This is a genomic window from Ideonella sp. B508-1 (genome assembly GCF_000333615.1).
In the GTDB taxonomy this organism is placed as follows: Bacteria; Pseudomonadota; Gammaproteobacteria; order Burkholderiales; family Burkholderiaceae_C; genus Ideonella.
In genome coordinates this window covers 1-49725 of sequence record NZ_BADL01000259.1, presented here as the reverse complement: position 1 = coordinate 49725, position 49725 = coordinate 1, and the positions used below count along the sequence as shown (strand labels likewise).

Below are 49725 nucleotides of genomic sequence, written 5' to 3'. Positions count from 1 at the left end.
TGCCCCAGCGCGGCCACATCTTTCGCAAGCTGATGGAGAACGCGGCGGCCCTGGCCGGGGTGCCGCTGGATGTGCGCTGGGAGGTCTCCAGCGTGCCGGCCATCCTGGACCTGGTGGCCGCCGGCCTGGGCCACGCCACCCTGGGCGAGGCTGCGCTGTCCGTGCCGGGCGGCACCTCGCAGCGCCTGGTGGTGAGCCCGCTGGACCACCTGGGTCTGCAGGCCACGCTGTGCCTGGTGACGCCGGCGCACAAGCGCTCCACGCCGCTCACCCAGCGCACGGCAGCGCTCCTGATGCGGCTGATCCGCCAGCGCTGAGTCGCTGCGGGCGGATCGGCCGGGGGCCGCTCAGAGTGGCAGGCCCACGTAGTTTTCAGCCAGGGCGGTGGCCGCCGGGGCCGAATCGGTCAGGTAGTGCAGCTCGGCGTGCTGCATCTTCAGGGCGAAGTCGCCGCCGTCCGGGAAGCGGTGCATCAGGCTGGTGAACCACCAGGAGAAGCGTTCGGCCTTCCAGATGCGGGCCAGGCAGCGCTCCGAGTAGGCGTCCAGGCCCGCGTCGCTGCGCGCCTGGTAATGCTCGGTCAGGCCGCTGGCCAGGTAGCCCACGTCCGATGCGGCCAGGTTCAGGCCCTTGGCGCCCGTGGGCGGCACGATGTGGGCGGCGTCCCCGGCCAGGAACAGGCGGCCGAAGCGCATCGGCTCGGTCACGAAGCTGCGCAGCGGCGCGATGCTCTTCTCGACCGAGGGGCCGGTCACCACGGAGGCCGCCACTTCCGGGGGCAGGCGGCGGCGCAGCTAGTTCCAGAAGGCCTCGTCCGACCAGTCGCTCACCTGGTCGGTCAGCGGCACCTGGATGTAGTAGCGGCTCAGGCTGGGGCTGCGCTGGCTGCACAGGGCGAAGCCGCGCTCGTGGTTGGCGTAGACCAGCTCGTCCCGGCAGGGCGGCACATGGGCCAGCACGCCCAGCCAGCCGAAGGGATAGACCTTCTCGTAGGTCTTGAGCACCTCGGCCGGGATGCTGGCGCGCGAGACGCCGTGGAAGCCGTCGCAGCCGGCCACGAAGTCGCATTGCAGCGTGTGGGTCTGGCCCTGGTGGGTGTAGTGCACCACCGGCTGCGCGCTCTCCAGGCCTTCCAGGCGCACGTCCTGGGCTTCGTAGACGGTGGTCAGGCCGGCGGCGGCGCGGGCCTGCATCAGGTCGCGGGTGACCTCGGTCTGACCGTACACCACCACATGGCGGCCGGTCAGGCCCTCGAAGTCGATGCGGTGCAGCGTGCCGTCGAAGGCCAGCTCGGTGCCATGGTGGATCAGCCCTTCGGCGTCCAGCCGTTCGCAGACGCCGGCCTGGCGCAGCAGCTGCACGGTGGTGTCCTCGAGCACGCCGGCGCGGATGCGGCCGAGCACGTACTCGCCGGTGCGTTGCTCGAGGACGATGTTGTCGATGCCGGCCTTGTGCAGCAATTGGCCGAGCAGCAGCCCCGAGGGGCCGGCGCCGATGATGGCGACCTGGGTGCGAGAGGGGATCATGAGGAGGTCTCCTGCTTGTCTTGTGTCAAGACAGAAGGCTACGGACTGTGACCGCCCCCCTCAATGCACGAAGCGCGCAAGCCATGGGACAAAGCGAACATCCCCATCGGGAGAACCCGCAGAGGCCCCGGGCGCCGGTCTCAGCCCTTGCGCTGGCTGCGTTCGAGCCGGTAGGCCAGCTGGGCGCGTGAAAGCCCCAGCCGACGCGCCGCGGCGGCCAGGTTGCCCTGCTCCAGCGCGGTGGCCTCCTGCAGCAGGCGCTCCTCCAGGGCCTCCAGGCTCAGGTGGATGTCCTGCCCCTGGCCGTGCAGGGCCTCGCTCACGGCCGCCAGCAGGGAGCGCGGGGCCGGCGGCTGGCTGGCCGGCGCCAGGCTGCCATGGTCGTTGATGGCCAGCAGCGTCTCCTCGCTGAGCTGCTCGCTGCGGAACATGTGGGCCACGTCGACCGGGGCGCCGTCCTCGGCCGAGATGACGCCGCGCTCGATGAGGTTCTGCAGCTCGCGGATGTTGCCTGGGAAGGGGTAGTTCAGCATGGCCCGCAGCGCGCGCTGCGTGAAGCCGGTGGGGTGGCGGCCGTGGCGGGCCGATTCGCGCCGCAGAAAGTGGTTCATCAGCAGCGGGATGTCATCGCGCCGCTCGCGCAGCGGCGGCAGGTGGATGGGGAAGACGTTGATCCGGTAGTAGAGGTCTTCCCGGAAGCGGCCGGCCCGCACCTCGGCCTGCAGGTCCACATTGGTGGCGGCCACCACCCGCACGTCCACGTTCAGCGTGCGGGTGCCGCCCACCCTCTCCAGCTCGCCTTCCTGCAGGGCGCGCAGCAGCTTGCCCTGGCTGACCAGGCTGAGCGTGCCGATCTCGTCGAGGAACAGCGTGCCCCCGTCGGCCCGCTCGAAACGGCCCGGGCGCGACTGGTGCGCCCCGGTGTAGGCCCCGCGTTCCACGCCGAACAGCTCGCTCTCGATCAGGGTGTCCGGGATGGCGGCGCAGTTGACGGCCACGAAGGGCTGCCCGGCTCGCGCGCTGATGCGGTGCAGCCGGCGCGCGAAGGCCTCCTTGCCCACGCCGGACTCGCCGGTGAACAGCACGGTGGCCGCGGTGCCGGCTACGCGGGCCAGCTGGTGGCAGGCCGAGGTGAAGGCCGAGGAGGCGCCGACGATCTCATGGCGCGGCGTGCCGCCGTCGGCCTGCGCTGGCGGCTCGGGCAAGGGGCTGGCGGCGGTGTCCGTGTGCGCGGGGCTGTTCGCGGGCCTGCCCGGCTGCGTGGTGCGCAGGCGCTCGAAGTCCTGGGCCTGCAGGTAACGCAGGTCCTCGCTCACATCGCCCCAGGCCGGGGGCGTGGCGGCCCACCACCCGGGCAGGCCTGGCCGCCCATGGCGCGGCACTCCAGCTCCCGGAAGATCACCAGCTGGCCGAACAGGCTGGTGACATAGCCGGTGGCATAGCCCACCTGGGACCAGCAGGCCGCCTTGGTGCCGATGCCATAGGCGGCGATGTGCTCGTCGTCTTCGCTGGAATGCTCCCAGAGGAATTCCCCCTCGTAGCGGCCCTGGTCGATGTCGAAGTCAAAGCGCAGCGGCGTGACCTTGACCACCCCCTCCAGGGCGTGCAGCCGGGTGCCGGCCATGAAGACGCCGGCCGGATCACCCTGCGGCCAACGCTCGCGCACCAGCTGGGCGTCGCGCGCGCCCGCCACATAGCCGGCCCGGGTGAGCAGGCCGCGTGCGCGGGCGATGCCCAGGGTGTCGATCAGCTCCCGCCGCAGGTGGCCCATGGCCGAGCTGTGCATCAGCAGCATGCGCTGGTCGTTGAGCCAGATGCGACCGTCGCCGGGCGAGAAGAACAGCGACTCCGTGAGGTCCGCCATGGTGGGCGGGCAGCCGGCGTTGAACTGCTTGCTGTTGCCCCGGCCCAGCATGGCGCCGGTCTGGCGGGCCACCTCCGCCAGCGAGATGCGCGGTGGCGCCGTGGGGGTCACCGGGGCCGTGGCAACGGGGGGGGCGTGCTGCAGCGTGTCCATGGGGGTCCAGTTCATGAATTCATGAAGTGCGGTGGGAGGCTTCGTTCGAATTGTTTTCAATTCATAAGTAATTTCTCCCCGGTGAAACCCTGTGCTGCACAGCGCAAAGATGGCCTAGGGAAAGCACGGGGAAAGGGGGTGGTCTTCCCAGGGCGGCAAGGGGGTGCAAGAGGCGGTGTGCGGCCAGCGCGCGGGGGCGGGCCGGGCGGCAAGGCATGTGGTTTGCGCAAGAGAGGCCACCCGACGCGATCGGCGCGGGTTTCCAAGATCTTCCGACCCATCTGCACAACACCATGAACATCCTGGCCTCCGAACCCTGGCAGGGCTGCATCTACAGCGAGGGCTGGCAGCCGGCGCCTGAACGACTGGACGTCATCGAGCCGGCCACCGGCGTCTGCCTGACCCACAGCGGCCTGGCCGGCGTGGCCGACGTGGCGGCCGCGGCGCAGCGCGCTGCCCGCGCCCAGGCCGACTGGGTCGCCATGCCCCCGCGCGAGCGCGCCGAGATCTTCCACCGCGCCGCCGACCTGTTCCGCCAGCATGCCGACGAGCTGGCGCTGTTCGTCACCCGCGAGTCCGGGGCCATCCTGCCCAAGGGCCAGCACGAGCTGCGCGAGGCGGCGGTCTTCTGCCAGCAGGCCGGCGCCATGCCCATGCAGGCCCAGGGCCAGCTGCTGCCCAGCCCCTCGGGTCGGCTGTCCATGGCGCGGCGTGTGCCCCATGGGGTGATCGGCGTGATCTCGCCCTTCAACTTTCCGCTGGTGCTGACCTTGCGCGTGGTGGCGCCGGCGCTGGCGCTGGGCAACGCCGTCATCATCAAGCCGGACCCGCGCACGCCGGTCAGCGGCGGCTTCATGATCGCCCGTGTGTTCGAGGCGGCGGGCCTGCCCGCCGGCCTGCTGCATGTGCTGCCCGGCGGCCCGCAGGTGGGTGAGGCGCTGATCACCGATCCGGGCGTGGCGATGATCTCCTTCACCGGCTCGGTGGGGGTGGGGCGGCGCATCGGCGCGTTGGCGGGCCAGCACCTGAAGAAGGTCTCCCTCGAGCTGGGCGGCAGCAATGCGCTGGTGGTGCTGGACGACGCCGACCTGGACCGCGCCGCCAGCGCCGTGGCCTGGGGCGCCTGGCTGCACCAGGGACAGATCTGCATGGCCAGCAACCGGGTGCTGGTGCACGAGGCCATCGCCCCTGCGCTGACCGAACGCCTGGTGGCCAAGGCCGGCCATCTGCCGGTGGGCAACGGCGCCACCGCGCAGGTGGCGCTGGGCCCGCTGATCGACGCCCGCCAGCGTGACCGGGTGCACGCCGCCGTCCAGGCCAGCGTGGCCGCCGGCGCCCGCCTGCTGGCGGGGGGGCGCTACGAGGGCCTGTTCTACCAGCCCACCGTGCTGGCCGATGTGCGCCCCGGCATGCCCACCTTCGAGGAGGAGACCTTCGGCCCGGTCATCAACCTGGTGAGCTTCCGCGACGACGAAGAGGCCGTGCGCCTGGCCAATGCCCACCAGGGCGGCCTGGCGGCGGGCGTGCTCTCCGCCTCGGTGGGCCGCGCCCTGGCCCTGGGCCAGCGCCTGCGCGCCGGCATGGTCCACATCAACGACCAGACGGTCAACGACGACGCGGTCAATCCCTTCGGCGGCCCCGGCGTGGCGGGCAACGGCAGCTCGCACGGCGGCCCCGGCGACTGGGAACAGTTCGCGTCCTGGCAGTGGCTGACCGTCCGAGAGCAGCTGCCCACCTATCCCTTCTGAACAGGAGACACCGACATGAACGTCGCCAACAAGACCATCGTCATCACCGGGGTGAGTTCCGGCATCGGCGCGGAGACCGCCCGCTGCCTGCGCGCCCACGGGGCCCGCGTGATCGGCGTGGACCGCAACGAACCCAGCATCACCCTGGAAGGCTTCGTCAAGGCCGACCTGTCGGAGCAGGCCGCCATCGACGCCGCCTTCGCCCAGCTGCCCGAGCGCTTCGATGCGCTGTGCAATGTGGCCGGCGTGCCCGGCACGGCGCCGGTGGACCTGGTGGCCCGGGTCAACTACCTGGGCCTGCGCCACCTGTGCGGACGCGCGCTGGAGCGCCTGCCCGAAGGGGGTGCCATCGTGAACATCGCCTCCATCCTGGGGGCGCAGTGGCCCGAGCGCCTGGCGCAGCACAAGGCGCTGGCCGAGGCCGCCAGCTTCGAGGCCGGCCTGGCCTTCCTGGCCCGTCATCCGGTGCCGCAGGAGACCTGCTACCAGTACTTCAAGGAAGCGCTGATCGTCTGGACCGTCACCCAGTCCCAGCGCTGGTTCCTGGAGCGCGGCGTGCGCATGAACTGCGTCTCGCCCGGCCCGGTGTTCACCCCCATCCTGGGCGACTTCGTGCAGATGCTGGGGGAGCAGCGTGTGCAGCAGGACGCCCACCGCATGAAGCGTCCCGCCCTGGCCGACGAGGTGGCCCCGGTCGTCGCCTTCCTCTGCGCGCAGGAGTCCCGCTGGGTCAGCGGCGTCAACCTGCCCGTGGATGGCGGGCTGGCCTCGACCTACCTCTGAACCCGACGGCGCCTTCCCGCCCAAGCCCGGCGCATCGACCGGGCCCATTCACCACAAGCACAGGAGACATCCCATGCATTTCCCCCGTCATCCGCTGGCGGTGGCCGCCGCACTGGCCTTGCCGGTCGCGGCCCATGCCTTCGCCGTGGACATGCCCGAGGACAGCGACCTCAAGCTGCGCCTGGACCTGACCCCCAAGTACAGCACCGCCTACCGGCTGCGCGACCCGTCCGCCTCCCTCACCCGCCTGGACGTGGCGACCGACCCCGGCACGGTCAACGAGGACGACGGCGACCACAACTTCAAGAAGGGCCTCATCTCCAACCGCCTGGACCTGCTGGGGGAGCTGGACCTGACCGGCCCCAGCTACGGCCTGCGCATCTCGGGCAGTGCCTGGCGCGACGGCGCCTACCTGCGCTCCAACGACTACAACGGCACGCCGGTCTATGCCGGGGGCCAGCCGGTGGGGGCCAATGCCAACACGTCGAACGTGGCCCCGGGGCAGGCCCCCAATGCCTTCCTGCGCGACACCGTGCGCCAGCAGGGCATGGGCCACGAGCTGCTGGACGCCTTCGTGTACGTCAAGGGGGAGATCGGCGACATGCCCGGCACCCTGCGCGTGGGCCGCCACACCCTGCAATGGGGCGAGAGCGTGTTCTTCGGCCAGAACGGCATTGCCGCGGCCCAGGGCCCGGTGGATGTGGCCAAGATCCTCTCGGTGCCGGGCTGGCAGTTCAAGGAGGTGCTGCTGCCGGTGGAGCAGGTCTCGGGCTCGCTGCAGGTGGCCGATGGCGTGTCGCTGGGGGCCTATTACCAGCTGCGCTGGCGGCCCAGCCGCATCCCCGGGGTGGGCAGCTATTTCTCCAACCAGGACTACGTGGGCACCGGCGTCGTGAACTTCGGCAACGACGCCAACGGCAACCCCATCCTGCTGCCCTACGACAAGGACAAGGACCTCAAGCCGCGCAACAACGGGCAGGGCGGCCTGCAGCTGCGCTACAGCCCCGAAGGCAGTGACTTCGAGTACGGCTTCTACGCCGCGCAGTACCACGACAAGACCCCGGGCGCGCCGGTCTTCGACTTCGCCAACGGCAATGTGCACCTGGCCTATGCCTCCGACGTGCGCACCGTGGGCATGAGCGTCACCTCGTCGGTGGGGCAGCTCAACTGGGCGGCCGAGACCTCGCTGCGCTGGAACGCGCCGCTGGCCAGCGACCCGGCGGTGGTGGGCACCGGCGTGGTCGCCACCTGCGGCCAGTCCAGCGCCGACCCCTGCTTCGCGGTGGGCCGCACCGCCCATGCCCAGGTCTCGGGCATCTATGTGCTGCAACCCGGGCCCTTGTGGGGTGGCGGTGCCGTGGTCTCCGAGCTGGCCTACAACCGCACGCTCAAGGTCACGCGCGACATCTTCGCCGCCGCCGACGGCGGCAGCCAGGGCGTGGGCGGGCTGGACCCCAACACCACCCGCGGCGCCTGGGCCTGGCGCATGCTGTTCGAGCCGCAGTACTTCCAGGCCCTGCCCGGGCTGGACCTCTCGGTGCCCCTGAGCCTGGGCTACAACTTCGGCGGTCGCTCCTCGGCCATCGGCAACTTCGCCGGCGGCGTCTCCGATGGCGGGGACTACAGCGTGGGCCTCAAGGGCACATACCAGACCGACTGGAAGGTGGCCCTCACCTACACCAACTACTTCGGCAAGCCCAAGACCTTCACCGAGACCCTGATCCCGGGGGCGGGCTCGCCGCGCCAGCTGACCTTTGGCCAGACCCTGGCCGACCGCGCCTACGTCGCCTTCAGCCTCTCCCGCACCTTCTGAACTTCCAGGACGGAGTCACCATGAACCGCAAGCAGTTTTCCCTGTCCCTGAGCATGGCCCTGGCCACGCTGGCCCTGGGCTGGCCGGCCTGGAGCCAGGCCGCCGTGTCCGCCGAGGAGGCGGCCAAGCTCAAGACCACCCTGACCCCGGTGGGTGCCGAGCGCGCCGGCAACAAGGACGGCAGCATCCCCGCCTGGGACGGCGGCATGACCAAGGCCCCGGCAGGCTTCAAGAATGGCCAGCCCCGGCCGGACTTCTTCCCCACCGAGAAGCCGCAGTTCAGCATCTCGGCCAAGAACATGGCCGGCTACGAAGCCCGGCTGAGCGAGGGCGTCAAGGCCCTGCTGCGCAAGTACCCCGACTTCCGGCTGGACGTCTACCCCACCCACCGGGTCGCCGCCGCGCCGCAATGGGTCTACGACAACACCTTCAAGAACGCCACCCGCGCCAAGCTGGTCGACGAAGGGCAGGGCACCGAGGGCGCCTATGGCGGCATTCCCTTCCCCATCCCCAAGGACGGCTACGAGGTGATCCAGAACCACCGCCTGGCCTGGCTGGGCACCAATGTGCAGGCCCCGGTGCGGGTCTGGGTGGTCACGGCTGACGGCCGCCGCGCCATGGCCTCCGGCGGGGTGCAGACCCTGCGCCGGCCCTACTACGACCCCGAGGGCAGCCTGGAGAAGTTCGACGGCTACTACCAGATGGGCAAGTTCGTGGTGGGGGAGCCCGGCTCCAAGGCGGGTGAGGCCATCCTGGCGCAGGACGCCATCAACGCCTCGCAGCCGCGCGGCATCTGGCAGTACCTGGTGGGCCAGCGCCGGGTGCGCAAGGCGCCTTCGGTGGCTTACGACACGCCGGACTCCGTGACCTCGGGCATCGGCCTGTTCGACGAGGCCTTCAACCTGTTCGGCCCGCTGGACAAGTACAAGCTGCGCCTGGTGGGCAAGCGCGAGCTCTACGTGCCCTACAGCAACAACCGGGCGGCCCTGGCCAAGGTGGACGAACTGGTCACGCCGCACACCCTGAACCCCTCGCTGGTGCGCTGGGAGCTGCACCGGGTCTGGGAAGTGGAGGCCACGCTGGCCGATGGCAAGCGCCATGTGGTGCCCAAGCGCACCTACTACATCGACGAGGACAGTTGGCAGATCCTGCTCTTCGACGGCTGGGATGCCAAGGGCCAGCTCTGGCGCACCAACTACACCCTGACGCTGCTGGCGCCGGACATCCCCGCCCTGGTGGGCAATATGTTCTGGGGTGGCTATGACCTGCAGACCGGGGCCTACTACCTGAACATGGCCAGCAACGAGCTGCCCGAGCAGTACAAGACGCTGCCCAGCCTGCCCCGCGCCTTCTTCAGCCCCGAGGCCCTGGCCAACGAGGGGGCGCGATGAGCCGGCCCCGGCGGGCCGTGGTCACCGGGCTGCTGCTGGCGGTGTCGGGCATGACGGGCGCCCTGGCCGCACCGATGCCGCCTGCGGCCCTGCGCAGCCCGGCCGTGCAGACCCCGCGGGCCCTGCGCGCGGTCACCCTGGCGGTGGCCCGCGCCGGCAGCCGGCTGGTGGCCGTGGGTGAGCGCGGCACGGTGCTCTGGTCCGACGACGGCGGGCGGCAGTGGCACCAGGCGCAGGTGCCGGTGCAGAGCACGCTCACCGCGGTGCGCTTTGCCGACGCCCGGGTGGGCTGGGCGGTGGGCCATCTGGGGGTGGTGCTGCGCACCGAAGACGGCGGCCAGCACTGGACCCGCCAGCTCGACGGCATCCAGCTGGCCCAGACCCTGCTGGCCGCCGCCACCGACGAGGCCAGCCGCCATGCCGCCGAGCGCCTGGTGCAGGAGGGGGCCGACAAGCCCTTCTTCGACCTGGCGGTGCTGGACGGCCAGCAGGCGGTGGTGGTGGGGGCCTATGGGCTGGCCCTGGTCACCCGCGACGGCGGCGCCCACTGGGCACCGCTGCCGCTGGCGGCGGTCAATCCGCGCGGCCTGCACCTGTACGGCGTGCAGCTGCAGGGGCCGCGCTGGGTGATCGTCGGCGAGCAGGGCCTGGTGCTGCGCTCGGAGGACGGCGGGGCCAGCTTCAGCGCCCTGGCGTCGCCCTACAAGGGCAGCTTCTTCGGCCTGCTGGGCAGCCCCGAGGGCACGCTGCTGGCCTACGGCCTGCGCGGCAGCGCCTTCCGTTCGGACGACGCGGGCAGCCACTGGAGCCGGGTGAAGATCGACACCCCGGTCACCCTGCAGGCCGGCCTGGTGGCCCAGGACGGCAGCCTGCTGCTGCTGGCCCAGAACGGCGAGCTCTTCCGCAGCCGGGACCAGGGCGAGAGCTTCGACTCGCTGCAGATGCCCGCCGGCCCCCTGCCGGCCGCCGGCCTGGGGCAGGCCCCGGATGGCGCCTGGATCCTGGCCAGCCTGCGCGGCGTGCGCCGCGCCGACCCGACCCCTCCCACTCCCTGATTCCGGATCTGCCATGCATGCCCCCGATGCGTCGGCCACCCAGCCCGTGGTGGCCCGACTCGAAGACTTCGACACCCGCTCCGGCAACTGGGCCGAGCGCTTGCTGTTCAACCACCGGCCCTGGGTGCTGGGCCTGTGCCTGCTGCTCACGCTGCTGCTGGGCAGCCTGGCCACGCGGCTGACGCTCAATGCCAGCTTCGAGAAGACCATTCCGAAGCTGCACCCCTACATCGCCAACTACCTGGCCCACAAGGACGACCTGGGCGGCCAGGGCAATGCGCTGCGCATCGTGGTGGAGGCCCGCCAGGGCACCATCTACGACGCCCGCTACCTGGCCACGCTGCAGAAGCTCAGCGACGAGGTCTACCTGCTGCCCGGGGTGGACCGGCCGTTCATGAAATCGCTGTGGACCTCCAACACCCGCTGGGTGGCCGTCACCGAGGACGGGCTGGACGGCAACACCGTGATGGGCGACAGCTACGACGGCTCGCCCCAGGCCCTGGCCGAGGTGCGGGCCAATGTGGAGCGCTCCGGCGAGATCGGCCAGACCGTGGCGGCCGACGCCCGTTCGAGCATCATCTTCGTGCCACTGCTGGACCACAACCCGCAGACCGGCCAGGCGCTGGACTACGGCGAGCTGGGGCGCCAGCTCGAAGCCCTGCGCAGCAAATACGAAAGCGATCGCGTGGCCATCCACATCACCGGCTTCGCCAAGGTGATGGCCGACCTCATCGACGGCATGCGCCAGGTCCTGCTCTTCTTCGTGCTGGCCCTGGGCATCTGCGCCGCGGTGCTGTACGGCTACACCCGCTGCGTGCGCAGCACGGTGCTGGTGGTGGCCTGTTCGCTGGTGGCCGTGGTGTGGCAGCTGGGCCTGCTGGCCGGCCTGGGCCACCCGCTGGACCCCTATTCGGTGCTGGTGCCCTTTCTGGTGTTCGCCATCGGCATGAGCCACGGCGCCCAGAAGATGAACGGCATCATGCAGGACGTGGGGCGGGGCACGCACCGCGTGGTGGCGGCGCGCTACACCTTCCGCCGCCTCTTCATGGCCGGGCTCACCGCGCTGCTGTGCGACGCCGTGGGCTTTGCGGTGCTGGCCCTGATCCGCATCCAGGTGATCCAGGACCTGGCCCTGGCCGCCAGCATCGGCGTGGCCGTGCTGATCTTCACCAACCTCGTGCTGCTGCCGGTGCTGCTGTCCTATGTGGGCGTGAGCCCGGCGGCGGCCCGGCGCAGCCTGCGCGACGACCCGCAGGCCAACCCCGCGCTGGAGCAGACCGGCAGCTTCACCAGCCAGGGCTGGCTGTGGCACATGCTGGAGCGCTTCACCCGCCGCGGGCCGGCGCTGGCCGCGCTGGGCGTGGCTCTGGTGCTGGGGGCGGGCGGCTGGGTCATCAGCACCCGCCTGGCCGTGGGCGACCTCGACCCCGGTGCCCCCGAGCTGCGGGCCGATTCGCGCTACAACCGCGACAACGCCTACATCACCGCCCACTACGCGGCCTCCAGCGACATCCTGGTGGTGATGGCCACCACGCCGGACGACCAGTGCACCCGCTACGGCACGCTGGCCAAGCTGGACCAGCTGGCCTGGCAGCTCGAACAACTGCCCGGGGTGGAGGCCACCAACTCGATGGCGGCCCTGTCCAAGCTGGCCATGGTGGGCTACAACGAAGGCCAGCTCAAGTGGTATGAGCTGATCCCCAACGACAGCGCGCTGGGCGGCGTGCAGACCCGCGCGCCGCGCGAGCTGTTCAACCAGGCCTGCTCCTTCCTGTCGCTCTACGTCTACCTGCAGGACCACAAGGCCGAGACCCTCAGCCGCGTGGTGAGCACGGTGGAGGACTTCATCGCCCACCACCCCGCACCGGACGAGCGCTTCATGCTGGCCGCGGGCTCGGCCGGCATCGCCGCGGCCACCAACATCGTCGTCCACCAGGCCATGCACGAGATGCTCTGGTGGGTCTACGGCGCGGTCGTGCTGCTGTGCTGGGTCACCTTCCGTTCCTGGCGCGCGGTGGTGGTGGCGGTGCTGCCGCTGGTGCTCACCTCGGTGCTGTGCGAAGCCCTGATGGTGCTGCTGGGCATGGGCGTGAAGGTGGCCACGCTGCCGGTCATCGCCCTGGGCGTGGGCATCGGCGTGGACTACGCGCTCTATGTGCTGAGCATCATGCTGGCCCGGCTGCGGGCCGGGGAGTCGCTGTCCAGGGCCTATCTGCACGCCCTGCAGTTCACCGGTCGGGTGGTGATGCTCACCGGCGTCACCCTGGCGCTGGCCGTGGCCACCTGGGCGCTCTCGCCCATCAAGTTCCAGGCCGACATGGGCATCCTGCTGGCCTTCATGTTCGTCTGGAACATGGTCGGCGCGCTGGTGCTGCTGCCGGCCCTGGCCCACCTGCTGCTGCGGCCCGCCCCGGTGGCGGCACCGGCCGCGGCGGCAACGCACCCGTCCGAACCACTGGGCCACCAGGCCTGAAGCCATGAACCTTGGGAGATCGATGATGCTGGATGCACAGATTGCCGCCCTGCTGGCGCAGGCCCAGGCCGCCGGCCTGCCCGATCTGGCCGACCTGCCGCCGCCCGCGGCGCGGGCCGTCTACCGCCAGATCCTGGCCGCCGCCGACGTGCCGCCGGCCGATGTGGCGGTGCGCGACGAGGAGGGCACATGGGGCGGGCTGGCGGTGCGGGTGCGCTGTTACCGGCCACATGGCCTCACCCAGGCCCTGCCGACGGTGCTGTACTTCCACGGCGGGGGCTACGCCCTGGGTGACCTGGACGGCTACGACGCCGTCTGCCGCCAGCTCTGCGCCGACAGCGGGGCCATGGTCGTCTCGGCGGCCTACCGCCTGGCACCGGAGCACCCCTTCCCGGCCGCGCCGGAGGATGCCTGGGCCGCCCTGAACTGGGTGGCTTCGGTGCTGGCCCAGCGCGGCGGCGACGCGGCGCGGCTGGCCGTGGCCGGTGACAGTGCCGGCGCGGCGCTGGCCGCCAGCGTGGCCCTGCGGGCCCGTGATGCGGGCGGGCCGGCGCTGTGCCTGCAGCTGCTACTCTACCCGCCGGCCGCGGGCGGCCATGAGGGCGACTACCCCTCGCGCCAGCGGCATGGGCAGGGGCCCACGATCACCCTGCGCACCATGGCCTATTTCAACCACCACTGTTTCGGCGAGGCCGGTTGCGCACCCGACGAGCGCGGCGCCCCCCTGCTGGCCCGCGACCTGAGCGGCCTGCCGCCCACCCTGCTGATGCTGGCGGGCCACGACCCCCTGCGCGACGAAGGCCTGGCCTACGGCGAGGCCCTGCAAGCCGCTGGCAACGCCCTCACCGTGGTGGAGTACCTGAGCCTGCCGCACGGCTTCGTGAGCATGGGCGCGGTGCCGGCCGCCCGGCTGGCGCAGTGGCAGATGGCCGCGGGCCTGCGCCAGGCCTTTGGGGGCTGAGACCCCGGTGCACAGCGCGAGACCAGGGACCGCAGTTCATCGGGGCACGTCGGTGGAGGTGGCGGGGCATGCCCTTACCATGCCGGCATGCGAGACCTCAGCCTGACCCCGACCGGAGCATCCTCTTGAGCGCTGACGCTCCCTCGGAACGCGCGCCCCATCCGGCTGTGCCGGGATCGGTGATCGACGACCGCTGGCGCATCTTCCTGCGGGTGGCCGACGCCGGCAGCCTCAGCAAGGCCGCCGCCGTGCTGGCCCTGCCGCAGTCGATGGTCAGCCGGGCCATCGCCCACCTGGAGCGGCAGTGCGGCGAGCGGCTCTTCGTGCGCACCGGGCGCGGCGTCGTGCCGACCGAGTTCGGGGCGCACCTGCTGCCGCGCGTGGCGCGGCTGGCGGCCGAGGCCGACACCCTGGTCGAAGACATCCGGGCCGCGCGCGGCCAGCCCATGGGCGACGCGCTCGTCGGCCTGCTGCCCTCCGCGGTGCCGCGTTTCGCCGGGCCCTTGGCCGCGCTGGTCCGCGATCGCATGCCCGGCGTGCGCCTGCACCTGGTCGAAGCGGCGAGCGCTCAGCTCGAGGAGCACCTGCGCGAGGGGCGGCTCGACATGGCGGTGGTGCTGCGAGAGGACGCTGCCGCGGTCGGCGACGGCCGGGTGCTGGCCCAGGTGTCGCTGTACCTGATCGGCCGCGAGGAGGTGCCGGCCCTCCAGGCACCGACGATCGCTCTGCGCCGCCTCTCGGGGCTGCCGTTGGTGCTGCCTGCGCGGCCGCACCTGCTGCGCGCGCGGCTCGACCATCTGGCCGCCGAGCACGGCCTTCAGCTCGAGGTCGCCGTGGAAGCCGATTCCGTGCAGCTGCAATACGCCGTGGCGGCGGCCGGCGGCGGGCTGGCCATCGCCTCGGTGGCCGCGGGGCCGCTGCAGGCGCCGCTGAGGGCCGCGCGCATCGTCGAGCCCGAGCTCGACCGCTGCGTCGTGCTGGCCGAGTCCCCACGCCGCCCGCACACGCGCGCCACCCGCGAGGTGCACCGCCTGCTGTGCGAGCTGGCCGGTCGCCTGCAGGGTCGCTGAAGCACGGCATCCAGTTTCTGCAAGGCTGCTATGCGCGGCAGGCAGTGCCCGCGGCGGCACCTCGGGCCTAAGGTGGCGGTCATCGTCATCCCCCGGCCACCGCCGCCGCCTTCATGTTCCACGCTGCTGCCGCCTCTCCGGTCCCGCCCACCCTGTTCCTGAGCGACGCCGACGTCGCCGCACTTGCCGACTGGCGTGCCACCGTCGATGCGCTGGCGCTGGCCTACCGCGCTCCCTGCCCGCCAGCGATGGTGCCGCCGCGGTCGATGGCGCGCGGCGACGGCCTCTGGCTGCGCAGTCTGACGGCTGTGTCGCCCACCGGCACGACGATGGGCTGCAAGCTCATCGCGGCCTCACCGCGCTCGCGTTGCGCCAGCTACCTGATCTCGCTGTTCGACCAGCAGACGATGGCGCTGTCGGCCCTGATTGACGGCAACCGCGTCACCGGCCTGCGCACGGCCGCCACCGCCGCGCTGGCGGTGGACCACCTGGCACCTCAGCGCCCGCTGTCCGTGGCCGTGATCGGCGCCGGCTTCGAGGCGCGGGGCGCGCTGCAGTGCCTGGCGGCCATCCGCACGCTGGCCACCGTACGGGTGTACAGCCCCACACCCGCCAGCCGCGAGCGCTTCGCCGAGGGCTTCCGGCCTGCGCTCGACATCCAGGCCGTGGCCTCGCCGCAGGACGCGGTGCGGCAGGCCGACGTGGTGTTGTGCGCCGCCCGCAGCCGCGATGAATCGCCCGTCTTGCGCGGCGCCTGGCTGACCCCCGGCACCACCGTGGTGTCGCTCGGCTCGACCCTGCCCGAACAGCGGGAGGTCGACGAAGAGACGCTCGCGCGCGCCGCCTGCATCGTTGCCGACATGCCCGAGGAAGTGCTGCACGACACCGGCGACGCGATCGCGGCCGCCCGGGCCGGAGTCGACCTCGCCGCGAAGACGGTGGCGCTGTCCGAGCTTGTCGCCGGCCGCGCCGCGCCGCGCCGCGCCGCGGACGACATCGCGGTCTACAAGTCGGTGGGCTCGGCGCTGCAGGACATCGCCGTCGCCGAGATGCTGCTGGCGCGGGCGCGCCAGCTCGGGCGGGGTGTCGAGATGCCCACCAGCATCCTTCCCGTGTCCAAGTGATTGACCCATCCTCTACAAGGAGACTCCATGCCTCAGTACAAGAAGGCCGATGCCCGCGCCTGGGCTCGCCAGCACCTCGTCGGCTGTTCCGCCGTCACCATTCCCAGCTACAGCGCCGACTTGAAGCGCCTGAACGAGCGCGGCATTCGCCACGACATCGAGCGCACCGTGGCGCTGGGTTTCAGCTACACGCTGCTGTGCTCGGAGGTGGCGATCACCGCCGAAGAGAACGCGCAGTTCACCGCCATCGCGCGTGACACCGCGGGCGGCAAGCTGGGCCTGTTCTTCCATGCCGCCTTCGGCACGCTGGCCGACAACATCGAGGCCGTGGCGCTGGCCGAGAAGGCAGGCGCCGACCTCGTGCTGTTGTCTTACCCGTCGACCTTCTGGCCCACCAGAGAGCAGGAGATCTACGACTACACCAAGGCCTTCTGCGACGCCACCCAGCTGGGGGTGATGCTGTTCCCCATCCCCACCTGGGGCTTCGAGCGCGTGCACCCCGCCGGCATGTCGCTGGCGTTGATGCGCCGCCTGGTCAAGGACTGCCCGAACGTGGTCGCCATCAAGTCCGAGCAGGGCTTTCCGCTGCCGGCCGGCATCTGCGAGATGTACCACCACTTCCGCGACGAGGTGGTGATCAGCTGCCCCATCGAGGCCGACGCGATCCCGCTGATGAGCCTGATGAAGCTGCAGTTCTCGGGCACCAGCAACACCCAGTGGATGGGCGACTACTACCCGAAGGCGTTCGAGCTGGCGCGCAGCGGCCGCTGGGAGGAGGCGATGCAGATGTACTGGAAGGTGAACCCGGCCCGCCAGGCCAACACCGCGGCCTCGGCCGCGTCGGCACCGGCCATCGGCAGCCTCAACCGCACGCAGTGGAAGTACCAGGACTGGCTGGCCGGCTTCAACGGCGGCCCGCTGCGCGCGCCGATGCTGCGCATCCCCGACCGCTTCATGAAGTCGCTGCGCCAGGCCCTGGCGGCCTCGGGTTGTGAGGTCACGTCCGATCCCGACTCGGCCTTCATGGTCGGCCGCCATCCCTGCTGAAGGAGACCGCGCGATGAAGCACCTGTTGAAAGACCCCGCGCTGTGGCGCGAAGCCGCCTGCATCGACGGCCAGTGGCTGGCCGAGACGCCGCACGGCCGTTACGCGCTGCACAACCCGGCCGACGGGTCGGCGCTGGTGGCGCTGCCGCGCTGCCGCGAGGACGAGACGCGCCGCGCCATCGAAGCCGCGCAGGCCGCCTTCGGCCCCTGGCGGCGTCTGACGGCCAAAGTGCGCGGCGAGATCCTGCGCCGCTGGTACGAGCTGATGGTGCAGCACAAGGACGACCTGGCCACGCTGATCACGCTGGAAGAAGGCAAGCCGCTGGCCGAGGCGCGGGGCGAGATCGACTATGCCGCGGGCTTTGTGCGCTGGTTCTCCGAGGAAGCCACACGGGTGCGCGGCGACGTGATCCCGGGCGCCAAGGAGACGCAGCGCATCGTCGCGCTGCGCGAACCCGTCGGCGTGTGCGCCGCGATCACGCCCTGGAATTTCCCGGCGGCGATGATCACGCGCAAGGCCGGCCCCGCGCTGGCCGCCGGCTGCACGATGGTGGTCAAGCCCGCCAGCCAGACGCCGATGACCGCGCTCGCCTTGGCGGAGCTGGCCGAGCGCGCCGGCATCCCGGCCGGCGTTTTCAGCGTGCTCACCGGCAACGACACACGCGCCATCGGCGGCGAGCTGACGTCCAACTCGCTGGTGCGCAAGATCACCTTCACCGGCTCCACCGAGGTGGGGCGTACCTTGCTGGCCCAGTCGGCGCAGACGATCAAGAAGTGCTCGATGGAGCTGGGTGGCAACGCGCCCTTCATCGTCTTTGACGACGCCGACCTCGATGCGGCGGCCGACGGCGTGATCTCGGCCAAGTTCCGCAACACCGGCGAATCCTGCATCGGCGCCAACCGCGTGCTGGTGCAGGCCGGTGTGTACGAGGCGCTGGCCGAGCGCATCGTCGAGCGCGTGAAGAAGCTGCGCGTGGGCAACGGCCTGGAAGAGGGCGTGAACCTCGGGCCGCTGATCGATGCCGGCGGGGTCGAGAAGGTCGAGGCGCACGTCGCCGATGCGCTGGCCAAGGGGGGGCGCCTGCTGCACGGCGGGCGCCGCCACGCGCTCGGCGGCAACTTCTATGAGCCCACCGTGCTGGCCGACGCCACGCCCGCGATGCGCATTGCGCACGAGGAGACCTTCGGCCCCGTGATGCCGCTGTTCCGCTTCGAGAGCGACGACGAGGCCATCGCGATGGCCAACGACACCGAGTTCGGACTGGCGGCTTACCTCTACAGCCGCGACGCGGCACGCATCTGGCGCAACGCCGCACGCATCGAGTCGGGCATGGTGGGCATCAACTGCGGGCTGATCTCCAACGAGTTCGCGCCCTTCGGTGGCGTCAAGCAGAGCGGCCTGGGCCGCGAAGGCTCGCACCTGGGCATCGACGAGTACACCGAGGTCAAGTATCTGTGCTGGGACGGCCTCCAGCCGGCCTGAGCCCCCCGTGCCTGATTCACGTTCACCGCAGGAGACGTCCATGATCAAGATGATGGCGGCCATTTGCCGCAAGCCCGGCATGACCCACGCCGAGTACCTGGCCTACGTGCAGCATGTGCACGGCGCCATTTCCAACGAGCAGCCGCTGACGCTGCGCCGCTACGTGCAGAACCATGTGTTCGACGCGGCCTTCGGCAGCAGCCGCGAGGCGGTGCACGCGATGACGATGGCGCGCGACTCGGTCACCGAGCTGTACTGGGACAGCCCCGCCGACATGGGCGTCAATTTCGCCCATGAGCATGTGCGCACCAAGGTCGGGCCCGACGCGGCGAACTTCGCCGACGCCAGCCGCACGCTGAGCCTGGTGGCGGTGGAGGCCGAGCAGCCCGTGCCGCAGCCCGGCCGCGTGGCCGGCGCCAAGGTGCTGCACTACCTGCGCGCCGCGCCCGGGATGACGCTGGAAGCGTTCTTCCAGGCCTGGGCGGCCGCACACGCACGGGCGCTCGACGCGGCGCCGCAGGCCGCCGCCGCGGTGCGCCGCTGCGTGCACAGCCGTCAGCTCGCGGAGTTCAACCCGATGCTGGCCTACTTCGGCGCCAAGGACGTGCCGATCTACGAAGGCGTGGGCACGCTGTGGTTCGACAGCCCGGCCACCGTGGGCGCGTTTCGCGACTACGAACGCGCACTGCTGGCCGTCAATGCCGAGGCCCCGTTCTACGACCCGGCGCAGTCCTTCTTCGTCTACGCCACCGAAGTGCTCATCTACGAGCGCTTCGACCGCTGAGCGGGCCCCGGCCCCTCACAGATCCAGCACCAGCCGCCCCCCTCGCGCCCGCGAGCAGCACAGCAGGATCTGCGTTCCGGCTGCCCGCTCTTCAGGCGTGAGGTAGCTGTCGCGGTGGTCGGGCTCTCCGGCCAACACGGGGGTCAGGCAGGTGCCGCACACGCCCTGTTCACAGGACAGCAGCGGCTCCATGCCGGCCTGGGCCAGGGCGCGGGCGATGGTCTGGTCGGCGGCCACGGGGATCACGCGGCCGCTGCGGGCCAGTTCCACCTCGAAGGCCTGGTCGCCTGCGGCGGGGTCGGACGGGCCGGTGCCGGCCTCGGCGCCGAAGCGTTCGAAATGCAGCTGGGCCGAGGGCCAGCCGGCGGCCTGGGCACAGGCCAGCGCGGCGTCGATGAAGCGCTGGGGCCCGCACAGGGCCACGTGGGTGCCGGGCTGCGGTTGGCTCAGCACCGCCGCCAGGTCCAGGCGCTGGCCCGCGTCGCCCAGGTACAGGTGGGTGTGGGGCGCGAAAGCCGGCTGGCCCAGCAGGTCCAGGAAGGCGGCCTGGGCCCGGCTGCGCGCCGCGTAGTGCAGCGTGTAGCGCCGGCCCTGGGCCTGCAGGGCCTGGGCCATGCTCAGCAGCGGCGTGATGCCGATGCCCGCGGCCAGCAGCAGGTGCTGCTCGGCCTGGGGCGCCAGGCCAAAGCGCTGGCGCGGTGCGCCCATGCGCAGCGTCTGCCCGGCCTGTACTTCGTCATGCACCTCGCGCGATCCTCCGCGCGAGGCCGCATCGCGCAGCACGCCGATGCGGTAGCGCGGCTCGCCCGGCGCCTGGCACAGCGAGTAGGGCCGCACCCGTCCGCTGGGCAGGTGCAGGTCGATGTGGGCCCCGGGTTCGGCCGGGGGCAGCGGCCGGCCATCGGCGCGCACCAGGTCCAGGGTGCAGATGTCCTGGGCCACCAGGGTCTTGGCGGCCACCCGCACCTCGAGCGGGGAAGCCTCGGGGCTGTTCATGCGTCGGCTCCGGTCAGGGGGCGGTCGGGGCAGGGGTGGAGGCGGCGGATGCGGCGCGGTCGGCGGCCAGGTGGCGTTCGATCACCCGCCGGGCCTGCACACCGCCCGCGTCGATGTTGAGCATCAGCAGCCGGCGCTGCGGCCAGCGCAGCAGGTTCTGCTGCTGGCGCTCCAGCATCTCGCGGTCCTCGGCGAAGATGCGGCCCTGGCCCTCGCGGATGCGGTCGGTCAGCGCGGCGTCGTCGGGCTTGAAGTGGCGGGCCATGCCCCAGAAGTACCAGTGGCTGGTCTCGGTTTCGGGGGTGATGAAGTCCACCACGATGCAGGAGGCCTTGGCGGCGTCGGGGGCCTCGTAGCCGCCCTGGCCGGCCAGGGCCACGCCGACTTCGATCTGCACATGCGAGGGCGGGTTGAAGTGGCAGATCTGCCAGCGGTCCACCGGCTGGTCATGGGGCAGGCCGTTGGCCTGCAGCGCCATCTGCCAGAACGGCGGTGGCTCGATGCCCTGCATGAAGCGGCTGGTGATGACCTCGTCGCCGTTCACCCGGGTGGTGCAGGGCGTCTCGTCGATCTCCTTCTGGCCGATGCTGCTGGCGTGCACATAGGTCTCGTGCGTCAGGTCCATAAGGTTGTCGATCATGAGCCGGTAGTCGCAGCCGATGTGATAGAAGCCGCCGCCATAGGCCCAGGCCGGGTTGTCGGGCCCAGGGCAGGGCGGGCATGAGCCGTTCGTCGGCCCGCTCCGGGGTCGCCCGGCCAGACCCAGAGAAAGCCGTGGCGTTCCAGCAGGGCAAAGCGGCGCACTGGCGGAAAGCCGCCCACGCGCTGGCCGGGCATGGCCACGGTGCGGCCCTGGCAGCCCATCTCCAGGCCGTGGTAGCCGCAGACCAGTCGGTCGTCCTTGACGAAGCCCAGCGACAGCGGCGCGCCGCGGTGGGGGCAGAAGTCCTCCAGGGCATGGGCCTGGCCGTCGCTGGTGCGGTAGAACACCATGCGCTCGTTGCAGACCGTGCGCCCCAGGGGTTTGTCGGCCACCTCGTCCGAGGTGGCTGCGACGTACCACGCATTGGGGGTGAACATGAGCGTGTCTCCTTGTGTCTGGAACAGGGAAAGGGGGCCGGACGGTGCCGGCCCCAGGGCTCAGAAGTCGGGGTTTTCCACCAGCAGGGCCATGCCCTGGCCGCCACCGACGCAGGCCGATGCAATGCCCCAGCGCTGGCCGCGCCGGCGCAGCTCGCGCGCCACCGTCAATGTCAGGCGCAGGCCGGTGGCGGCCAACGGGTGGCCCAGGGCGATGGAGCCGCCGTTGACATTGAGCTGCTCGCGTGCGAGCCCCAGCAGCTGTTCGCAGGCCAGCACCTGGGCCCCCTGGGCCTCGTTGATCTCGACCAGGGCCACGTCGGACAGGGCCAGGCCGGCGCGCGCCAACAGGGCCTGGATGGCCGGCACCGGGCCGATGCCCATGATCTCCGGCGGCACACCGGCCGCGGCGGCAGCCACCAGGCGGGCCAGTGGGCGGCGGTCCTGGCGTGCCAGCGCGCGGCCGCTGGCCACCACGGCCGCGGCGGCGCCATCGACCAGGGCCGCGCTGTTGCCGGCCGTCTGCACGCCGCCGGGGTAGACGGTGCGCAGGCCCGCCAGGGCCTCCAGCGGGCTGGGGCGGGGATGGGTGTCCTGTGTCACTTCGCTGACCTTGCCCGCCAGGCGGATGCCGCGGGTCTCATAGCCGGTCAGCTCGAAGCGTGCGTTGCGCACGGGCACGATCTCCTCGGCCAGGTGGCCGGCGGCCTGGGCGGCCAGCGCGCGCTCGAAGGACTGGGCGGCGTAGCGGTCCACCGCCTCGCGCGTGATGCCGTGGCGCACCGCCAGGTTCTCGGCCGTCTGAATCATGCTCACCTTGGCGGCCGGGTCGTCCAGGGCCTCCCAGAGGAAGTCCTTGAACTCCACCGGTGCGCCCAGGCGGAAGCCGCTGCGGTGGGTGTAGGCGGCGATGGGGTTGCGGCTCATCGACTCGGCCGCCACCACCAGCGCGGCCTCGCAGTAGCCCAGGCTGATCTGGTCGGCGGCCTGGCGCAGCAGCTCGAAGCCGGTGCCGCAGATGCGCGCCGCCAGGATGGCGGGCACCTCCAGCGGCACGCCGGCGTACAGGCCGATGTGGCGCGGCAGCATGTAGGCGTCGAAATCGGCCTGGGCCATCGAGCCGGTGATCACCGAGCCGATCCGGGCCGGGTCCAGCTGCGCGCGGGCCAGGGCTTCGCGGGCGACCTGGATGCCCAGGTCGGTGGGCGAGACCGGTGCCAGTGCGCCGCAGTAGTCCACCCAGGGTGTGCGAACCCCCTCGAGCAGCCAGATGTCGTTGAACAGGGCGGAAAAGCTCATGCGGCCTCCTGGGCCAGGGCCATGTGGTGGGCCAGCCCGCCCCAGTGGGCGCGGAACAGGCCAGGGTCCATCGGGCGCAGCTCGCGCACCCGCGGGGCGAAATCCATCTGATCCAGCACATCGCGCTGCAGGTCCACGCCCGGCGCGATTTCGATCAGCTCCAGGCCTTCGGGGCCCAGCTGCAGCACCGCGCGTTCGGTGACGAAGAGCACCTCCTGTTGCCGCTGGGCCGCGTCCCGGCCGTTGAAGGTGATCTGCTCGACCTGGCGCACGAACTTGCGCGAGCGGCCTTCCTGCAGGATGCGCAGCTGCCCGTCCTGCACCGCCACCTGCAGGCCCCCTGCGGTGAAGGTGCCGCAGAAGACCAGCCGCGGCGTGGCGCGGGTGATGTTGATGAAGCCGCCGCAGCCCACCGGGCGGCCGTTGAACTTGCTCACGTTGACGTGGCCCTGCGCATCCACCTGGGCCAGGCCCAGGAAGCTGGCGTCCAGGCCGCCGCCGTCGTAGAAGTCGAACTGCGCGCTCTGCTCGATGATGGACTCGGCGTTGTAGGCCAGGCCGAAATCGCCGCCCTGGGCGGGGATGCCGCCGTTCACGCCCGATTCCACGCTCAGGCTGAGGCGGTCGGCCACGCCTTCCTCGGCCGCCACGGCCGGAATGCCCGCGGGCACGCCGATGCCCAGGTTGGTCAGCGCGCCGGGCCGCAGGGCCATGGCCGCGCGCCGGGCGATGACCTTGCGCTCGTCCAGCGGCAGAGGCTCGATGCTGCTGAGCGGCACCCGCAGGTCGCCGCACAGGGCCGGGTCGAAGGCCGTGGTGATGGTCTGCATGTGGTTCTCGGGCTGGGCCACCACCACGTGGTCCACCAGAAAGCCCGGCACCTTCACCGACTTGGGATGCAGGCTGCCGGCCTGCACCACCCGCTCGACCTGGGCGATGACGATGCCGCCCCAGCGCCGCGCCGCCTGGGCGATGGCCAGTTGCTCCAGCAGGATGCCTTCCTTGTCCAGGCTGAGGTTGCCGTGCTCGTCGGCATAGGTGGCGCGGATGATGGCCACGTCCACCCGCGGCGACGGGTAGTAGAGCCAGTCCTGGCCCTCGAAGGACACCCGCCGCACCAGGGGCTCGGTGGAGCGCTCGTTCATCCGGCCGCCTTCCTGGAGGGGGTCCACGAAGGTGCCCAGGCCGACCTGGGTGAGCAGGCCCGGCGAGCGGTTGGCGATCTGGCGCGTCAGGTGCGAGAGCGAGCCCTGCGGGAAGTTGTAGGCCTCGACCTCGCCGCTGAACACCATGCGCATCATTTCGGCGCCGGTCTGCCCGAAGTGGCCGGCCACCACGCGGCGGACCATGCCCGGGTGGGCGAAGTGCTTCATGCCGGCACTGCCCGCATTGCCGATGGCCCCGCAGGCCCAGGTGCTCAGTTCGCGCGGGTGGCCGGTGGCCAGGAAGTGGCGCTCCAGCCCCTGCAGCACCTCTTCGGCCAGCCCCATCACCGCCAGCCCCCCCAGGAAGATGGTGGCGCCGTCCGGGACCAGGGCGCCGACCTCGTCGGCAGAGATGACCTTCATGGTGGACTCCGGTGTAGATGTCTCAACATCGTTATATGACATAACAATTCTGCCGGCAGATCACGGCGTCGTCCCGCTCTTCTCATAGGTGTAAACCCGATTTGGCACAGAAGACCATTGCAAGCCGGTGGCCAGGGGACGCATCATTGCGCCGAAGATAGTTAAAGTAAATAACTAATGAGCGCCCGACAACCCCTGAACTTCATGCCGGTGGACGGCCCGCTGGCGGCCCTGGATCTGCTGCAGGTGAGCCGCTGCGGCCCGGTGCTTCAGGTCTGTCTGAACCGCCCGGCCAAGCGCAACGCGCTGTCCGACGCCCTGATCCGCCAGTTGCACACCGCCTTTCTGAACCTGCCGCAGGACATCCGGGTGGTGGTGCTCAGCGGCGCGGGCGAACACTTCTGCGCCGGGCTGGACCTGGCCGAGCTGGTGGAGCGCGACATCCACGGCGCGGTGCTGCATTCGCGCAGCTGGCATGCCGCTTTCGAGGCCATCCAGTTCGGCACGGTACCCGTCATCGCGGTGCTGCAGGGGGCGGTGGTGGGCGGCGGGCTGGAGCTGGCCGCGGCCTGCCATCTGCGGGTGGCCGAGGACAGCGCCTACTTCGGCCTGCCCGAGGGGCAGCGCGGCATCTTCGTGGGCGGCGGGGGCTCGGTGCGCCTGCCCCGCCTGATCGGCACCGCCCGCATGATGGACATGATGCTCACCGGCCGTGTCTTCGACGCCGACGAGGGCGAGCGCCACGGCATCGTCTCCTACCGCACCGCGCCGGGGGGCGGTCTGGCGCAGGCCCTGGCCCTGGCCGAGAAGATCGCCGGCAATGCGCCGATGACCGCCTTCGCCGTCATGCACGCGCTGCCCCGCATCGCCGAACAGTCGCCTGCGGAAGGGCTGTTCACCGAGGCCCTGATGGCCGCCGTGGCCGGCAACACGCCGGAGGCGCAAGGCCGTCTGAAGGCCTTCCTGGCCGGCAAGGCCGCCAAAGTGGTCAAGCCATGAGGAGCCCGGCCATGTCATCTCCGCTTTCCGAGCGGCCCTTCCGCGAGGTGCGGGTGGGGGGCTGTGTGCAGGCCACGCTTTGGCACGCGCCGGGCGGGGTGATGCGCCTGCGCTCGACCGAGGACCTGCAGCTGCACCCGCAGCGCATGTCCGATGTGCTGGCGCACTGGGCCGAGCAGGCGCCCGAGCGCACCGCGCTGGCCCGCCGCGCAGGGGGCGATGGCGAGTGGCAGCGCCTGAGCTACGCCGAGCTGGTGTCGCTGGCCCGCGGTCTGGGGCAGGTGATGCTGGACCTGGGCCTGTCGGTCGAGCGCCCTCTGGCGCTGCTGTGCGAGAACAGCCTGGAGCACGCGGCCTGGATGATGGCCGGCTTCTGGGTGGGCGTGCCCACCATCAGCATCTCGCCGTCCTATGCGCTGCTGTCCAAGGATTACGGCAAGCTGCGCCACCTGCTGGCCACCACCACGCCCGGCGCGGTCTTCGTGGCCGATGCCCGCTTCGAACCGGCGGTGCAGGCCCTGCTGGCCCCCGAGGTGCCGGTGATCGTCGGCCAGGGCACGCTGGCGGGCCGGCCCTGCCTGTGCTGGGACACGCTGCGCCAGACCCGCCCCGGCCCGGCCGTGGAGGCGGCGCGGGCGGCCACCGGGCCGGACACCGTGGCCAAGCTGATGTTCACCAGCGGCTCCACCCGGCTACCCAAGGCGGTGATCACCACCCACCGCATGCTCTGCGCCAACCAGCAGATGCTGCGCCAGTGCATGCCCTTCCTGATGGACGAGCCGCCGGTGCTGGTCGACTGGCTGCCCTGGAACCACACCTTCGGCGGCAACCACAACCTGGGCATCGCGCTGTACAACGGCGGCACGCTCTACATCGACGACGGCAAGCCCACGCCGGCCGGCATGGTGCAGACCATCCGCAACCTCAGCGAGATCGCGCCGACCGTCTACTTCAACGTGCCGCGCGGGCTGGAGGAACTGGCCCATGCGATGGACCGCGACCCCGCCCTGCGCCAGTCGCTGTTCAGCCGCTGCCAGGCCTTCATGTTCGCGGCGGCCGGCCTCTCGCAGGCCGTCTGGGACCACCTGGACCGCCATGGCGAGGCCGCCCTGGGCCAGCGCCTGCGGGTGCTGTCCGGCCTGGGCATGACCGAGACCTCGCCCACCAGCATGTTCCTGGTGGGCACCCACGCCCGGGCGGGCTACATCGGCCTGCCCTGCCCGGGGGTGGAGGTGAAGCTGGTGCCGGTGGGCGACAAGCTGGAGGTGCGCTTTCGCGGCCCCCACGTGATGCCGGGTTACTGGCGCTCACCCGAGCAGACGGCCCAGGCCTTCGATGAGGAGGGCTTCTACTGCACCGGCGACGCGGTGACCCTGGTGGACCCGCAGCGCCTGTCGCTGGGCCTGCGCTTTGACGGCCGCATCGCCGAGGACTTCAAGCTCTCGACCGGCACCTTCGTCAGCGTGGGGCCGCTGCGGGCCCGCGTCATCGCGGCCGGCGATCCCCTGATCCTGGATGTGGTGCTGGCCGCGCCCGATCGCGACGACCTCAGCGCGCTGGTCTTCCCGCGGCTGGGCGACTGCGCCGCGCTGGCCGGCCTGCCGGCCGGCACGCCCGCCGACGAGGTCTTGCGCCACCCGGCGGTGAAGGACTTCTTCCAGGCGGTGGCCGACCGTCTGTGGCAGGAAGGCACCGGCAGCGCCAACCGCATCGCCCGCCTGCACCTGCTGCGCGAGCCGCCCTCGGTCGACGCGGGCGAGATCACCGACAAGGGCTCGATCAACCAGCGCGCGGTGCTGACCCACCGGGCGGACCTGGTCCAGGCCCTCTGTACCGGCGACCCGGCCGTGGACATCCTGCGTGCCCGCCACGCGTGAACCCTTCCCGACCTTTCTAGGAACAAGCATGCAGATCTCTCAACAAGCCGCCCTGGTCACCGGCGGCGGTTCGGGCCTGGGCGAGGCCGTGGCCCGTGCCCTGGCCGCACAAGGGGCCCGCGTGGCCGTGCTGGACCGTCAGGCCGAGGCCGCCCAGCGCGTGGCGGCCGACATCGGCGGCCTGGCCTGTCCCTGCGACATCACCGACACGGCGGCGCTGACCGCCGCCCTGGCCCAGGCCGAGGCGGCCCACGGGCCGGCGCGCATCCTGATGAACATCGCCGGCATCGGCACGGCGCGGCGCATCGTGCAGCGCGACGGCAGCCCGGCCCCGCTGGAGGACTTCGAGCGGGTGGTGCGCATCAACCTGATCGGCACCTACAACGTCACCCGGCTGGTGGTGGCCCGCATGACGACCCTGCCGCCCTTGCCGGACACCGACGGCGAGCGCGGCGTGGTGGTGAACACCGCCTCGGTGGCGGCCTTCGACGGCCAGGTGGGTCAGGAGGCCTATGCCGCCTCCAAGGCGGGCATCGCCGGCATGACGCTGCCGCTGGCCCGCGATCTGGCCCAGTTCGGCGTGCGGGTCTGCACGCTGGCGCCGGGCCTGTTCGCCACCCCGCTGATGAAGGAACTGCCCGAGGAGGTGCAGCAGCGCCTGGCCGAGAGCATCCCCTTTCCGCGCCGCCTGGGCCGGCCCGAGGAATTCGCCGAACTGGCCTTGCACGTGGTGCGCAACGGTCACCTCAACGGCGAGGTCATCCGCCTGGACGGGGCCTTGCGCATGGCGCCGCGCTGAGCCTGTCCACAGGAGGGCCGATGTTAGAGTCCAGCCCCATGTCCCGACGCGCCCCTTCCTCCCGCCGGTCGGCCGCTCCCGCGGCGCAGGAGCCGGCCGAAACCGAGCTGGCGCCGGGCGAGCCAGAGGCCGCCGAGGCGGAGATGCTGGACCAGGCCGACCTCGGCGGTCTGGCTGGCTACGCGATCACCCGGGCCCAGGTGCAGCTCAAGCGCAATTTCCAGCGCAACCTGGGGCAGCCGCTGGGGTTGAAGGCGGTCGAGTTCTCGGTGCTGGTGCTGGTGGACGGCAACCCCGAGGTCAACCAGAAGCAGCTCGGAGCGGCCCTGGATGTGTCGCCACCGAACCTGGCCGTGATCCTGGACCGCATGGCGGCCCAGGGCTGGCTGCGCCGGGAGCGTTCCGAGCGCGACCGCCGGGCCCAGCAGATCGTGCTCACGGCAGCCGGGCGCAGCCTCTGCCAGAAGGCCCGCAAGATCGCCGCCACGATGGAGCAGGAGGTGCTGGGCGTGCTCAGCGCCGCCGAGCGGGCCCTGCTGATCGAGCTGCTGCACCGCGTGGCCAAGCAGCGCGGCCGCTGAACCTTCGTCCCCCACCGCCACCGCCTGCGTGCCCAGCCGCCGTGTCCCAGCAGCTGCCGACCTACCCGCTCTACGCCGACACCCGCGGCATCGGGCCGCTGGACGTCATGCACTGGGAGTCGATCGCCGAGCGCAGCCAGCTGCACGACTGGGAGATCCGTCCCCACCGCCATGAAAGCCTGCTGCAAGTCCTGCTCATCGAGCAGGGCGAGGCCGAGGTCTGGCTCGATGGCCTGCAGCAGCAGGTCCGGGGGCCGGCCCTGGTGGTGGTGGTGCCGCTGTGCGCGCATGGCTTCCGCTGGGCACCGGATGTGCAGGGCCATGTGCTGACGTTGCAGGCCGGCCATGCGCGTTCGCTGCTGGAGCGCGAGCCCGCGCTGGCCGAGGCGGTGCTGCGCAGCGGCTGCCAGCTGCTGGACGGGCCCAGCTGCGCCGGCCTGCAGGCGGCGCTGCAGGCGCTGTTGGAGGAATACCGCCGCCATGCCCCCTGGCGGGCCACCGCCATCGATGCGGCGCTGCTGCGCCTGCTGGTGACGCTCTGCCGCGCCCGGCCCGTGGCGCCGGTGCTGCCGGCCGGGCAGGGCGGACGGGCACTGGCCCAGGTGCAGCAGTTGCAGGAGCTGGTGGAGCAGCGCTTTCGCAGCCAGCCCAGCGTGGCCGACCTGGCCGCCTGCATCGGCATCACGCCCACCCAGCTCAACCGGGTCTGCCGCAAGGTGCTGGGCCATTCGGCGCTGGCGGTGCTGCACGCCCGGCTCAGCCTGGAAGCCCAGCGGGAGCTGGCCTACACCACGCTCAGTGTCAAGCAGGTGGCGCTGGGCCTGGGCTTTGCCGATGCCGGCTATTTCAGCCGCTTCTTCCAGCGCGCCACCGGCTACACGCCCAGCGCCTGGCGGGCCAGCCGGCGCTGAGTCCGGCGCCGGTCGCTCGGAGGGTTCGGTGGGGTGGGCCGGGGCGGTTCAGACCCCGGGCATGGGCAGGAAATCCGGCAGGGCCTTGACCCGCTGGATCCAGGCCCGGATCTGCGGCCAGGGTTCCAGGTCGACCCCGCCCTCGGGCGCCAGCGCCACATAGGGGAAGACCGCGCAATCGGCGATGGTGGGCTGCGCGGCGGCCAGCCAGGCGTGCTGGCCCAGATGGGCTTCGAGCAGCGGCAGGATGCGCGCGCTGCGGCGCAGGGTGTCGGCCTTGTCGATCGCATAGCCGAACTGTCGACCAGGCGGGCGGAGGCCGGGCCGTTCTGCACCTCGTTGGCCGCGGTCGACAGCCACTGCACCACGGCCGCCAGGCCTGCCGCATCCCGCGGCAGCCACTGCGGTGCGGCGTACTTCTGCGCCAGATAGACCAGGATGGCCTGGGAGTCCCGCAGCACCACCTCGCCGTCCACCAGGATGGGCAGCTCGCCCCAGGGGTTCAGGTCGATGAGCGGCGAGCGCTTGTGCTCACCGGCCAGAAAGTCCACCGGCACGATCTCCAGCGGCACATGGGCCAGGGCGGCGAACAGGCGAACCTTGTAGCAGTTGCCAGACAGGACGAGGTCATAGAGCTTCATGCATGTCTCCTGATGCAGGGGGTTGGAAAAGGGGCGAAAGAGGGGCCGTGAGGGGGCTCACAGGTCGGCGGGCAGGGCCAGGCCGTGGGCCAGCAGCTCCGCCTCGCTCCAGCGGCGGGTGATGTGCTGGTTGCAGTTCCAGTCGAAGGCCGCGACCTGCATCACCATCACCCGCTCGGCGCCGGGGGCGTTCGCCAGCGGCTGCAGCCCGGGCAGCAGGGCGACCGGCACATCGGCGGGCAGCTCGCCTGCGCTCAGCTCCGGCGCCTCGAGCACCCGCATGTGGCCCAGGATCTTGAGCCGTCGGCGCGCGGCCATGTCCAGCAGCAGCAGCGCGGCGCGGTCGTTGTCCTGCAGATTGCCCACGCTGACGAACTGGCGGTTGCCGCCCAGGTCCGCGAAGGCGAGCGTGGTCTCGTCGAGCACACACAGAAAGCCCGGCGGGCCGCCGCGGTGCTGCACATGGGGCCAGCCCTGTGCATTGACGGTGGCGAGGAAGGCGGTGTCGCGTGCGGCGATGAAGCTGGCCTCGCGCAGGCCCAGCCGGGGAATGGGGTCGCCGGCGCCGGGTGAGAGTTCCTCGCCGTGGCGGCGGCGCTGCTCGGCGCGCACGGTGGCGGTATAGGTCAGGTTGGCGAAATGGCGTGACATGGGCCCATGCTGACCCGGGGGCGCCGAGAAATGAAGAACCCAGGACGCACTGGATTGATGCGTTTGCCGGTTTAATCCGGGCATGGACAAGTTCAAGGCCATGGAGACCTTCGTGCGCATCGTCGAGGCCGGCAGCCTGTCCGGGGCGGCCGGGCGCCTGGGCACCTCGCTGGCGGCGGTGGTGCGCAGCCTGGCGGCTCTGGAACGCAGCCTGGGCGTGCGCCTGCTCAACCGCACCACGCGCCGCATTGCGCTGACCGAGGAGGGGCGGGAGTACCTGGAACGCTGCCGCCGCATCCTGGCCGAGGTGGAGGAGGCGGATGCCGCCCTCAGCGACCGGCGCCTGCGGCCCAGTGGCCGGCTGGCCATCACCGCGCCGGTGATGTTCGGGCGCCTGCATGTGGCCCCGGTGCTGACCGAGTTCCTGGTGGCCCACCCGGAGATGCGGGCCGATCTGCTGCTGGTTGACCGGGTGATGGACCTGCTGGAGGAGGGGCTGGACCTGGCGGTGCGCATCGGCGCCCTGCCGGATTCCTCGCTGGTGGCCAAGCCGGTGGGCAACTGCCGCCGCGTGCTGTGCGCCAGCCCGGATTTCGTGGCGGCCCATGCCGAGCAGCTGCGCCAGCCCGACGGCGCGCAGCCGCTCAAGGCGGTGCACTTTGCCGGGCTGGACAGCGGGCACGAATGGACGTTTGCGCGCGGCGGGCCGCCGGTGCGCATCCCGCTGGCGGAGGTCTTCTCGACCAACCACGTCGATGCCGCGCTGGAGGCCTGCCGCAAGGGCCTGGGCTGCGGCCGCTTTCTGAGCTACCAGGTGCGCGACGACCTGGCCGCCGGTCGCCTGCTGCGCCTGTGGCCCGAATGGGAGCCCGAGGCCGTGCCGGTGCAGCTGGTGTTCCCGCATTCGCGCCTGCTGTCGGTGCGGGTGCGGGCCTTTGTGGACTGGGCCGAACCGCGGTTGACGGCCCGGCTCGGTGACGAGCTGATTCAGGCGGGCGTGGGCTCGCCGTCCACCCCGAAGGTGTGACGCAGGTAGCGCAGGAAGCGGGCGTCCTCGCACACCGTCTTGCCTTCGGCGTCCGACAGTTTGGCCGTGGGCAGGCCGTTGCAGCTCAGCAGCTTCATCACGATGTTGAGCGCACCGTGCGGGCTGTCGTTGGTCAGCGCGGTGCCGATGCCGAAGCCCACCACCTGGTCGTCACGCCAGCACAGGGCCTCGTAGATGTCCAGGGCCGTGGTGTCCAGCCGCAGGCCGTCGGAGAAAACCTTGCGCTTGGTGCGCGGGTCGATGCCCAGGCGCCGGTAGTGCGCGTCCACCTCGGCCGCCCAGGCCAGCGGGTCGCCGCTGTCGTGGCGCAGGCCGTCGAAGAGCTTGGCGAAGTAGAGGTCGAAGTCGTGCAGAAAGGCCGGCGTGGTGACCACATCCGTCAGGGCGATGCCCAGGTCGCCGCGGTACTCGCGCACCCAGGCCTCCAGCGCGGCCACCAGGGACTGGCGCAGCTGCACCCCGGGCATGGCCTGGAAGGTCTGCAGCCATTCGTGGGCCATGGTGCCGATGGGCGTCAGGCCCAACTGGCGGGCCAGGTGCAGGTTGGACGTGCCCTTGAACTGCTCGGGCAGGCGCTCGCCCAGGGTCTGCAGCACCTCCTGTTGCCAGGCCGCGCTGTAACGCCGCCGCAGGCCGAAATCGAACAGCGAGAAGGGGTGGCGGGGCGGCTGCGGTGAGCGGGCCATGGCCGCCAGCCGTTCCTGGGCGCGGTCGATCATGGCGTGCAGGCGGCGGCGCATCTCGGGCACGGTGTCGGGCGTGCTCAGCCGGCGCTGGTAGAGCGCCTGCACGATGGGCAGCACATAGAGCTCGAAGGGCATCACGTGCAGCTGCGGGCCCTCGGCCTCGATGACGAGCCGCTCGCCTTCGGTGCGCACCTGGATGAAATCGCGGTTGAGCTGGAAGAGACGCAGGAACTCGATGTAGTCCGGCTTCATGAAGCGCAAGGCGCGTACGAAGGCCAGCTCCTCGGGGGTGAAGCGCAGGGTGCACAGGGCGTCCAGCTCGGCATTCACCTCATCGGCCAGCTGCGCCAGCGGAAAGGCCGGGGCGTTGCGACAGGCGAAGACATAGCGGGCCGTGTTGGCGGGCATCTGGTGCAGCATGGCCTGCTGCATCGTGAGCTTGTAGAGGTCGGTCTCCAGCAGGGACTGGACAAGGGCATGCATGTGGCCATGCTATCCGAGCGCACCCTCGCGCCGCCGCCGACCTGGGGCGGCCGACCGGCTGGCCGACTGACAGCAGGCGGGCTCTCAGCCGCGGGCCGACTCGGGCAGGCCGAAGACCCGGTCGAAGGCCCAGGTGAAGCCCACGGCATAGAGGAAGAACAAGGCCAGCAGGCCGATCTCCGCCACCAGGGCCTGCCACAGCGGGATGTTCAGCCAGACCGCCATCAGCGGCACCAGCATCAGGCCCAGGCCGCCTTCGAAGCCGATGCCGTGCAGTAGGCGGTGCCACACCGTGCGCTGGCGGTGGGCCTGGCGTCGCTCCCAATGCTCGAAGCCGGCGTTGAAGACGTAGTTCCAGGCCAGGGCGATGGTGGACATGATCACCGCCAGCAACAGGGATGAGCCCGCCCCCGCATCGAAGGACAGACCCACGATGGGGCCGGTCATGGCGACGGCGCCGGTTTCGTAGAGCACGGCCTGGAGGACGCGGCGCTGCAGGGGGGTCATGGAAGGCATGGGGCCGAGAGCATAGCAAGCTCTGCGGCACCGTTTCAGCCGATGCGGCGTGCGTAAGCCAGGAAGACCTCGTCGCGCACCCAGCCCAAGGATTCGTACAGCGCCTGGGCGGCGTGGTTGCTGCGGGCCGTGGTCAGGTCCATGCGCACCTTGCCGTCGGCCGCGGCCCGGGCTTCGGCTGCCAACAGCAGTGCGCGGCCCACACCGCCCTGGCGGGCGCCGGGCCGCACGAACAGGTCGTAGAGCACGTAGATGGGCGCGGCTTCCACCGAGCAGAAGCTGGGGTAGAGCTGGCAGAAGCCCGCCAGTACGCCGGTGCCGCTCTCGGCGACCAGGATGACGGATTCCTGCCGGGCCTGGCGCGCGGCGATGAAGGCGCGCGCGCCCTCGGCATCGGGTGCCTGCTCGTAGAACTGCCGGTACAGGTCGAACAATGCGGCCACCTCGGCCAGGTCGGCAGGCTGGGCTTCTCGGACGGTGATGTGCATGGACTGACGATACACAAGTCGCCGGTCGGTGCGGGAGTGGCCGCTCCTCAGTCCCACTGCCCGCGCAGCCGGGCCCGCAGGTCTAGCAGGCCGGCCGGTGGGGCGGTGGGCAGGCCGCCATCGGCGCGGGGGCTGATGCGCTCGAAGTGCTCGGCGGCCATCGTGTCGGGGATGAAGCGGCTGCGCGGGCCGTAAAGGTGGCGGTCGCCGTGGCGGCCCTGCTGGGTGACGTAGAAGCGCTGCGGCACCATCAGGTCCAGGTGCTGGCGGGCGCGGGTCATGGCCACGTAGAGCAGGCGGCGTTCCTCCTCGATCTCCTCGGGCGTACCCACGCCCAGGTCGCCGGGGATGCAGCCGTCCACCACATTGAGCAGGTACACCGCCTGCCATTCCTGGCCCTTGGCCGAGTGGATGGTGGACAGGATGAGGTAGTCCTCGTCCAGCAGCGGGTCTCTGGCGGTGTCGCTGCCCGCCTCGGGCGGGTCCAGCGCCAGCTCGGTCAGGAAGCGCTCGCGGCTGCGGTGGCTGCCGGCGATGGCCACCAGCTGGGCCAGGTCGGCCAGGCGCGGCACCGGGTGGTCGTTCAGCCGCTCCAGGTGCGGGGCGTACCAGTCGACGATGCGCTGCAGCTCGCCTGGCCAGCCGGTGCCCGAGTCCTGACGCAGGGCCAGCCAGAGCGTGGCCAGGGCCTGCCAGTCGGTGGCCGCGGCCGCGGGCGGCACGTAGGCGCGCAGCGCGGCGGCCGGGTTGCTGGCGGCGTCCATCGCGTCCAGCAGGCGGCGGGCATGGGCCGGGCCGATGCCGGGCACCAGCAGCGCGGTGCGCAGGCCGGCCAGCCGGCAGCGCGGGTTGTCGGCCCAGCGCAGCAAGGCCAGCACGTCCTTCACATGCGAGGCTTCCAGGAATTTGAGCCCGCCAAACTTGACGAAGGGGATGCGCCGGCGGGTGAGCTCCACCTCCAGCGTGGCGCTGTGGTGCGAGGTGCGGAACAGCACGGCCTGGCGCTTGAGCGTCATGCCTTCTTCGCGCCGGGCCAGGATCTGCTGGGCCACCCAGCGGGCCTGGGCGGCATCGTCTTCCACCGTCACCAGCCGGGGCTGGGCGGAGGAGGCCTTGTCGGTCCACAGCGTCTTGGCAAAGCGCTCGGGCGCCAGCGCCATCACTGCGTTGGAGGCGTCCAGGATGGGCTGGGTGGAGCGGTAGTTGCGCTCCAGCGTCAGCACCCGGGCCGGCGGCGTGAAGTGGGCCGGGAAGTCCAGCATGTTGCGCACCTCGGCGGCACGAAAGCCGTAGATGGACTGTGCGTCGTCGCCCACCACGGTCACGCCCTCACCCGTGGGCTTGAGGGCGTGCAGGATGCCGGCCTGCAGGCGGTTGGTGTCCTGGTACTCGTCGACCAGCACATGGTCGAAGCGGGCCGACTGCGCCGCGGCCAGCGTGGGCTCCTGCAGCATCAGCAGCCAGGACAGCAGCAGGTCGTCGTAGTCCAGCGCCTGCTGGTCCTGCTTGGCCGCGGCATAGGCCTTGAACAGGCGCTTGAGCTCGTCTTCCCACTCGGCGCACCAGGGAAAGGCCTGGGCCAGCACGGCCGCCAGCGGGGCCTGGCTGTTGACGCAGCGCGAGTAGATGGACAGGCAGGTGCCCTTCATCGGAAAGCGCCGCTCGGTGGTCGACAGGCCCTGCTCCTGGCGCACCCAGCCCATCAGATCCTCGGCGTCGCCGCGGTCCAGGATGCTGAACTGCGGCGACAGGCCCAGGGCCTCGGCCGATTCGCGCAGCAGCCGGGCGCCCACGCTGTGGAAGGTGCCGGCCCAGGGCAGGGCAGGGGCGGCCTGCGTGCCCTTGAGGCCCAGGGCGCGGTGCAGCAGGTGGCCAGTGCGGCGCTGCATCTCCAGCGCGGCCCGGCGCGAGAAGGTGAGCAGCAGGATGCGCTGCGGGTCGGCGCCCTGCAGCACCAGGTGGGCCACCCGCGCGGCCAGAGTCATGGTCTTGCCCGAGCCGGCGCCGGCCACCACCAGCAGCGGGCCGCCCTGGTGGCAGGCGGCGGCGCGCTGCTCGGGGTTCAGCGTTTCCAGCGGGTCGGCAAGGGCGGCGGCGGGGTTCATCAGGGCGACAGAATACTGGATGCAACACCAGTTCCGTCATCCGGCGCGCTCAGCGCACCGCTGCGCGCACTCAGAAGTCGTGGCGGATGCCCACCTCGTAGGCGCTCGAGCGCTGCCCGCCGAAGTAGTTGGCGGCCGAGGGCTTGGCGCTCACGGCCGGGCCACCGGCGATGGTGAAGACCGCGTCCCCCTTGTTCTGGATGCGGGCCACCGTGCCATAGAGCGCCGTGCGTTTGGAGAAGTTGTGGACATAGCCCAGGCCCAGCAGGTTCGCATCATTGGCGCTCAGGGCCGAGGTGGCCCCGGTCTGATTGGCGTTGAGGAAGGTCAGCTTGACCGCATCGGCGCCCACCGGGATGACGGCGCCGACCAGGAGGTTGTCCGTCCTGTCGGAAGCGATGGCCCACCGCCGTTGCGCGACGCTGAGCTTGACCACCCCGAAGTCGTATGAGGCACCGATGACCTGGTCCTTGAAGGCCGGTCCGGCCACGGTGTTGCGGGTGATGAACTGCGCGGCCCCCACATGCAAGCCGGCGCCCATCCAGCCCAACCGAAAGCCCCGGCCCTGGGTGAACCCGTTGGCGGTGGACCCACCTTCGCCGGCCGTCGCGATCAGCGATCCGTAGACCCCGGCCAGCCCGGAGGGCAGGAAGTACTCCACCGCATTGCTGACCCGCAGCGTGGGATTGGCGGCCTGCTTCTCCGGGGCGGTGCCAAATGCCTGCCCCAGGGCGCGCGAGGCCGACATGGAACGGAAGGTGTTGGCACCGGCGATGCCCAGGGTCGCGAAGGGATCGAAGCCGCTCCACACCGGATGGGTGGGCACCCAGTCCCGCCCGAGCCGGACCTCGCCCCATGGCGCCGAGCTGAGGCTCACCGTGGCGCGCCGGTCCCAGAACTGCCCGGCCGGTGCGCTGGCCCCCGCGCTGCCGGTATCGGCCAGCAGGGTCCCGTCCAGGTAGAACCCGGCGCTCAGGTCCGAGCCCAGCGACTCGGTGCCGCGGATGACCAGCTTGCTGGTGGCATTGCTGCCGCTGACTTCGGACCTGTCCGAGCCGAGCGAGCCGTTGCTCACCTGGCGCAGGCCCACGTCCACGGTGCCTCCGATGTCGACCGAGCCTTGTGCCGCGGCACCTGCACAGGCACCTGCACAGATACCGGCCAGCACCGTCATGCCAAACCTTGTTTTCATGATGTCTCCTCGCAGAGTGGGGTGTCGACGCGCGTCTTCAGCCGCCAGGGGCAGGGACGTGCGTGTGCCTGGCCGCCGACGGAGTTCGTCGACATCGGCGGCCGGCCATGGGGGGAAGGGGCGCCTCAGCGGCTCAGGGTGAGAGTTCTTCGAGCACGCGACCGCGGGTCTCGATGGCCATGAGCAGCGTGACGATGCCGCCGACCAGTGCAACCGCGGCAAAGGCGGCGAACACGTAGCGGATGCCGAAGTCGCCGACCACGAAGGCCACGAGCAGCGGCCCCAGGGAGGACCCGGCGCGCAGCCAGGCGCTGCCGAAGCCGGTTCCGACGGCCCGCAGCCGGGTGGGATAGAGCTCCGAGGAGTACAGGTACAGCGAGAAGGTGACCGTCTGCAGAATGGCGTAGGCCGCAGTCGCCAGCACCAGGACTTCAACCGGGTTCGTCGCGCCCAGGGTTGCCAAGCCCATCAAGGGCAGGGTCGCCAGCAGGAAGGCTGCGGAGTACCAGCGTCGGCGCCCCACCTTGTCGATCAGGAGCGCACACAGGATCGAGGCGGCGACCCCGAAGCCCGAGGTCATCCAGCCATAGGCCAGCGCGGTTTCCAGCGGCAGCTTGAAGAACTGCTTGTACAGCGTGGGCAGCCAGGTGATCAGGCCGTTGTTGACCAGGTAGGCCGTGAACCACAGGGCCCAGATCGTCAGCGTCCGCTTCAGGTAGATGCCGCGGAACAGCTCGCGCCAATCCGAGGCTGCACCGGCCTTGGGGCTGGCGGGCTGGACCACCGGCTCGGGCAGCGTGATGCCTCGCCGGGTGGCGCTGCGCTCCAGCAGCTGGACCACGCCGTCGGCCTCGGCCATGCGCCCTTTCGAGGCCAGCCAGCGGGGCGATTCCGGCATCAGCCAGCGCAGCGGGATGGTGAGCACCGAGGGGATCAGGCCAACCACGAACATCGCCTTCCAGCCGAAGATCGGGACCAGGAAGTAGCCAGCCATGCCGGCGAACATCAGGCCGACCGGGAAGATCACTTCGTACAGCAGGAAGAAGCGTCCCCGTCGCTCGGCCCCCACGAATTCATTGATGTACGCGCTGGCCACGGGCACTTCGCCCCCCGTGCCCACGCCCTGCAGAAAGCGGAACAGCATCATCGATGCGCCACTCCATGCGAACAGGCAGGAGATGTCCATCGACACGAACAGCAGGATGGTGATGAAGAGGGTCTTCAGGCGACCGATGCGCTCGGCCAGCGAGCCGAACAGCACCGCGCCGAAGATCTGGCCCACATAACCGGCCGAGAAGATCAGGCCGACCTCGGTGGGCGAGAGTTTCCATTCCGCCACCAGCTGGGGCATGGCGAAGGCAATCGCCAGCACGGTGTAGGCATCGAAGAAAGTGGCGATGCCGACGATCACGCGGATCAGCATCAGCCGGGGGGTGACGGGCAGTCTTTCCAGGCGGGCGACCAGCTGGGCGTGCCCCGCCGTGTCGATGGGCCGACTCGCGGCCCGGGAGGTGCGCGAGGGGTGAGCCTGCGCGGCAATCACAGCCATGGTTGTCTCCTCTGGCTCTCTTGTCAGTGCGACGGTCCATCGCCCCGAAGGGGGCGATGGACCATCTTGGATGCCGGGGCGCTGTGCCGCGCCCTCGGACGTCTCTCAGGTCGGTGCGTTCAGGCCACGCGACCGAGGCCCGCCGCGCGGACGGCTTCTGCAATCTCCTGTTCCGCCCCTGCGGCCAGCGGCAGCAGCGGGGAGCGAACCGTGGCGTGTTCGAGGATGCCTCGCGCCACCAGGGCCCACTTCAGCGCCACCGAGCCTTCCATGTGCGAACCGCGATGGTAGACATTCGCCGTCACCGGCAGCAGGCGATCATGCAGCTCGCGGGCCTTCTTGTAATCCCTGGCCTTGCCTGCCGCGATCATCTCGACCAGCAGTTCCGGGGCGATGCAGCCGTAGCCCACCAGCGCGCCGTCCACATCGAACATGGTGTGCAGCAGGTATTCGTCGTGGCAGGTCAGGATCTGCAGATCGGGGCGCTCCTGGCGGATGACCGGGATCTCGCGGTCCCAGCGCTTCATGTTGCGCACGCCGTTCTTCATCGCGAAGACGCCGGGCATGGCCGCGATGTCCAGCTGCGTTTCCAGGTCGTAGGTGCACTTGGTCGCGTCCGGGTACTGGAACAGGATCAGCGGCAGGCCGCTGGCTTCGTAGATGGCCTTGTACTTGTCCTGCGGTGCGCCCTTCTGGTAGCCGAAGCGCAGCCAGCCGTGGGAGGGATAGACCAGGCCGGCCTTGGCACCGGCCTTGACCGCGCGCTTGGCTTCCTCGGCGGCCACCTGCGTGCCCTCCAGCGTGATGCCGGCGATGATGGGGATCTGATCGCTGACCGACTCGCGGAAGGCCTCGATGACCCGGCACTGCTCGTCGCGCTCCAGGAAGGTGCCTTCGCCGGCGTGGCCGAGCACGGTCAGGCTCTTGACGCCCGGAACGCTGGACAGCCAGCGCCCGATGCGGTGGATGGCGGCGTAGTCCACGGCGCCATCGCGGGTGAAGGGAGTGACCGGAGCGGGGTTCAGGCCGCGCATGTCGAAGCCGGGCTTGTTCATCAGAGTTTCTCCTTTGCAGTGAGCGGTTGGTGAGGCGATGGACTCACTGTAGGCAGCCCTGGGCTATGCTGGTAGATACACTTCATGCCTTTCAGACTTGCCTACCAAGGCAAATCGATGCAGGAGAACCCTGATGAACATCGCGTCCGTCCAACTCTTCCTCGAGGTGGCCGAGGCCGGCAGCCTGAACAAGGTCGCTGCGCGGCGGCAGATCGTTCAGTCGCACGTCAGCCGGCAGATCAGCGAGTTCGAGCGACAGTGCGGTGGGCGCCTGTTCCGGCGCACCGGACGGGGCGTGGAACTGACGGAACTGGGCAGGCATGCCGCGGCCCGGCTGCGCCCCTGGCTGCAGGCGACCGAGCAGCTTGAACAGGAGCTGCGCCAGGAGTCCGGGCAGGTCATGGGCGAGGTCCGCCTGGGCATCATTCCCTCGGCGGCGCATCCGCTGACGACGCGGCTCTTCACCGAGCTCCAGGCGCAGCACCCGGCCATCCGCCTGAACATCATCGAAGCCCAGGGGGTCGAGCTCGACAAGATGCTCGACAGCGGCGCCGTGGACCTGGCCATCCTGTTTCGCCTCAGCAAGCCCAAGGGCAGCGACGAACACCAGCTGGGCGTGGCATCGACCTATCTGGTCTCCGCCCCGGGCGACGCGCTGACCAGCCGTCCCACCACGGACTTTTCACAGCTGGAGGGCTTGCGGCTGGTGCTGCCACGCCGGCCGAGCCACTGGCGCACCGCGCTCGACGACACGGCGCGCAGCCTCGGCTTTCGTCTCTCGCCCGTGGTCGAGGCCGACTCCCTGATCGTGCAGACCGAGCTGGTGGCCTGTACGCCAGGGCTTTACGCGGTGCTGGGGCCCTATTCCATCGCCGAGGACCTGAAGCGTCAGCGCGTTCAGGCCAGCAAGCTGGTGCGCCCCGAGCTCTGCCGCCACGTGACCCTGTCCTTTCCCAAGCAGGGCAAGCTGTCTGCGGCCAGCCGCGTCGTGGCGCAGACCGTCGAGCGCCTGGTGGAGTCCTGGGGCCATCAGCTCACCGAGCCTTGAGGGGCCTGTCCATCGACGATGGGCTTTCCGGGCCGGCGCGGCTTGGGTGATATCGCACAGAGAAGTCGGCCTGCGGGTTCCCGGGCTTGTGCAACACTTTGCCGGCGCCCATGCTGCATGGGCCTTGGTCGTCTGCCTGGAAGCCGCTCTGCATGCCCATCTGGTCTGCTGCTGGTGCCCGCGATGCCTCGCGCCGCCCCCTGGTGCTGGCGGCGGCCATCGTCACGTCGGTGGTGGCTGTGCTGGTGGTGGCGCTGGCGGCGGTGTCGCTCTGGCAGGAGCGGGTGCGCCAGCGCGAGCGCGCCGCGGCGGCCACCCAGAACCTGGCCCGCCTGCTGGAAGGGCGCGTGGACGACCTGCTGGGGCGCGTGGACATGCTGCTGCGCCTGGTGGCGGTGCGCGTCCAGGATCAGCCCTTGCCCGTGGCCCCGGACCTCGGGCGCGAGATCCAGGCCATGATGAATGCGGCGCCGATGGTGCAGCGGCTCTACCTGACCGACCCCCTGGGCCAGTTGCGCGGCGTCTGGCCGGCCTCTGCGGGGGCCGCCACCGCCCTGCCCGATGTGGGGCGGCTGGACTGGCGCCGCAGCGAGGACCTGCTGCAGAGCGGGCCGGTGCGCCGACCGGGCGATGGCGCTTGGGTGCTGGTGTATTCGCTGCCCTGGCACACCGCGGCCGGGCGCCTGGCGGGCATGGTCCATATCGAACTCGCGGTCGACGCGTTCGGGGCGGTCTTCAAGGGCATCGACCTGGGCCGCGACGGTGCGGCCACGCTGCGCACCAGTGACACGCTGGCCCTGGTGTTCCGCCGGCCCTGGCCCGATGGCTTGCAGGCCGGCGTGGGCCGCAGCGAGGTGTCGGCCCAGTTGCGCCAGGCGGTCCACACCGCCCCGGAGCAGGGGGAGTACGTGGCCGTGACGGCCGTCGACGGCGTGGCCCGCATCAATGCCTACCGTCGGGTGCAGGGGCACCAGCTGTACCTCCTGGTGGGCTTGCCCGAGACAGACTTCCCCAAGGGCTGGAACCGGGTGGATGCCAGCGTGCTGGGGCTGGCGCTGGCGGCCATCGTCGTGGCCTTCCTGACCATCCTGTCGCTGCTGCAGCGCTCGCGCCGGGCCATCGACCTGATGGAGGGGCGTTGCGAGGCCATCGTGAATTCCTCGCGCGACGCGATCATCTCGACCACGCCCGAAGGCCTGGTGACGAGCTGGAACCCGGCGGCCGAGGCCCTGTTCGGCTACCGGGCCGAGGAGATGCTCGGCCGGCCGCTGGTGCGCCTCTTCCCGGTCGACAAGCTGTCCGAGGAACTGGCCTTGCTGGAGCGCCTGCGCCAGGGCGAGACCATCGAGCCCTTCGAGACCGAGCGCCTGAACCGGGCGGGCCAGCGCATCCCCGTGTCGGTGGCCTTGTCACCCGTGCGCGATGGCCTGGGGCGCGTGCTGGGCACCTCGCGCATCGCGCGCGACATCACGCGCCAGAAGGCCATCGAGAAGGAGGTGCGGGATCTGGCCTTCCTGGACCCGCTGACCCGCCTGCCCAACCGGCGGATGCTGATGGAGCGCCTGCACCGCGCCCAGGAAAACACGCGCTGCACCGGCGATCACGCCGCCGTCGTGTTCGTCGACCTGGACCACTTCAAGGACCTGAACGACCGCCACGGCCATGCGGTGGGCGACCGCCTGCTGACCGAGGTGGCGGCCCGGCTGCAGGCGGTGGTGCGCGAGAGCGACACCGTGGGCCGCCTGGGGGGCGACGAGTTCGTCATCATCTGCGAAGGCCTGGGGCAGGCCGAGCCCGATGCCCGCGCCGCCGCCCAGGCCGTGCGCGACAAGGTGCAGCGGGCCCTGGGCCAGCCCTTCGAGTGGGGCGAGGTGCGCCATGCCCATGGGGCCAGCGTCGGGATCCGCCTGTTCTGCGGCGGTCACGAAGACCTGGAGCAGCTGGTGCGCGACGCCGATGGCGACATGTACGAGGACAAGGCCCGGCGCCGCGGCGGCCGCTGCGGCAGCGACGCGGGCTGAAACCCACGTCGCTGCAGGCTCAGCGCGGTGCGCGCGCGGGCAGCACCGTGCCCCGGCATTCGCCCAGACCGATGCGTCCCCAGCCCGGCCGCTGGCAGAAGCCGCGCAGGATCACCGTGTCGCCGTCCTCCAGAAAGCTGCGCTGCTCGCCGTTGCTCAGCAGCAGCGGCTGCTTGCCGCCCGCGCTCAGCTCCAGCAGCGAGCCGCCCTGTTCGGGCGCGGGCCCCGAGAGCGTGCCGGTGCCCAGCAGGTCCCCGCTGCGCAGGTTGCAGCCGTTCACCGTGTGGTGGGTCAGCAGCTGGGCCGGGGTCCAGAAGGCATCGGCCGCGTTGCTGGTGGACAGGCGGTCTCCCGCATGGCCGGCGGCCCGCATGGCCGCCGTCTGCAGCCAGACCTCCAGCGTGATGTCCAGCGCGCCGTGCTGCTGGTTCTCTTCGCTGCTCAGGTAGGGCAGGGGGGCAGGCTGGTTGTCCGGGCGCTGCAGCGGGGCGCGGAACGGCGCCAGCGCCTCCAGCGTCACCACCCAGGGCGAGACGGTACTGGCGAAGTTCTTGGCCAGGAAGGGGCCCAGCGGCTGGTATTCCCAGGCCTGCACGTCGCGCGCGCTCCAGTCGTTGAACAGGGTCACGCCGAACAGGTGGGCCTCGGCCTCGGCCAGGTCCACCGCCTCGCCCAGCGCGTTGGGCGTGCCGACGAACAGGCCCAGCTCCAGCTCGTAGTCCAGCCGGGCGCAGGGGCCGAAGCGGGGCTGGCTCTGGCCTTCGGGCGGACGCGTCTGCCCCACCGGGCGGCGCACCGGCTGGCCGCTGGCCACGATGGACGAGGCCCGGCCGTGGTAGCCGATGGGCACCCAGCTGTAGTTGGGCAGCAGCGGCTGCTCGGGCCGGAACTGGCGGCCCACCGTGGTGGCGTGGTGGATGCTGGCGTAGAAGTCGGTGTAGTCGCCGATCTCGCAGGGCACGCCCAGCTCCAGGCCCGCCACCGGGTGCAGCGCGCCGGCCCAGGCCGCCTGCCGCGGGCTGCCCTCGCGCAGGCCTTCGAACAGGGCCTGGCGCAGGGCCTGCCGCTCCGCCAGCGGGGCGGCCATCAGCCGGTTCATGTCGGCATGGGCCAGCAGGCCGGTCTCGGCCAGGTCCAGCACCTGGTCGCCAATGGCCACGCCCAGGTGCCAGGCCGTCTCGCCGGGCCGGCGCCAGCGGCCGTAGGGCAGGTTCTGCAGCGGAAAGTCGCTGTCCGGGGCATTGGCGCTGGCCACCCAGCTGCGCGCGGCCGGGTCGTGGGTGGCGTTGGTCAGAGGGGTGCTCATCGGCCGGCCTCCGCAGGCGAGCCCAGCTCCCGTTCGTGCAGGAAGGCGGCATGGCGCGGTGCGCGCCGGGTCTGCGACCACTCCTCCAGCATGGCCCACTTCACCTCGTCCAGCCGGGCCTGCAGCGCGGCCTCGTCCGGGTCGGGGCAGGACAGCTCCAGCCGGTGGCCGTTGGGGTCGAAGAAGTAGATGGAGTGGAACAGGCTGTGGTCGGTCACGCCCAGCACCTCCACGCCCTGGGCTTCCAGGTGGGCCTTGGCGGCCAGCAGCGCGGCGCGGTCGGCCAGCTTGAAGGCGATGTGCTGCACCCAGGCCGGCGTGGCCGGGTCCCGGCCCATCGGCGCCTGGGTGGGCAGCTCGAAGAAGGCCAGCACATTGCCGCCACCGGCGTCCAGGAAGACATGCATGTAGGGGTCCGGTGCCTTGGTGGAGGGCACCCGGTCCTCGGCGATGGCCAGCACGAAATCCATGCCCAGCATGCGCCGGTACCACAGCACCGTCTCCTTGGCGTCCTTGCAGCGGTAGGCCACATGGTGCACGCCGCCCAGCCGGAAGGGCAGCGTGGGCAGGGGCGGGGCGTTCACGGGAGCGGGGCCGTTCATGCCGTCTCCAGCACGCCGCGGCGCAGTTGGTCGCGCTCGATCGACTCGAACAGGGCCTTGAAATTGCCTTCGCCAAAGCCCTCGTCGCCCCGGCGCTGGATGAACTCGAAGAACACCGGGCCCAGGAGGGTTTGCGAGAAGATCTGCAGCAGCAGGCGCGGCGTGCCGCCGGCCGTGCTGCCGTCCAGCAGGATGCCGCGGGTCTGGAGCTCGCTCACCGGCTGGCCGTGGCCGGGCAGGCGCTCGTCGAGCATCTGGTAGTAGGCCTCGTTGGGCGCGGTCATCAGCGGGATGCCGGCCAGGGCCAACTGGTCGATGGTGCCCAGCAGATCGTCGGTCAGCAGGGCCACATGCTGGATGCCCTCTCCGTTGAACTGCATCAGGAACTCCTCGATCTGGCCCGAGCCCTTCTTGGATTCCTCGTTCAGCGGGATGCGGATCAGCCCGTCCGGCGCCGTCATGGCCTTGCTGGTCAGGCCGGTGTACTCGCCCTGGATGTCGAAGTAGCGGATCTCGCGGAAGTTGAACAGGCTCTCGTAGAAGCGCGCCCAGAAAGCCATGCGGCCGCGGTAGACGTTGTGGGTCAGGTGGTCGATCACCTTCAGGCCGAAGCCCACGGGGTGGCGGTCCACGCCTTCGAGGAACTCGAAGTCGATGTCGTAGATGCTCTTGCCGTCCTCGAAGCGGTCGATCAGGTAGAGCGGCGCACCGCCGATGCCCTTGATGGCCGGCAGGCGCAGCTCCATTGGCCCGGTCGGGATCTCGACGGGCTGGGCGCCGCGCGACAGGGCCAGGGCATAGGCCTGGTGGGCGTCGCGCACGCGAAAGGCCATGCCGCAGGCCGAGGGGCCGTGCTCGGCCGCGAAGTAGGCGGCCTGGCTGTGCGGCTCGTTGTTGACGACGAAATTGATGCCGCCCTGGCGGTACAGCAGCACCTGCTTGGACCGGTGGCGGGCCACCAGCGTGAAGCCCATGCGGGGGAAAAGCTCTTCGAGCTGGCCGGGGTTGGGCGAGGCGAATTCGACGAATTCAAAGCCCATCAGGCCCATCGGGTTGCTGTCATGAGAGGTCATGACCACTCCTTGTGCGTGTGTTCAGAAATCGGGTGAGGGGAAACGACTGAACGACAGGCAGGGCGGCGCACCGGGGCGACCCCGCACGCTGCGGGCAAGGTGTTCGCCAAGGGTGGAGTGGTGGCGCAAGGCAGGCATGAGTGCGAATGCCGGTCTTGTGGACCGGCATCCGTCCTCAGCATAGCGGCCCCCTGCCGTGAACGCACGGGGAGTTTCCCTGCCGTGGGCTGACGGGGCCACGGCGGGTGATGGGCGCTGTCTGACCTGGCGCAACAGTTGACGGCGCACCTCCCCAGGCTTGAGGACATGGATTCGCCCGATGGCCGGATATCCCTTCGGGCTGTGGTGTGATTGGTAACAAGGTGTTGTCCGCCTGGGGGTGCAAGACGGTTTTGTCTCTGTGGCTCATCCCATGAGCCCCAAGGCGACCAGGATCCTCTCCTGGGGGCTTCACGGGGTGGTGAGCATGTCACTGAGCTATTCAACTCTGTCTTCAGCGGTACGCCAGCTTTGGGCCAAGAGCGGCGACCCTCATGGGCATGGCCTGCTGGCCCACATGCTGGATGTGTCCACGGTGGTGGAGGCCCTGCTGGCGCGGGAGCCGCTGACCACACGTCAGTGGGCTGCACAGGCCTTTGGCTTGCCCGAGTCTGAGGTGGTTCGCTGGCTGGCCGCGCTGGTGGGCTTGCACGACTTTGGCAAAGCCATTCCGGGCTTCCAGGCCAAGTGGGAGCCTGGCTGGCAGCGGCTGCTGGCCTGCGGCATGCAGGTGCCGGCCCCGGTGCTCGGCGCTTCCGACCATGCCTGCGCCACCGCCGCGCTCCTGGGGCCGGCGCTCCAGGGGCTGGTTGAGGCCGATCTGCCCTGGCTGCGCGCCGTCATCCAGGCCATCAGCGCCCACCATGGCTACCACTACCAGCCCGTCGAGGTGAAAGGCGGTTCCCCCCTCAGGGAACCCGGGCCCTGGAAGTCCGCCCGGCAGGAGTTGCTGGCCACCTACTGGGCCGTGTTGAACCCGCAGGGCCGCCCCCAGTGCTCGTCGCTGCCGCTGTCGGCCGTGAATTGGTTGGCGGGGCTCACCAGCGTGGCCGACTGGATCGCCTCCAACACCGCCTGGTTCCCGCTGGGCGAGCGGGCAGACGCCCTGGCCGACCATCGGGTGGCCGCCCGGGCGCTGGCCGAGGCGGCACTGGACGACATCGGCTGGCGCTCCGCACAGGCCTTGCTGCCGACGGGCGATACCGCGTCAATCAATGCGCTGCTGTCCACGATGGTGGATCGCCCCGAGATGGAGGCGCGCCCCCTGCAGCGCGTGGGCGATGCCCTGCTTCGACAGGCCAGCAGCCCTTGCCTGATGCTGGTGGAGGCCCCCATGGGAGAGGGCAAGACCGAGCTGGCCTTTCTGGCCCATCTGCGCCTGCAGGCCGCGCTGGGGCACCGGGGGCTCTTCGTCGCCCTGCCCACCCAGGCCACCGGCAATGCCTTGTTCAGCCGGGCACACACCTTTCTGCGGCAGTTCAGCCCGGGGCCGGTCGATCTTCAGCTCGCCCACGGCGGCGCGGCCATGAATGAGGAGCTTCGCCACCTGCGGGACATCAACCACTCGGCCGACGACAGCGTGTCCGCCTCGGTGTGGTTCTCGCAGCGCCGCCGCCCGCTGCTCTCGCCTTACGGCGTGGGCACGGTGGACCAGGCCCTGTACGGCGTGCTCAACGTCAAGCACCATTTCGTTCGTCTGTGGGGCCTGGCTAACCGCGTGGTGGTGCTGGACGAGGTTCACGCCTATGATAGCTACACCAGCGGTTTGATCATCTCGCTCCTGCGCTGGCTGCGCGCGCTGGGCTGCTCGGTGGTGCTGATGAGCGCCACCCTGCCCAGGGCGCGGCGTGACGAGCTGGTGCGCGCCTGGGGCGGCCAGCCGAAGGACCTGCCGGCCTTGGCCTATCCCCGTGTGGCCCTGGTGGATGCCCATGCCATTCACGGCGCCCACTTTGAAGCCCGACCTCTGTCACCCATCACCCTGCGGGGCCTGGGCGACAGCCTGGACGAGCTGGCCGCCCAGGCCATGGCTCTGGTGGCCGAGGGCGGCTGCGGCGCGGTGATCGTCAACACCGTGGACCGCGCCCAGCAGCTCTGCCAGCGCTTGCAGGCGCAACTCGGCCCCGACGTGCCGGTGCTGCTGTTCCATGCCCGGTTCCCCATGGACGAGCGCCAACGCCTGGAGACCGAGGTCATCCAGTGCTTTGGCGTGCAAGGGCCCCGGCCGGCCCGGGCCCTGCTGGTGGCCACCCAGGTCGCCGAGCAATCGCTGGACATCGACTTCGACTTCATGCTCAGCGACCTGGCACCGGTGGACTTGCTGTTGCAGCGGGCCGGGCGCCTGCACCGGCACGCCCGCGCACGGCCGGCCCAGCATGCGCAGGCCTGCCTGTGGGTGGCCGGCCTGCTGCCGGGCCAACTGCCCGAGCTGAAGAAAACAGCCTGGGGCTTCGTGTACGACCCCTACATCCTGGGCCGGACCTGGGCCCTGCTGACCCAGGAGCACACCCTGCAGCTGCCGCAGGACATCGACCGCCTCGTCCAGGCTGTGTATGACATCGACACCCCCTTGCCCGATGGGCTGGAGGAGTCGATCCAGGTCTTCATCGAGGTCGAGTCCTATGGGGCTCATGTGGCCAAGGTCAACAAGCAGCGCACCGAGTCGCGCCAGGTGGCACTGGACCCGCAGGACGCGCCTGAAGACGCCTACGCCCACAAGCCGCGCGGGCACGAGGTGGAGGAGGGCGGCATCGGCCTGGAAAACTGCACCCGCCAGGGCGATGACGCGGTCACCCTGGTACCCGTGGCTGTGCTGCCCGATGGCCGCTGGCAGGCCGGGCCCGCCGGCCCGATCTTCGCGCCCGACCAGGCGCTGGACGACGCCACGGCCCGGGCCCTCTACGCCCGGCAGCTCAAGGTGTCCAGCAAGGCGCTGGTCAAGCACTTCCAGCCGCAGGAGCCGCCGCCGGCCTTTGCCGGGCATCCCCTTCTCAAGTACCTGCGTCCGCTGCCCTTGTGCGAGGGGCGGTGTGCCGCCGGCTCGCTGCAGTTGCGTCTGGACGCGGCCTTGGGCCTGGTTTATGAAAAGGCCGCCAGCCCGGTGGCCTCCAAGGAGGAGAGTGCATGAGCAAGGATTTCAGCCTGCTCGACGAACCCTGGTTGCCTGTGCGCCTGGCCGATGGCCGGGTGGTGGAACTGGGCCTGCGCGAGGTGTTCCGCCGCAGCCGCGAGATCGTCGCCCTGGCGGAGACGGCGCCGCCCAGCCTGGTGGCCCAGTACCGGCTGCTGCTGGCCATCACCCACCGCGCGCTCACCCGGGCCCTGGGGCGCTGGGCGCCTGCGGACCGCGTGCGCTGGTACCGGGAGGGCTTGCCCCAGCAGGCGCTGCAGGACTATCTGGACCATTGGCAGGACCGCTTCTGGCTGTTCCACGCGCAAGCACCGTTCCTGCAAGCGGCGGCCCTGGCCGAGGCGCAGGCCACCCGGGACAAACGCAAGCCCTGGACCCAGATCGCCCTGGCCAGCGCGAACGGCAACACACCGGTGGTGTTCGACCATGCAGTCGATGCCGAACCCACGGCGTTGGCGCCCGCACAGGCCCTGGGCACCTTGCTGGGCTACCTGCAGTTCACGCCCGGCGGCTTGGTCAAATGCCTGCGCGATGCCGACAAGGCGGGGCCTCTGGTCAATACCGCAGCCATCTTGCCGCTCGGGGCCACCCTGAACGAGACCCTCTGCCTGGCCCTGCACCCGGCGCCCCGCCCGGGCGAGGAAGAGGTCGACCTGCCGGCCTGGGAGCGTCCGCCGCTCACCATAGCCCAGCTGCAGGGCGAACCG

38 protein-coding genes and 4 pseudogenes are annotated in these 49725 nt (G+C 70.8%); 23 read left to right on the top strand and 19 right to left on the bottom strand.

Annotation, left to right across the window (positions count from 1 at the left end):
- Positions 1 to 317 (top strand): LysR substrate-binding domain-containing protein (locus tag I73_RS10840; protein ID WP_022980624.1); only part of this gene is annotated, 317 nt, incomplete at its 5' end.
- Between the two features lie 30 nt (positions 318 to 347).
- Here I73_RS10840 and pobA read toward each other — a convergent pair.
- Both pobA and I73_RS27365 read right to left on the bottom strand, forming a co-directional pair.
- Positions 348 to 1526: pseudogene (gene pobA, locus I73_RS27370) on the bottom strand (4-hydroxybenzoate 3-monooxygenase).
- Between the two features lie 140 nt (positions 1527 to 1666).
- Positions 1667 to 3441 (bottom strand): annotated as a pseudogene (locus tag I73_RS27365) (sigma 54-interacting transcriptional regulator).
- Positions 3442 to 3836: 395 nt separating this feature from the next.
- Here I73_RS27365 and I73_RS10825 point away from each other — a divergent pair.
- The 12 genes from I73_RS10825 (at position 3837) to I73_RS10770 (ending at position 19275) form a co-directional block, all read left to right on the top strand.
- The gene (locus I73_RS10825; protein WP_022980623.1) at positions 3837 to 5291 is read left to right on the top strand and encodes a benzaldehyde dehydrogenase; all 1455 of its coding nucleotides are present in this window, start codon (positions 3837 to 3839) and stop codon (positions 5289 to 5291) included.
- A gap of 15 nt (positions 5292 to 5306) precedes the next feature.
- Complete coding sequence (locus I73_RS10820) at positions 5307 to 6074, top strand: coniferyl-alcohol dehydrogenase (RefSeq protein ID WP_022980622.1); 768 nt, start codon at positions 5307 to 5309, stop codon at positions 6072 to 6074.
- A gap of 73 nt (positions 6075 to 6147) precedes the next feature.
- Positions 6148 to 7887, top strand: a complete 1740-nt coding sequence (locus I73_RS10815) for a DUF1302 domain-containing protein (RefSeq protein WP_022980621.1) — start codon at positions 6148 to 6150, stop codon at positions 7885 to 7887.
- 20 nt (positions 7888 to 7907) lie between these two features.
- Positions 7908 to 9278 (top strand): DUF1329 domain-containing protein, encoded by a 1371-nt coding sequence (locus I73_RS10810; protein WP_022980620.1) that lies wholly within the window; start codon positions 7908 to 7910, stop codon positions 9276 to 9278.
- Positions 9275 to 10333: a YCF48-related protein gene (locus I73_RS10805; RefSeq protein ID WP_026096585.1), complete on the top strand. Its 1059-nt coding sequence runs from the start codon at positions 9275 to 9277 to the stop codon at positions 10331 to 10333. Before I73_RS10810 ends, I73_RS10805 begins: the two co-directional genes overlap by 4 nt.
- 13 nt (positions 10334 to 10346) lie before the next feature.
- Positions 10347 to 12806, top strand: coding sequence for an RND family transporter (locus I73_RS27360; protein WP_022980618.1), 2460 nt, complete (start codon positions 10347 to 10349; stop codon positions 12804 to 12806).
- A 4-nt stretch (positions 12807 to 12810) separates the two neighbouring features.
- Positions 12811 to 13767 (top strand): alpha/beta hydrolase, encoded by a 957-nt coding sequence (locus I73_RS10795; protein ID WP_234409477.1) that lies wholly within the window; start codon positions 12811 to 12813, stop codon positions 13765 to 13767.
- 125 nt (positions 13768 to 13892) lie between these two features.
- Complete coding sequence (locus I73_RS10790) at positions 13893 to 14837, top strand: LysR family transcriptional regulator (RefSeq protein WP_234409476.1); 945 nt, start codon at positions 13893 to 13895, stop codon at positions 14835 to 14837.
- Positions 14838 to 14950: 113 nt separating this feature from the next.
- Positions 14951 to 15961 carry an ornithine cyclodeaminase family protein gene (locus I73_RS10785; RefSeq protein ID WP_022980615.1) on the top strand — a complete coding sequence of 337 codons (1011 nt, stop codon included), beginning with the start codon at positions 14951 to 14953 and terminating at the stop codon, positions 15959 to 15961.
- Between the two features lie 27 nt (positions 15962 to 15988).
- The gene (locus tag I73_RS10780; RefSeq protein ID WP_022980614.1) at positions 15989 to 17008 is read left to right on the top strand and encodes a dihydrodipicolinate synthase family protein; all 1020 of its coding nucleotides are present in this window, start codon (positions 15989 to 15991) and stop codon (positions 17006 to 17008) included.
- A 13-nt stretch (positions 17009 to 17021) separates the two neighbouring features.
- Positions 17022 to 18491 (top strand): NAD-dependent succinate-semialdehyde dehydrogenase, encoded by a 1470-nt coding sequence (locus I73_RS10775; protein ID WP_022980613.1) that lies wholly within the window; start codon positions 17022 to 17024, stop codon positions 18489 to 18491.
- A gap of 40 nt (positions 18492 to 18531) precedes the next feature.
- A complete protein-coding gene (locus I73_RS10770; RefSeq protein ID WP_022980612.1) occupies positions 18532 to 19275 on the top strand; it encodes an EthD domain-containing protein in 744 nt (247 codons plus the stop codon).
- Positions 19276 to 19290: 15 nt separating this feature from the next.
- On the opposite strand, the gene I73_RS10765 is transcribed toward I73_RS10770, so the two are convergent.
- From I73_RS10765 to I73_RS10750, 4 genes and pseudogenes are all read right to left on the bottom strand, one after another.
- Positions 19291 to 20271, bottom strand: a complete 981-nt coding sequence (locus I73_RS10765; RefSeq protein ID WP_022980611.1) for a PDR/VanB family oxidoreductase — start codon at positions 20269 to 20271, stop codon at positions 19291 to 19293.
- Between the two features lie 13 nt (positions 20272 to 20284).
- Positions 20285 to 21351: pseudogene (locus tag I73_RS27355) on the bottom strand (Rieske 2Fe-2S domain-containing protein).
- 60 nt (positions 21352 to 21411) lie between these two features.
- Positions 21412 to 22650 (bottom strand): thiolase family protein, encoded by a 1239-nt coding sequence (locus I73_RS10755; RefSeq protein WP_022980610.1) that lies wholly within the window; start codon positions 22648 to 22650, stop codon positions 21412 to 21414.
- A complete protein-coding gene (locus I73_RS10750) occupies positions 22647 to 24218 on the bottom strand; it encodes an acyl CoA:acetate/3-ketoacid CoA transferase (RefSeq protein ID WP_040500235.1) in 1572 nt (523 codons plus the stop codon). The genes I73_RS10755 and I73_RS10750 overlap by 4 nt, the downstream gene beginning before the upstream one ends.
- Positions 24219 to 24395: 177 nt before the next feature.
- Here I73_RS10750 and I73_RS10745 point away from each other — a divergent pair, with 177 nt between their 5' ends.
- Genes I73_RS10745 through I73_RS10725 form a run of 5 tightly spaced genes read left to right on the top strand, consistent with a single transcriptional unit; the run spans position 24396 to position 29385 of the window.
- A complete protein-coding gene (locus I73_RS10745) occupies positions 24396 to 25217 on the top strand; it encodes a crotonase/enoyl-CoA hydratase family protein (RefSeq protein WP_022980608.1) in 822 nt (273 codons plus the stop codon).
- Between the two features lie 11 nt (positions 25218 to 25228).
- Positions 25229 to 27094, top strand: a complete 1866-nt coding sequence (locus I73_RS10740; RefSeq protein ID WP_085944595.1) for a feruloyl-CoA synthase — start codon at positions 25229 to 25231, stop codon at positions 27092 to 27094.
- A gap of 28 nt (positions 27095 to 27122) precedes the next feature.
- Positions 27123 to 27893, top strand: a complete 771-nt coding sequence (locus I73_RS10735) for an SDR family NAD(P)-dependent oxidoreductase (RefSeq protein WP_022980606.1) — start codon at positions 27123 to 27125, stop codon at positions 27891 to 27893.
- A 38-nt stretch (positions 27894 to 27931) separates the two neighbouring features.
- Positions 27932 to 28474 carry a MarR family winged helix-turn-helix transcriptional regulator gene (locus tag I73_RS10730; RefSeq protein ID WP_022980605.1) on the top strand — a complete coding sequence of 181 codons (543 nt, stop codon included), beginning with the start codon at positions 27932 to 27934 and terminating at the stop codon, positions 28472 to 28474.
- A gap of 41 nt (positions 28475 to 28515) precedes the next feature.
- Positions 28516 to 29385, top strand: coding sequence for a helix-turn-helix domain-containing protein (locus I73_RS10725; RefSeq protein ID WP_022980604.1), 870 nt, complete (start codon positions 28516 to 28518; stop codon positions 29383 to 29385).
- A 48-nt stretch (positions 29386 to 29433) separates the two neighbouring features.
- On the opposite strand, the gene I73_RS33885 is transcribed toward I73_RS10725, so the two are convergent.
- The 3 genes and pseudogenes from I73_RS33885 to I73_RS27345 form a co-directional block, all read right to left on the bottom strand.
- A complete protein-coding gene (locus I73_RS33885) occupies positions 29434 to 29745 on the bottom strand; it encodes a glutathione binding-like protein (RefSeq protein WP_234409475.1) in 312 nt (103 codons plus the stop codon).
- 104 nt (positions 29746 to 29849) lie between these two features.
- Positions 29850 to 30026: pseudogene (locus I73_RS33880) on the bottom strand (glutathione S-transferase N-terminal domain-containing protein); the annotation flags it as partial.
- Positions 30027 to 30083: 57 nt separating this feature from the next.
- A complete protein-coding gene (locus I73_RS27345; protein WP_022980603.1) occupies positions 30084 to 30677 on the bottom strand; it encodes a pyridoxamine 5'-phosphate oxidase family protein in 594 nt (197 codons plus the stop codon).
- An 82-nt stretch (positions 30678 to 30759) separates the two neighbouring features.
- On the opposite strand from I73_RS27345, the gene I73_RS27340 reads away from it, so the two are divergent.
- On the top strand, positions 30760 to 31704 hold the full coding sequence (locus tag I73_RS27340) for a LysR family transcriptional regulator (protein WP_022980602.1): 945 nt from the start codon (positions 30760 to 30762) through the stop codon (positions 31702 to 31704).
- Here the strand turns inward: I73_RS27340 and pncB are convergent.
- From pncB to I73_RS10675, 7 genes are all read right to left on the bottom strand, one after another.
- Positions 31665 to 32894: a nicotinate phosphoribosyltransferase gene (pncB, locus tag I73_RS10705; protein ID WP_022980601.1), complete on the bottom strand. Its 1230-nt coding sequence runs from the start codon at positions 32892 to 32894 to the stop codon at positions 31665 to 31667. The genes I73_RS27340 and pncB overlap by 40 nt on opposite strands.
- A gap of 84 nt (positions 32895 to 32978) precedes the next feature.
- Positions 32979 to 33401, bottom strand: a complete 423-nt coding sequence (locus I73_RS10700) for a PACE efflux transporter (protein ID WP_026096579.1) — start codon at positions 33399 to 33401, stop codon at positions 32979 to 32981.
- Positions 33402 to 33445: 44 nt separating this feature from the next.
- On the bottom strand, positions 33446 to 33898 hold the full coding sequence (locus I73_RS10695; RefSeq protein ID WP_026096578.1) for a GNAT family N-acetyltransferase: 453 nt from the start codon (positions 33896 to 33898) through the stop codon (positions 33446 to 33448).
- 47 nt (positions 33899 to 33945) lie between these two features.
- Entirely contained in the window at positions 33946 to 36003 is a 2058-nt protein-coding gene (locus I73_RS10690) for an ATP-dependent helicase (protein ID WP_022980598.1), read from the bottom strand.
- A gap of 70 nt (positions 36004 to 36073) precedes the next feature.
- On the bottom strand, positions 36074 to 37195 hold the full coding sequence (locus I73_RS10685) for a porin (RefSeq protein ID WP_234409474.1): 1122 nt from the start codon (positions 37193 to 37195) through the stop codon (positions 36074 to 36076).
- Between the two features lie 133 nt (positions 37196 to 37328).
- On the bottom strand, positions 37329 to 38744 hold the full coding sequence (locus tag I73_RS10680; protein WP_022980596.1) for an MFS transporter: 1416 nt from the start codon (positions 38742 to 38744) through the stop codon (positions 37329 to 37331).
- 119 nt (positions 38745 to 38863) lie between these two features.
- Positions 38864 to 39799, bottom strand: coding sequence for a dihydrodipicolinate synthase family protein (locus tag I73_RS10675; protein ID WP_022980595.1), 936 nt, complete (start codon positions 39797 to 39799; stop codon positions 38864 to 38866).
- 133 nt (positions 39800 to 39932) lie between these two features.
- Here I73_RS10675 and I73_RS10670 point away from each other — a divergent pair, with 133 nt between their 5' ends.
- Entirely contained in the window at positions 39933 to 40847 is a 915-nt protein-coding gene (locus tag I73_RS10670) for a LysR family transcriptional regulator (RefSeq protein ID WP_022980594.1), read from the top strand.
- Positions 40848 to 40999: 152 nt separating this feature from the next.
- Positions 41000 to 42868, top strand: a complete 1869-nt coding sequence (locus tag I73_RS10665; RefSeq protein ID WP_022980593.1) for a diguanylate cyclase domain-containing protein — start codon at positions 41000 to 41002, stop codon at positions 42866 to 42868.
- Between the two features lie 19 nt (positions 42869 to 42887).
- Here the strand turns inward: I73_RS10665 and fahA are convergent, their stop codons facing one another.
- From fahA to hppD, 3 genes are read right to left on the bottom strand one after another with little or no spacing between them, the layout of a single operon-like run.
- Positions 42888 to 44174: a fumarylacetoacetase gene (gene fahA / locus I73_RS10660; protein WP_022980592.1), complete on the bottom strand. Its 1287-nt coding sequence runs from the start codon at positions 44172 to 44174 to the stop codon at positions 42888 to 42890.
- Positions 44171 to 44776: a VOC family protein gene (locus I73_RS10655; RefSeq protein WP_022980591.1), complete on the bottom strand. Its 606-nt coding sequence runs from the start codon at positions 44774 to 44776 to the stop codon at positions 44171 to 44173. Before I73_RS10655 ends, fahA begins: the two co-directional genes overlap by 4 nt.
- Positions 44773 to 45849, bottom strand: a complete 1077-nt coding sequence (hppD, locus tag I73_RS10650; RefSeq protein WP_022980590.1) for a 4-hydroxyphenylpyruvate dioxygenase — start codon at positions 45847 to 45849, stop codon at positions 44773 to 44775. The genes I73_RS10655 and hppD overlap by 4 nt, the downstream gene beginning before the upstream one ends.
- A gap of 412 nt (positions 45850 to 46261) precedes the next feature.
- On the opposite strand from hppD, the gene cas3 reads away from it, so the two are divergent.
- Complete coding sequence (gene cas3, locus I73_RS10645; RefSeq protein ID WP_306304231.1) at positions 46262 to 49015, top strand: CRISPR-associated helicase Cas3'; 2754 nt, start codon at positions 46262 to 46264, stop codon at positions 49013 to 49015.
- Positions 49012 to 49725, top strand: a 714-nt coding sequence (gene casA, locus I73_RS10640) for a type I-E CRISPR-associated protein Cse1/CasA (protein WP_022980588.1), incomplete at its 3' end; no start/stop codon positions are given. The genes cas3 and casA, both read left to right, overlap by 4 nt.

Coding starts and splice junctions, on each gene's coding strand:
- I73_RS10825 (WP_022980623.1), top strand. CDS start 3,837: ATGAACATCCTGGCCTCCGAACCCTGGCAGGGCTGCATCTACAGCGAG.
- I73_RS10820 (WP_022980622.1), top strand. CDS start 5,307: ATGAACGTCGCCAACAAGACCATCGTCATCACCGGGGTGAGTTCCGGC.
- I73_RS10815 (WP_022980621.1), top strand. CDS start 6,148: ATGCATTTCCCCCGTCATCCGCTGGCGGTGGCCGCCGCACTGGCCTTG.
- I73_RS10810 (WP_022980620.1), top strand. CDS start 7,908: ATGAACCGCAAGCAGTTTTCCCTGTCCCTGAGCATGGCCCTGGCCACG.
- I73_RS10805 (WP_026096585.1), top strand. CDS start 9,275: ATGAGCCGGCCCCGGCGGGCCGTGGTCACCGGGCTGCTGCTGGCGGTG.
- I73_RS27360 (WP_022980618.1), top strand. CDS start 10,347: ATGCATGCCCCCGATGCGTCGGCCACCCAGCCCGTGGTGGCCCGACTC.
- I73_RS10795 (WP_234409477.1), top strand. CDS start 12,811: ATGAACCTTGGGAGATCGATGATGCTGGATGCACAGATTGCCGCCCTG.
- I73_RS10785 (WP_022980615.1), top strand. CDS start 14,951: ATGTTCCACGCTGCTGCCGCCTCTCCGGTCCCGCCCACCCTGTTCCTG.
- I73_RS10780 (WP_022980614.1), top strand. CDS start 15,989: ATGCCTCAGTACAAGAAGGCCGATGCCCGCGCCTGGGCTCGCCAGCAC.
- I73_RS10775 (WP_022980613.1), top strand. CDS start 17,022: ATGAAGCACCTGTTGAAAGACCCCGCGCTGTGGCGCGAAGCCGCCTGC.
- I73_RS10770 (WP_022980612.1), top strand. CDS start 18,532: ATGATCAAGATGATGGCGGCCATTTGCCGCAAGCCCGGCATGACCCAC.
- I73_RS10765 (WP_022980611.1), bottom strand. CDS start 20,271: ATGAACAGCCCCGAGGCTTCCCCGCTCGAGGTGCGGGTGGCCGCCAAG.
- I73_RS10755 (WP_022980610.1), bottom strand. CDS start 22,650: ATGAGCTTTTCCGCCCTGTTCAACGACATCTGGCTGCTCGAGGGGGTT.
- I73_RS10750 (WP_040500235.1), bottom strand. CDS start 24,218: ATGAAGGTCATCTCTGCCGACGAGGTCGGCGCCCTGGTCCCGGACGGC.
- I73_RS10745 (WP_022980608.1), top strand. CDS start 24,396: ATGAGCGCCCGACAACCCCTGAACTTCATGCCGGTGGACGGCCCGCTG.
- I73_RS10740 (WP_085944595.1), top strand. CDS start 25,229: ATGTCATCTCCGCTTTCCGAGCGGCCCTTCCGCGAGGTGCGGGTGGGG.
- I73_RS10735 (WP_022980606.1), top strand. CDS start 27,123: ATGCAGATCTCTCAACAAGCCGCCCTGGTCACCGGCGGCGGTTCGGGC.
- I73_RS10730 (WP_022980605.1), top strand. CDS start 27,932: ATGTCCCGACGCGCCCCTTCCTCCCGCCGGTCGGCCGCTCCCGCGGCG.
- I73_RS27345 (WP_022980603.1), bottom strand. CDS start 30,677: ATGTCACGCCATTTCGCCAACCTGACCTATACCGCCACCGTGCGCGCC.
- I73_RS27340 (WP_022980602.1), top strand. CDS start 30,760: ATGGACAAGTTCAAGGCCATGGAGACCTTCGTGCGCATCGTCGAGGCC.
- pncB (WP_022980601.1), bottom strand. CDS start 32,894: ATGCATGCCCTTGTCCAGTCCCTGCTGGAGACCGACCTCTACAAGCTC.
- I73_RS10700 (WP_026096579.1), bottom strand. CDS start 33,401: ATGACCCCCCTGCAGCGCCGCGTCCTCCAGGCCGTGCTCTACGAAACC.
- I73_RS10695 (WP_026096578.1), bottom strand. CDS start 33,898: ATGCACATCACCGTCCGAGAAGCCCAGCCTGCCGACCTGGCCGAGGTG.
- I73_RS10690 (WP_022980598.1), bottom strand. CDS start 36,003: ATGAACCCCGCCGCCGCCCTTGCCGACCCGCTGGAAACGCTGAACCCC.
- I73_RS10685 (WP_234409474.1), bottom strand. CDS start 37,195: ATGAAAACAAGGTTTGGCATGACGGTGCTGGCCGGTATCTGTGCAGGT.
- I73_RS10680 (WP_022980596.1), bottom strand. CDS start 38,744: ATGGCTGTGATTGCCGCGCAGGCTCACCCCTCGCGCACCTCCCGGGCC.
- I73_RS10675 (WP_022980595.1), bottom strand. CDS start 39,799: ATGAACAAGCCCGGCTTCGACATGCGCGGCCTGAACCCCGCTCCGGTC.
- I73_RS10670 (WP_022980594.1), top strand. CDS start 39,933: ATGAACATCGCGTCCGTCCAACTCTTCCTCGAGGTGGCCGAGGCCGGC.
- I73_RS10665 (WP_022980593.1), top strand. CDS start 41,000: ATGCCCATCTGGTCTGCTGCTGGTGCCCGCGATGCCTCGCGCCGCCCC.
- fahA (WP_022980592.1), bottom strand. CDS start 44,174: ATGAGCACCCCTCTGACCAACGCCACCCACGACCCGGCCGCGCGCAGC.
- I73_RS10655 (WP_022980591.1), bottom strand. CDS start 44,776: ATGAACGGCCCCGCTCCCGTGAACGCCCCGCCCCTGCCCACGCTGCCC.
- hppD (WP_022980590.1), bottom strand. CDS start 45,849: ATGACCTCTCATGACAGCAACCCGATGGGCCTGATGGGCTTTGAATTC.
- cas3 (WP_306304231.1), top strand. CDS start 46,262: ATGAGCCCCAAGGCGACCAGGATCCTCTCCTGGGGGCTTCACGGGGTG.